Genomic DNA, 57671 nt, shown 5'->3' with positions numbered 1-57671 from the left:
TCGATGGTGGCAGCAATGCCCTGCGCCATCCCTGCAGCAGTATGAATTACAATGATATTCACACTGTAAGACACAGAATGAATCAGATTCTTAAAGAATCCCAACCCTGTTCCCGATGCGTGATGCAAAGCATCTTTAGAGGGAGCCAAATAGCAGATTTCGCCGTTTTCATCGGTAGTCTTAATAATTTTTAATTCTTTGATATCGCGGGAAACAGTTGCCTGAGTCACCCGATATCCCATTTTGGACAAGCGTTCCGTCAGTTCTTCTTGCGTTCTGATTTTTTCCTGACGGATTAAATGCAGCAAATCGTCTTGTCTTCTTTTCTTCATCATTTTCTCTTCTTTCTTAGAGTTTATCTTTTAAAACAGAATAGAAATTTCTGTTTACAATCCGAATCAACTTGGTAGTATGTCCGGATAATTCCACACTGATTTCCATGTTAGGATTGATGGTTACCGCTTCATTCCCGTCATAAGACAAAAACGAAACATTTTCTGTCCCCTCTTTTTGTTTGATGGTAATCGTTCTGTTTTTACACAGAATCATCGGACGAATCGTTAGTGTGTGAGGACAAATGGGTGTCACGGCAAAAGCTTCTGCCAAGGGGTCAATCACCGCACCGCCTGCAGACAATGAATATGCCGTGGAGCCGGTAGGAGTAGATACAATCAAACCATCTGCCCGAATGGGGGTACAAATTGCACCATCAATATATAAGTCCATTTCCAGCATTTTTGCAAAATTCCCACGGGATAATGCAATTTCATTTAGTGCGTTGAACCGATATTTCTCTTCACCTTTCTCGGTCACGGTGGCGGTTAACATCATCCGCTCATCAATGGTATAATCCCCTGTGAAAATACGGCTGACTAACTCCATTTCGTCCTGTTCTAAATCGGCAAGCAAGCCAACTCTTCCAAAATTGATTCCCAAAATAGGAATTTGGTGTTGAGAAGCTGATTGCGCCACACGAAGCAGGGTTCCGTCACCACCTAATACAATCACAATTTCCACTGTCTGATAAAATTCGTCTGCAGTAAGGCAGGTTCCAACCGCCCCCATTCCGCTATCACAAGGGAAATAAACACGGGCATCTTGTCCCTTTAATAAGGAAACAAGCCGTGAAATCACAGAAATATCAATATTCGTTTTTCCGATGATAATTCCAATGTTCATAGTATCCCTCTGTTAATCCAATGTGGTGTGAGACGCTTCTGAAATTTCTTTTGCTTTGGCAAGATAATCCATAGAAGTTTCCTGCCGTTTGGTCATGTATAGTAAGTATTCAATATTGCCTTCGGGCCCTTTGATGGGAGAAAAATCCAAATCCAGCAAGGTTAATCCTTTGGCTATCATCTGTTCACAAACTTTTACGATAACATCGTGATGAACCTTTTTATCTTTCACCACGCCTTTTTTTCCTACAAATTCTCTACCTGCTTCAAACTGAGGTTTGATTAACACCATCAGTTCTGCGGTATCACTTAATAAATCCACCGCTGTGGACAATGCGGTGTTTAAGGAAATGAAAGCCACATCGGCTGATAAAAAATCAGGTCGTTCGGGGATTTCCCTGTCAGTTAGATACCGAGCATTGGTGCGTTCTAACACCACCACACGCTCATCGCTTCTTAACTTCCAGTCCAACTGACCGTATCCCACGTCTACTGCATACACACGTTTGGCACCATTTTGGAGCATACAGTCGGTAAAACCGCCTGTAGAGGCGCCAATATCCACGCAGATTTTATCTTTTAAGTCAATGCCGAAGACTTTGATACCTTTGTCCAACTTGTATCCACCACGGGACACAAAGGGAAGCTCTTCCTTCACGGTAAGCTTTTGGGTATCTTCAATCATTTCGCCTGCTTTATATGCTTTTTGCCCGTCCACATATACCTGCCCTGCCATAATCAGCGCTTTCGCTTTCTCACGGGAAGGAGCGAGTCCCTGTTCGGTTAAGGCAACATCCAGTCTGATTTTCAACGGAAAAATTCCTCCATAATTCGTTTTGCGACGCTTTCGCCATCCATCTGAAACATTTTAAATAACTCTTCCACTTTTCCGTGGGGAACATAGCAATCGGGAATCGAAACCGACAGAAGCGGTACCGTAGTGGCGCCTGTCAGCATCGAATAAATACCGCCGTTCTGACAAGCATTTTCCATCACAACACCCCGTTTGGTTTTTTTCAAAGAATTGCTGATGGTTTCCCAATCCAGCGGTTTTATGTAACGCAGATTGATAAGCTCTGCCGAAACGCCTTGTTCCGCTAACAGTTTCGTTGCTTTTAAACCTTCTTCCGCCATAGAACCATCACACAGAATGGAAACATGCTTTCCTTCTACCAACACCTGCGCTTTTCCTCTTTCATAAGGTTGTTCCAACTCACAAACTTCTTTGGACTCACCGCCCTTATGATAACGAATGGCACAAGGAGAATCATACTCTTCAATTGCTTCTTGTAACATAAACCGCAAATCAGCAAAGGTTGCGGGAGAGAAGACTGTCATGTTAGGCATTGCAGTCAGATAAGAAATATCAAAAACACCCTGATGGGTTTCTCCGTCTTCCCCAACAATTCCCGAACGGTCCACCGCAAACACACAATGCAGATTCATACCGCAAACATCGGTAATCAGTTGGTCATAAGCACGTTGCAGAAACGAAGAATACACCGCAAACACGGGCACCATACCGGAAATGGCAAGTCCTGCCGACAATCCTGCTCCGTGAGCTTCTGCAATGGCAACATCATAATAACGATCGGGGAATTTTTGCCAGAAAGGAGTCAGTCCTGTTCCGTCCGGCATTGCAGCAGTTAATGCCACAATTTTTTTGTTGGTTTCCCCAAGTTCCACCAAAGCTTCACCGAAGGCAGTGGAAAAGTTCTTAGCCGACGGAGTGGGAATCCCGGTTTTCACATCAAAACCTTTCACACCATGGAACAAATCGGGCCGTTCTTCTGCAGGAAGGTATCCCTTCCCTTTTTTGGTCATCACATGAATCACCATAGGTTTATCAATATCTTTTAAGCGTTCAAACACTTTGCAAAGGCCTTTTAAATTGTGTCCGTCAAAAGGACCCGCATAATAAAAGCCTAGTTCTTCAAAAATATTGTCTCCGATAATCATATTGCGGAACGCCGCTTTGAAAGTGGAGATAAATTTGTAAAGGCCCTTCCCAATCCATGGGATTTTGGAAAAGAATGAGGAAACGCCTCCTTTGGTTCGAAGATAAATGGGGCTTGTCCTCATTTTGGCAAGATGCTTTGCAATCCCGCCCACATTTTCGGAAATACTCATTTCATTATCGTTTAATATCACAATAATGTTATTTTTTTCTCTGCCGGCGTCATTCATCGCTTCGATTGCCATACCGCCGGTTAGGGCACCGTCTCCAATCATGGCAATTACGTGAGAATCATCCCCCTGCTGTTCCAAACCTCGTTTTAAACCAAGTGCCACCGAAATGGAGTTGGAGCTGTGACCGGAATGGAAGGTATCAAATTCACTTTCCGAAACTTTCGGGAAGCCGGAAATACCACCCAGCTTTCGTAGGCGAATGAATTTTTTTGCACGTCCTGTTAAAATTTTGTGTACGTATCCTTGATGTCCCACATCAAAAATCAGTTTATCTTTAGGAAACGAAAATGTGCGATGCAATGCCACCGTCAGCTCCACGGCACCTAAATTGGATGCTAAATGTCCGCCGGTTTCAGACACTGAATCAATCAAAAAACTGCGAATTTCGCCACAAAGAGTTTCCAGCTCGGCAATCGACATTTTTTTGATATACTCATATTCATTCAGTTTGTCAAATAAGGCTTGGTGTTTCACGTTGGTTTCCTCGTTTTTTCTGTTTCAAAATAGTTTAACGTTCCTTTCGGAACCAGGTTCTTACATTGGTAATCCGTTTGAAAAAATTCACCGTTTTTCCAACAAAGTATACGATCTTTTCTGCATTCTTGATGGCATATTTTTTCCCGGCAGCTTTTCCGCCAACCGTCATAGATGCAATCAGGGCAGAGAGCATACTGAGTGTTAATAATTCTCCCAGTTGTGCATTACCGGAAGCAATCACATCTTTTAACATTCCAATCAGATACACACCGATGGTAGCACCGGTAGCACCACTGATGATCCCTGCAATATCACCGATAACATCATTAAAAATGCTGGTTGCCTTCTCTGCATTTCTCAGTAAGAGCAAGGCTTCTTTGGCTCCTCGGATTTTTCTGGCTGCCATAGCATTTAAGGTTTTTTCATCTGCAGTGGCAATGGCAATTCCCGCCATATCAGAGAAAACACCGACTAAGATAATAAAAATCAGGACCAATAATGCAGGAACAAAATTTAAATTTTTGGATAACACATCTGCAAAAATTCCTAAGAAAAAGGAAATCACCAATGTGATTAAGGTAGCTTTAATTGCCCAATTCATTGGCTTTTTCTTTCGTTTGGGAATATCTTCTTTTTTGTTTGATTCCATAGTTTACTCCATCGCAAGGAAATATTTTTATATGATCGATTGTTGAAAATTCTTCTTTGAAAAAGAGTTCAAAATGCTAAAATGGATTTGGATGTCACATCCGCCCATAAAAGAATCGCCCGAATTGTAAAATGTAATTGGGTGCTTGGCTATTGCGGAGAGAATTTTCTTGATAGAATGGGAAAAAAGCGCAGTGAATACTTTGTGTATTCACGAGCATTTTTGCACATTATAGCTGAAAATTCGCCCGCAAGAAACAAGTAAACAAATATATTTTACAATTTAAAATTGTGTGGCAGAATCGGAGTAAATTCTGCGGCTTAGGTCGAGTTGGATTTCCCAAAGCACTACTCCTTGTCGCCAATGGAGCGATTTCTCTTGAAAGCACTTTCAGCACAGTTGCCATGTTGCTGCACTCGATCGCCACTGAGTCCGCACTGCAATCCTCCGACTCTGTTCTGTCTAGTGGTTTTCCCATACAACATTTGTGTTATTTAATCCTGTTTTGCAAGCAGAGTTTCAACCGGCAATAGCTCAATTGAGATGGCCATTCCCAAAAAGAGCCTGATCCGAATCTCCCCATCTGCTCACTTCAAGGCAAGCTACTCTGCACACAGCACTTTACTAAAAACATCGTACCGCAATTGCAGGTTTAATCCTGAGCCGTAGAAGGCAGCTTACAAAAATTAAATTGCAGAAATTGCCGACCACGAGAACAGGTCTCCACGGAAATAGGGTTTCCACCGCTATGCCATTAACGGTTGCCCCATAACCTTAACTCCCAGCATCCACCCCGGACTGGGCGTCCGAAGCAAACACAAGGAACTTCATCGATATGCTCTTTAACGGATTTTTAGGCCCGCCTTCAATAACACATAGTTGACTAGAATACAGCGCCACATACTTTATTCATTTATCAATAAAACGAAATTGATTGAAAAATTTCGGCTTATCCTCCCGCGATGTTAATTGATACGCTTTGCCATATAGGAGGTAAGGTCTTTTAAGAACTCACAAGCTCCTTCTTTTTTCAAAATGGCTTCTACCTGAGACAATAAAGACAAAGCTGTTTCTTCATATTCTGCCATCAGTTCGCGGCATCGATTCAAGCCATATTCGGATACAAAGGTGATTTTTTGATTTTTTTGGTCGCTGAAAACAGGTTTCCCCAAGGTCGCTTCATCGGATTCCACATCCAACATATCATCTTTAATCTGGAAAATAAGACCCACAAGATCAGCATATTGTTCCAAAAGCGCGATGATTTTTTCATCCGCTTCCCCTAAGATTGCTCCTGTTACAACAGCAGCTTTCAACAAAGCACCGGTTTTACCCCGGTACATTTCTGTAAGTTTTTCAAAATCGGTAACCGACTGCTCCATATCCGACATCTGCCCTGCGCACATTCCTTTTGCACCGGATGCTTTGGCAATATATGCCATAGCACGAAGCGCCGTTTCAGGTGAAAAATTGCAGGCATAACGAAGCATGGTTTCGAAACTTAAATTCAAGAGAGCATCTCCTGCCAAAATTGCCCCAAATTCGGAAAACTGTTTATGGCAGGTAGGCTTACCACGTCTTAAATCATCATTATCCATAGAAGGTAAATCGTCGTGTACCAACGAGTAGGAATGAATCATTTCCAGAGCTGCCCCGTAAGGCAATGCTTTGGTCACATCTTCATAGAACAACTCATATGCGGAAAGCAAAAGCACGGGACGAAGACGTTTTCCGCCATTTGTCACCGCATATTCCATAATCTCACGAAGATTTTCCTGATAGGAAGCATCTTTCAGTTCCCCAATCAGAAATTCATCCACCATCATGGCTTTTTGTTGAATCTTTGTTTTCATCTCTTATTCCGCCGTTTCTTTGGTTTCAAAATCAACTGCAGTAACCTGCCCGTTTTGTTCGGTAATCATTTTGATTTTGGATTCTGCGCGGTCTAAAATTATTTGAAGGTCTTTAGAAAGCTTGGTTCCTTCGGTGAAAAGCTCCATCGCTTCTTCTAAGCTGACAGAACCTTTTTCCAAACCTACCACAATTTCTTCCAACCGTTTCATACCTTCTTCAAAGGTGAGTTTCTTTTCTTCCATCTGTTTAACCCTCTTCTGATATTTCCGATTCCGTTATTTCGGTAACGTCACAACCCAATTTCCCGTCTGCCATGGTGACATACACACGGGAACCTACTTCAAAAGCAGAAACGGAAGACACGGGATTGCCCTTATCATCTTCCGCAACGGAATATCCTCGTTTTAAAATCTTTAACGGGCTTAAGGCATCCAGCTTGGCAACATGTTTCACAAACTGTTCTTTCGCCCCGTGAATTTTTTTGGTATAGCTGTTTTCCAACTGAGTGGAAAACGCATCAATCTGCATTCTCTTGATGTTATACACAGCAAGGGGATTTTTTAAGACTTCTTTTTCCAAAAGCACTTGCAGATTTTTTTGGCAGCGTTCTAACTGACCGAAAAGTGCAGTATAGAGGCGTCCGTCTACCATTTTCAAAAATTTCTGAAGATCGGCACCGGATGGCACTGCAATCTCTGCCGCCGCAGAAGGAGTGGGTACCCGTTTATCGGCAACAAAATCAGCAATGGTGAAATCGGTTTCGTGTCCCACTGCCGAAATCACAGGTGTTTTCATCGCAAAAATCTGGCGGGCAACTGCCTCTTCGTTAAATGCCCATAAGTCTTCAATAGAACCGCCACCCCGACCGGTGATTACGGTGTCTACCTTACCGTCAAAAAAACGAAGACCGCGAACAATGGAGTCTTTTGCTCCTTCCCCTTGCACCAGGGCAGGGTATAAATACACTTTGGTATACGGAAAACGTCGTTTTAAGATATTTAAAATATCTCGGATGGCAGCTCCCGTGGGAGAGGTAACAATCCCGATTGTCTCAGGATATTTTGGAATGGGCTTTTTATATTGCTGAGAAAACAATCCTTCCTGCTCCAGCTGTGTTTTTAACTGTTCATAAGCAACATACAAGGCACCCACACCGTCGGGCATCATTTCGTCAATATAAATCTGATACTGACCGTCCCGTTCATACACGGAAACTTTCCCCGACACAATTACCTGCATTCCGTTTTCAGGACGGAATTTTAATTTTTGGGCAGCAAAGCGAAACATCACGGCACGGATTACCCCACCGTCATCCTTTAAAGACAAATACAAATGCCCGGAAGAATGATGCTTGAAATTGGAGATTTCTCCCTTTACGGTAATGTTTGCCAGAATACCGTCCCGTTCAATTAAGCCCTTAATGTATAAATTCAGTTCTGTAATGGTAAGAACATCCATAATAAAGTCCTTATTCCTTCCCTCTGGACACGGCTCCTAACACACCGTTCACAAAGGTTTTTGTTTTTTCGTCTTCAAAGGTTTCTGCAATTGCCATAGCTTCTGACACAGCAACTCCGTCAGGCACCGTTTCATCAAACAGCATTTCTGCCACGCCAAGACGCAATACCGCCAAAGACACTTTGGAAATTCTGTCAAAAGCGTAACCTTTTACATTGGCAGCAATCACTTCATCCACTTTTTCTAAATTAGAAAATACCAGATTCACCTTTTCGGTCAGTTCTTTGGCATCTTTCCCTTTGATTTCATTATCAGAAAGATAAAATGCAATCCCTTCTTCAGGCAAGACACCTTCATGTCCCGAAAAAATCAGTTTGAAGGCATGCTCTCTTAATTCTCTTCTTTTCATGATTTCATTCCTTTATTGGTCCGCTTCGGTGAAATCCACACCTGCTACGATAACATTAACGGTTTTCACTGCAAAGCCCAGCATATTTTCCATTGCATCTTTTACCTTCAGCTGTACTTCACGGGAAACTTCTGCAACAGAATAACCATATTTTACAACAATATTCAAGTTTACGGATAAACCATCAGGCTTCTGATCTACGCTGATACCGCGGCTCAGCATTTTTTTGGAATAAACAGTGCTATCGGGATCTTCAATCAAAGAAGCAACTCCTTCAATGTCAGTCACTGCCATTCCGGAAATAACAGACAACACTTCTGCGCTCACTTTAATGGAGCCCTGTTTATCATTGGTTAAGATGTTTTCTTCCATGGTAATAAAATCCTTTCTGTCTTTTATATTTTAGTTTTTGATTTTTTGGGTAAAAGCTTCTCAGCTTATTTCTATATTATAACATATAACTCTGTATAATTCAAATATTTTTTGAATATTTTTTAAGTTTTTTGCGATTTTTTCGGGATTTTTTTCAAAAAAGACCTCATTGTTGCACCATTTTCTGAAAAAACATAAAAATTCTGTGATTTTTCGCATAAAAATTCAGGAATCCCAAACATTCTTCTCAAAAGATTTACAGAAAATTTTCATAAAAAAGTTATAATAATCAAAAATCGGTCAAACATAAAAGAAGAACTCAAAGTTCCTTTATCATTTTTAAAACCAAGAGGCAGGTCATTATAATGGCAAAAGAAAATCCGATTCTTACAATGGAGAATATCACCAAAGAATTTGTTGGTGTAAAAGCATTAAAAAATGCAAACTTAGATTTGTATCCGGGAGAAGTCCACGCTCTGGTGGGAGAAAACGGTGCCGGAAAATCCACTCTGATGAAAATTCTCACAGGCATTCATCAAAAAGACAGCGGAACCATCACTTTTCTGGGGAAAGAAATTCATTTTAAAAACCCGAAGGAAGCACAAGAAAACGGTGTTATCATTGTGCATCAGGAACTGAATATGATGAATCATTTAAGCGTGGCAGAAAATATTTTCATTGGTCGCGAACAAAAAAAGCTGGGATTCTGGCTGGATGATAGAGCATTGGAGCAAAAATCCAAAAATTTGTTTTCCAAACTGGGAATTTCTATGAATCCCAAAGAACTGATTGAAAATCTTACCGTAGGAAAACAACAAATGGTGGAAATTGCAAAAGCTATCTCCTACCACGCCAAAATTATTGTATTTGACGAACCGACCGCTGCTCTGACCCAAAATGAAATCAAAGAGCTTTTTCGCCTGATTTCGGAACTTCGGCACAAAGGTGTGGGGATGATTTATATTTCTCATCGTATGGACGAAATCGAAGCAATCACCGACCGTGTCACAGTGATGAGAGACGGCGAATACATTGGCACAATTCGCACAAAAGATACCACAAAAGACGAAATTATCAGTATGATGGTCGGCAGAACCATTTACGAGGACCCAAAAGAGCAAAGCACCGTGCCAGAGGATGCTCCCGTGGTGTTAAAAGCAGAAGGAATCAATCTTTCGTCTGCCGTGAAAAACGTGAGTTTCTCGTTAAAAAAAGGGGAAATTCTAGGCTTTGCAGGATTGATGGGAGCAGGCAGAACTGAGCTTGCAAGAGCAATTTTCGGTGCCGATAAAATGGAGAGTGGCACCATCTTTTTAAACGGAAAACGAGTGGAAATCAAATCTCCCATAGACGCAGTAAAACACGGTATCGGTTACCTTTCAGAAGACCGAAAACGATATGGTCTGGCGCTCAATTTAGATGTGGCGGACAACTCTGTATTAGCAGACTTATCAAAATTTTCAAATCTGGGTTTTGTAAACGACAGTTCCATTGCAAAAACCTCTAAAGAATATGCTGAAAAGCTAAAAACAAAAACACCTTCCATTCGCCAGACGGTGCGAAATTTATCCGGTGGAAACCAACAAAAAGTGGTTATCGCCAAGTGGTTAATCAGAAATTGCGATATCTTAATTTTTGATGAGCCTACCCGCGGGATTGATGTGGGTGCAAAAAGCGAGATTTACGCTCTGATGAACGAACTGGCACAGCAGGGAAAATCAATTATTATGATTTCTTCGGAATTAACCGAAGTGCTTCGTATGAGCGATCGGATCATCGTGATGTGCGAAGGAAAAATCACAGGAGAACTGGACATCAAAGATGCCAACCAGGAAGAAATTATGCGATTGGCAACCAAGCGAGAAGATGTGAGCTAATCTTTTTTCAAACAATTCAGAAAGGAGTTCTTTATGAACCAAATCATAGAAAATATCAAAACAAAAGGGATGCAAAAATTCATTGCTTTAGGTGCGCTCATTATTTTATACGCTTTCTTCTCGGTATTCGGAAACAACTTTTTTACCACCGATACCCTAGTCAGCATTTTTGATGCCTCCTATTACATTGGCTTTTTAGCAATTGGCGTAACATTTGTGATTATTACCGGCGGAATCGATCTGTCTATCGGGACGGTAATGATGTGCTCTGCCATTGTGGGAGGAACCCTGCACAACAATATGGGGCTTCCCTTATGGAGTTGTCTGCTCATTACAATAGCGGTGGGCGGTTTATTCGGTCTGGCAAACGGAATCATGGTATCCCGCCTGAAATTACCACCCTTTATCGCTACATTGGGAACTATGATGGTATCCTCGGGAATCGGTTCCATTGTATCCAATGTGCAGTCCACCACTTTCCCGATGCGTTCCTCTCCTGAAGGCTGGTACAAAGACATTTTCCGCACAGCGGACAACTTCCCCACAGGTTTTTTAGTTTTGGTTGCCTTTACGGTTTTAGCAGTCATTGTACTCAACAAAACCGTCATCGGACGCTACACCTTTGCCATCGGAAGCAACAAGGAAGCAGCACGATTATCCGGCGTTAATGTAAAGAAATGGGAAACTGTGGTTTATGTGATTTCAGGGCTCTTCGCAGGTCTTGCAGGGATTGCATACGCCGCCACTTACACCACTATCTTACCGGGTGCAGGTCAGGGATTTGAACTGCAGGCAATCGCAGGCGTTGTGGTGGGTGGAACATCTCTGTCAGGCGGTGTGGGTTCCATTATTGGTACCTTTATCGGGGTATTTATTATGAGTGTATTAAAAATAGGTCTGCCCTATGTGGATTTACAGCCCCACTATCAGACATTAATCACAGGGATTGTAGTAATCGGTGCAGTACTTTTAGATATTTATCGCAGTAATCGTGAAAAACGAGTTTCTATAAAATCATAAGAAAGGTTGTAACAACTATGAAAATGAAAAAATTGTCTGCCGTTTTAGCAATGGCGTTTCTCTTTCCTGTTTTAATCACAGGATGTGGTGGAGGAAACTCCTCTGAAAACACTGTAGAAGTCATTGCAAAAGGCTTTCAACACGACTTCTGGAAAGCTGTGAAACAAGGCGCCGACAAAGCAGGAAAAGAATTTGGTGTCAAGGTCAATTTTGTTGGACCCGAAGGGGAAGGTGCCATTGCGGCACAGGTGGAAATGATTAACAACGCCATCAATAAAAAGCCTGCCGCTATCTGTATTGCCGCGCTGGACACCACCGCATCATTAGATGCCATCAACAAAGCAAAAAGCAACAACATCCCCGTCATTGGTTTCGACTCCGGGGTGCCGGGCGCACCGGAAGGAACTATTTTCGCCAACGCCTCCACGGATAACTATAAAGCAGGAGAGCTGGCAGCTGAGAAAATGTTTGACGCTATCAAAGATAAACTGAGTACAGAACATCCTCGTATCGGTGTGGTTTCTCAGGAGGCCAATTCCCAGTCCATCAGCATGAGAACTCAGGGATTTTTGGATAAAATGGTAAATCTGATTGAATCCTCAGAAGGTTTCGAAAAAGGTTCCGTTGCAATTATCGGTCACACCAAATTTGAAAACGGAATTACCGACGGCAGAGTCATCATCGACGTGGCAATTCCCGCTGAAATCAACGATACGCAAGGACAAACCTCTGCCCAGACCCTGCTCAACAAAAACGATTTAATTGCCATTTACGGCTCCAACGAATTTGCCGCAAAAGCAATTATCAATGCGGATGCTGCCATTTCGGGAGGCAGAATCGGTCCCGACAAGGTGATTGCCGTTGGCTTTGATTCAGGTGCCCTGCAAATTGATGCCATCCGCAATAAAAAGTTTTTAGGCTCTGTAACTCAGGATCCTGTTTCCATCGGTTACCGTGCGGTAGAGCTTGCTGTTCGCGCAACCAAAGGTGAAACCAATGTAGAAGACATTGATACCGGCTCAAAATGGTATGATGCCAGCAATGTTGATTCTGAGGAAATCAAGCCCTTATTGTATCAATAAGATAAAAAGGAATTGGCACAAATCGTGCCAATTCCTTTTTATTTTACAACTGTTTTGCTTTGTCTTTACATTCTTCACAGTATGTAAAGTATGCCTTGAATTCTTCCGGTTTGGTGTCTCTTTGGCGTTGAATGGCAAGTTCCTCGTCCAGAGAATATTTCTCACGGATGAGCACAACCACTTTTTCGTCATAGGTCATTGTAATTCCCAGCATCGCCGGAATTTCCTGATTAGCCTTCACAATGTACTGTCCATTCTCTAAAATAAACATCCTATTTCACCTCCGTCACACGAATCACCGAACCATTTCGGATAAATCCACGGTTTGCAACTGCTGCAACCTGCACGTTCATTTTTTTCAGAAAAGTGTCTCCCTGCTGCATTTCACCGTGACCAAATTCATTGCCTGATATTACATTCGGGGTACCATCCACAAAGTTGATATACCGCAATGTTACAGTTCTTTGTGTCTTATAGCGGGTATCCGATATCCTTGTGATGGTCATTTCATTATAAAATTTGTTTGTCTTGTATGTCTTTCCATCATTAAGTTTAACATAAATCCCCATATTTTTGGAATCAGAATCTGTTTGATACGATGTTGTATTCACGGAATGATAATGGGAAACATTTTTATCTGTTTGGAAATTGGATATAAAATAGGCAGAGGAAATTCGTTGGATAAACTGTCCGTCACAAACAAATCTCAAGCTACCGTGATTACCGTTTAATTTCCATTCTGACGGATTGTAAGCTACTTCCCACACCCCTGCATCACGCATCTTGACGGTTGCTCCGATTTGGGTAAATTCAACAGGATAATTTTCCACCAGAGTTTCCGACCCCGTGTTCAGATTTGCAAGGGTAAACACCGTGGAATACACCATTGCACCCTCTGCATAAAACTCCCTCAGCATAAACTGACCGTCGGGCAAAGCATTTCCGCTTGCATCTTTTAAGGTTACATAATAGAAATCGGTGGTGTTGAACGCAGCATCCAATGCTCCCTCATAGGTGGGCTGATTTGTCCATTCGGGCGTATTCACCACATCTTCGTACAAAACGGTTTCTTCCAGTTTTTTTGATACTGAAGTTTCTACCTCACAAACTGCATTGTTAAGCATATCAGCGGTTGCAAGGTTTGCCTTTTCTTCAACAAAACCTTGTTTTGATAAAAATCCCTTTTCTGTTTCTTCTTTCGTATAGGCATCGGTAATGCCGTAACCTGATAAGGTGGTGGATTGTTTTGCTTTGGAATCTATTTTTTCATTCAGTTCTCCTCTCAGAGAAGAAAGCTGTTGTTCGGTTGCAATTCCCTGAAATTTTTCCTTCACATCGGTAGCCAGTTTTTCAAAAGTAATCGCACCGTTCTGCAGATTTTTTTCAGAAATACCGCCCTGGTCGGAACCGTCTAAAAAGGTAGCATCAGGATCAAACATATTAAAAAGATTGTCTAAATCATCTGCAATGGCACGAGGCCCATAAAAGCCTGTTGCAACCTTGGATTCATCTGCAATAAAACGCCTTACGGGAAGGTGTTTTTCTTTGGAAAAAGAGTCTGTTCTCATCATTTCTCCTTTCCTCCCTTTTCCCAACAAACTGTTACAAATCTATTCTAGCAAAAAGTTATGTAAAGTCAAGAAAACAGCCGTTTCTTGCATAAAAAACGACTGTTTTCCGATTGTTTTATTAAGTTCCTTGTTTGAATTGAAAGAGCAAAACTCCGCCAATCATCAGTGCAAGTCCCACATATTTGTTCCACAAAAAAGGAACCTGTTCACTTCCAAACCATCCGAATGCATCAATCAATGCCGCCACCAGAAGCTGAGAAATTAAAATCACTGAAATGGCATAGGTCGGACTTAAATCCTTAATGGAAAGCATTACCGTTACCGTAATCACAATTCCCAAAACACCGCCCAACCAATACAGTTTTGGTGTGTTAGATAGTTCTCCCCAGTTCCCTTTTCCACAGAAAAACATCACCAAAAGACCTAACAAAAACGCTGTTCCCTGCACCAAAACATTGGATTCAAATAATCCGATTTTTTCAGAAAGTCGGGTATTCCAAACACCTTGAATGCTCATTGCAGCTCCTGCAATAATGCTCATAAAAAGTCCAAACATTTTAATCACCTCTGGTGGATTCTCCCCGTTTTTCAAAAAAACAATACTAAAAAGCACAAAAAAAGGAGTGTTTCCACTCCTTTTTTATGTTTTTAGGATAAACCAAAAATTTCTTTCGCCATTGCCATTTCTTCCTCGGTAGGAACGGGCACATCATAAAGTTGATAGGTTTCGCCCATTTCTTCCCACTTGTATTCTCCAAGTTTGTGGAACGGGAGCAATTCAATTTTTTCAATGCATTTGAATTGCTTTAAATAAGCTGCCAGCTTTTCCATCCGTTCTTTCACCAAAGTATAACCGGGAACCAACACATGCCGAATCCACACGGGTTTTCCGATTTCTTCGCAAAATTCCAACGTGGCAAGATTATTATCGATAGTATGCCCTGTCAGTTTGGGATATAGCTCTGCATCAAAGGTTTTGATATCCAAAAGAAGCATATCCGCTTCTGCAATGATAGAACGGGACTGCTCAATGCTGATAACACCCGAGGTATCAATGGCAGTATGTAAACCGTGTTTTTTGCACTTCCGAATTAGTGAAAGCAAAAACGATGGTTGTGCCAAGGGTTCGCCCCCCGAAAAGGTAACGCCGCCTCGTTTGATGAAGCTTTTGTATTCCAGAATGTCGGCAATCAGCTCGGTATCACTCTTTTTTTCGCCCTCTCCCATCTTCCAGGAATCAGGATTATGGCAGAACAGGCATCGTAGGGGACAGCCCTGGAAAAACACTACATAACGTAGCCCCGGACCGTCCACAGCGCCAAAAGTTTCTACCGAATGAATATATCCATCCATGTGATATTCCTTTCAGTTTCGATTAGAAACGGGTATGGAAAGTTCTGTTGATAACGTCTAACTGCTGTTCTCTGGTCAGCTTAATGAAGTTTACAGCGTAACCGGATACACGAATGGTCAGCTGAGGATATTTTTCAGGATGATCCATTGCATCTAAGAGAACTTCTTTATTGATAACGTTAACGTTGATGTGATGACCGGTATCACCAAAGTAACCATCCATCAAGGATACCAAGTTTTCCACTTTTTCTTCATCAGATTTACCTAACGCAGCAGGAATGATGGAGAAGGTGTAGGAAATACCGTCTTCAGAATAATCGTAAGGCAGTTTTGCAACAGATTTCATAGATGCAATACACCCCTTGGAATCTCTGCCGTGCATGGGATTCGCACCGGGAGCAAAAGGTTCGCCGCCTTTTCTGCCGTCGGGAGTGGAACCGGTTTTCTTACCATATACAACGTTGGAAGTAATGGTTAAGATAGACATGGTAGGTTTGGAACCACGATAAGTGGTGTGACCTGCCAGTTTCTTCATGAAGTTTTCAACCAGCATAACAGCGATTTCGTCCGCTCTGGGATCGTTGTTACCGTATTTAGGATAATCGCCTTCGATTTCAAAGTCGTGAGCAATACCGTTTTCGTCACGAATTGCTTTTACTTTTGCATAACGGATTGCAGATAAGCTGTCTGCCACTACGGAAAGACCTGCCATACCGCAAGCGGAGGTTCTTACGATGTTTTCATCATGAAGAGCCATTTCCAGTTTTTCGTAGCAGTATTTATCGTGCATATAGTGAATGATATTTAAGGTGTTGATATACAGCTCTGCCAACCAGTCGGAAATTTTGTCGAATTTTTCCATAACTTCGTCGTAGTTTAAGTATTCACCGCTTAATGCACCAACCTTAGGACCAACCTGTTCGGAATATCTTTCATCTTTACCGTCATTGATAGCATAAAGCAGTGCTTTTGCCAGGTTTGCTCTTGCGCCGAAGAACTGCATCTGTTTACCGATTTTCATAGCGGATACACAGCAAGCAATACCGTAGTCATCACCGAATTTTTCTCTCATCAGCTCGTCATTTTCATACTGGATGGAAGAAGTCTGGATAGACACTTTTGCACAGTATTTTTTGAACGCTTCAGGCAGGTTTTCGCTCCAGAGAACGGTCATGTTCGGTTCGGGAGCAGGACCTAAGTTAGTTAAAGTGTGCAAGAATCTGTAAGACATTTTAGAAACTAAGCTTTTGCCGTTTTCTGCCATACCGCCGATTGCTTCGGTAATCCAGGTGGGGTCACCGGAGAAGAGTTCATCATAAGCAGGAGTACGTAAGAAACGAACGATTCTCAATTTCATGATGAAGTGGTCAACAAATTCCTGAATTTCTTCTTCAGTGAAGGTGCCTTCTGCCAAGTCTTTTTCTGCATAGCAATCTAAGAAGGTGGAAACTCTACCTAAGGACATTGCAGCACCGTTCTGTTCTTTTACTGCACCTAAGTAACCGAAATATAACCACTGGATTGCTTCTTTTACGTTGGTTGCAGGTTTGGAAATATCAAAGCCGTAGCTTTGAGCCATTACTTTGAGTTCTTTTAAGGAACGGATCTGTTCAGAGATTTCTTCTCTTAAACGGATATGGGGGCTGTCCATAATTACGGGGTTGATTTTCTTTTTCGCAATTTCTTTCTGCTCAATTAAGAAATCCACGCCGTACAGCGCTACTCGACGGTAGTCACCGATAATTCTTCCACGGCCGTATGCATCGGGCAGGCCGGTAATAATACCGGTGTGACGTGCTTTTTTCATTTCGTCGGTATATGCATCGAATACACCGTCGTTATGAGTTTTACGGTAATTAAAGATATTTGCAACTTCAGGATCCAGCTTTTTGCCGTATGCTTCTAAAGAGTTATGTACCAGACGAATACCGCCAAAGGGCATAATTGCTCTTTTTAAGGGTTCGTCAGTCTGCACACCAACAATCTGCTCTAAAGCCTCGTCAATATAGCCGGGTTTATGAGAAGATACGGTGGAAATGGTTTTTTCGTCGATATCATAAACACCGCCACGTTCTCTTTCCACTTTCAGACGTTCGCAAAGCTCGTCCCATAATTTAGTGGTACGTTCGGTGGGACCTGCTAAAAAGCTTTCGTCACCGGTGTACTCAGTGTAGTTGTTTAAAATGAAGTTTCTGACATTGATTTCTGATTCCCAGATACCACTTTTGAATGCCATTGTAATCATCCTCTTTTCTGTTTCATCGCTTTTTTCTGTAGCAACGTTAAATTGATTTCAAATACTTTTGTATTTGTTTCTTTTATCTTTCACATTATACAACACTTTTTTTGGTTTGTCAACAATAGAAATACACAACTTTACTGAATTTTTTTATTATTTTTTTGCCGTTTTGAACAGTTTTTTTAAATTTTGATTTTTCCGCAATTTTTTTTGAAAAAAGGTGGCACCGTTTTGGTCTGCATAAAGAGCCAGTACCTCCTTTTCGGAAGAGACCTTTTTTGTTTGAAGATATTTCTCCAACCACTTCTTATTTTTTCCCACCCGTCTTAAATTATCTTCTAAAATTTTCCCATCAATAATCACAGCAAAATCTTGCGGAGACGACTGGGCCGTTACGCCAAGATCTCCCCTGGTAACTCCCGAAGCTTTGTTGGTTGGAATAATACTTAATTGTCCGTTATTTTCGATAATTGCAAGGTACACATCAGCAATATTGATATTTTTGAGCCTTAACTCTTCATTCAGTTCCGAAATGCTCAAACGGTTTTTTAAAAGCGACTTTTCCAGAATTTTTCCGTTTTCAATAATTACTGTTGGTCTTCCCTGTGTCAATGTCATAAAAAACGGACATTTAATACTAAGATAAGAGTAAAGAATTTCCATTGCTACCAAAACAAAAATAGCGATAATGTTCATCCAAACAGAAACATCAGGATTACTGAGCGGTGCAGATGCCACTTCTGAAATCAAAAATGCCACAATCACCTCCGAAGTGGAAAGTTCTCCCACCTGACGTTTCCCCATACAACGCATTGCAATATTTACCACCACATAAATAAGAGCTGTTTTTCCGATTAACATCCACATTTTTGGTTCCTCATTCTTCCAACTTTATTTTGTCACAGTTTATTATTGACAAAAACTATCCCTTTCAGTTATAATGAGATGAAATCTATGGTTCGTTTTTCGATAACTTTTTTAAAAAAGTTGCGTCTATAGAAGTGAAAACAATTAAAAACACCCACGAAAGGATTTAATATGATAAAATTACTACGATATTTCTTATGTATGACAATGATACTTACTACGCTGACCGTTTCCGTTTTTGCCTTCCCCGATGTAACACAGGACTATGATTGGGCAAAATCCGCCATTACCAATCTTTCCCAAAAAGGATACATAAACGGTTACACAGACGGCACATTTGGTCCCGAAAAAAACATCACCCGGGCAGAATTTACGAAGTTAATCACTTTGATGTTCGGCAATAAAGCAACTGTTTCCTATGAAGATGTGTCAGAAAAAGACTGGTTTTATCCCTACGTTACCAAAAGCGGCGGCTATTTCGTCAATTCGGAACTCTTTATGCCTCAAAAAAACATCACTCGTCAGGAAGTGGCATATGCCATTTATGTAGCCCTGAAGCCAACCAATTCCCTCGCGGATAAATCCGTTTCCTTCCGGGATTTGGAAGCAGTGGACGAAACCTATGTTTCTGCGGTAAAAGCGCTGGCTCATGAAGAAATTCTAAACGGCTATCCTGACGGAACATTTGGTCCTCATAAAGAAATTACCCGTGCAGAAATTGCAATGGTATTAGAGCGTGCATTAAACTACAAAAAACCTGAAAGCAACGAAGGCGATAACAATAACCAAACCGAGCAAGAAACGCTAAAAGCAAACAATTACTTCTTTGTGATATCCCGTGTATCCACCGTGGTAAATGAGCACAACGAACTCATTACCAAAGTGGAAGGCTTTCAAGATGGAAAACTGACCACACTTCTTATTGACGAAGATGTTACCATTACCAAAAGTGCCATTGCAGACGACAACAGAATCGACCCGGGTGATGTGATATCCTATTCCCGAAATCTGTGGGATGAAGTCAATCGTATCAGCATCGGTTTAAACGCCAACAATCTCCCCCGCGAAAACCGTATAGAACTGTTGTCAATCGGCAATACTACCAAAAGACACATTGCCGTCGGCACCGTGAAAGAAACTTACAAACAAAAAGGGATTGAGCTGATTTCCCTGGCAGGAGACACCGAAAAAGTATACGAAGTGAACAATCCTGTTTACGTGTATGAATTAAAATCCAACGGAAAAATCGAGCTTTCCGATTTCTTGGAAATCAATGACAGCCGATACGAAACCGGCGATACCGTGATTGCTTTCAGCTACGACGATGTGTTATATGAAATTTTAGTAATAAAGGAGTAATTGACACATTATGGGACAACTGTTTGGTACCGACGGTGTAAGAGGAATCGCAAATCAGGAGCTTACCTGTCCTTTGGCGTATTCCATTGGTCGGGCAACAACTTACCAACTTTCTAAAAAGAACAAAAAACCGACCATTGCCATAGGAAAAGACCCCAGAACATCGGGAGATATGCTGGAATCTGCTCTAACAAGCGGAATTCTCTCTGCAGGCGGAAATGTGATAAAACTGGGAATCCTGCCAACTCCTGCAGTCAGTCTTCTTACCCAAAAATACCGATGCGACGGCGGCATTATGATTTCCGCGTCCCATAACCCCTCCGAATATAACGGGATTAAATTATTTGATGAAAACGGGATGAAGTTCCCGGATGAAACCGAAGAGGCTATCGAATTACTAGTCCAAACCGAAAATAAAATTCCCTACTCTTTATCCGATAGCATCGGAACAATTCTTCCCGCACCTGATGCCAAAGCAGATTATATTGATTGGCTGATTGAAAAAACTGCGGATAGTTTCTCGGGGATTAAAATTGCTTTAGACTGTGCCAACGGCGCTACTGCAGGAATTGCGGAAGAAGTTTTTCGCCGCTTAGGTGCCAAAGTGGTTTCAACAGGCAATACACCTGACGGCATCAACATTAACAAAAACTGCGGTTCCACGCATATCGGAAACATCTGCCGCTTCACAACAGAAACGGGTTCAGATTTTGGTATTGCCTTTGACGGTGACGGAGATCGAGCGCTGTTTTGTGATGAATTCGGCAACGAAGTGGACGGCGACCAGGCCCTTGCCATCTTCTCATACCATATGAAACAGGAAAACACGTTAGCCAAAACCACCCTTGTGGCAACAGTAATGAGTAATTTAGGCCTTACCCTGTTTGCAAAAGAACAAAACATTTCGTTGGTATCTACCAAAGTGGGTGACCGCTATGTATGGGAAGAACTAAAAAAAGGCGGCTATTCTCTTGGCGGAGAACAATCCGGTCACATTATTTTCCCAAAAGATGCTGTTACGGGAGACGGCATTTTAACAGCACTGAAAATGGCCGAAATTATTGCAAAAAAGAAAGTTCCGTTTTCCCAACTTTCTTCCTTGATGCAAAAACTTCCTCAGGTGCTTTACAATGTGAAAATCAGAAAAGATGCCAAAGATAAAATCACAAAAGATACTGAACTTCTGGCAATTTTGGAAAATACGAAGAAAATTCTGGGAGAACGTGGCAGAGTTCTGCTCCGCCCTTCCGGAACCGAACCGTTATACCGGGTCATGCTGGAAGGTGAAGACTCCGACAAGATTGCCCAGCTGGGGCAAAAAATCGTGGCACATATACAAGCGAAATACTCTGCATAACAAAAAAATCGGGCACAGATTTTCTGTGTCCGATTGATTTTTTTAGAAAAGTATGTTATGATAAAGAAAACAAAACAAAAAAGGAGTGCTTTCTTATGGAAAAAATCATTTATATAGACGGTATGAGTTGTGCGCACTGCTCCCGTCGTGTGGAAAATGCTTTAAATGAGCTGGACGGCGTAACCGCAACTGTGAATTTAGAAGAAAAATGTGCAACCTTAACCCTTACCAAAGAGGTATCAGAAGATGCTATCCGAGAAGCAGTTGAAGATGCAGGCTTCACCTTGGTAAAATAAGTATGGAACTGATTATCACAACCTTATTCGGAATGGAATCTTTAGTTTCCAGAGAAGTGAAAAAATTAGGCTATGAAGTCACCGAAGTAACAGACGGCAGAGTGACTTTTTTAGGGGATGAATCCGCTATTGCCCGCTGTAATCTGTGGATTCGCTGCGGAGAAAGAATTTTAATTAAAATGGGGGAAAAAAAGGTCACCACCTTCGATGAGCTTTTTGACTTCACAAAAAGTCTTCCCTGGAAAAACTGGATTGGTAAAAACGATTCCTTCCCCGTGAAAGGATATTCTCTAAAATCTAAGCTGTTTAGTGTGCCGGGTTGCCAGTCGGTCATCAAAAAAGCCATTGTACGTTCTTTGGAAGGTGCTTATCATCAGAGCTATTTTCCGGAATCAGGAGTTCTCTATCAGGTGGAATTTTCTCTGATGAAAGACGTGCTTACCTTAATGATAGACACCTCAGGACAACCCTTACATAAGCGTGGTTATCGAAAAAATTCCAATCAGGCACCTTTAAAAGAAACCATCGCAGCAGCTATTGTCACCCTAAGCCGTTTCCGTTATGACGGTGTGTTTGCAGACCCGTTTTCGGGTTCCGGCACCATTCCCATTGAGGCAGGGCTGATTGCAAAAAACATTGCCCCCGGATTAAACCGTGATTTTTCCGCAATGTATTTCCCTCAAATTTCCCCAAAAATCTGGAGAGACGCCAAAGCCGAAGCAAAAAGCTTAATACGAAACGATTCCAAATTAAAAATCATAGCATCAGATATCGACCCCAATGCAGTGGCACTGACCACTCATAATGCCAAGCTGTCCGGCACCTTTGATTTGATGGAAATTTCTCAAAAAGATGTGGCAGATTTCACCCCGCCCTACACCGAAGGCACCATCGTCTGCAACCCGCCTTACGGGGAACGTTTGCTGGATGAAGAAGCCTGCCGGCTGCTCTATAAACAGATGGGACAGGTCTTCCGTAAAAAATTGCCCGGCTGGTCTGCATTTATCTTAACACCCGAAGAAAAATTTGAGGACTATTACGGCAAATTCTCCGATAAAAAGCGAAAACTTTATAACGGTATGATTAAATGTAATCTATTCCAGTATTTCCCCAATAAATAAACAAAAAATACACAGAATCCAATGATTCTGTGTATTTTTTTATTCATAGCGCATTTCTTCCAATTCAAAAAACCAAAACCGTGCAACTGCCACAATGGGAACACCGAAAATCATTCCCATCACACCCCACAATTCTCCGAATACCAAAACTGAAAAAATCACCCAAAAAGGACTAATTCCCACCGAATGACCGATAATTTTCGGCTGAATCACATTGGAATCAACCTGCCCCAACAGAATTTGCAATGCTAAAATCCAAACTGCTTTTGAAAACCCCAAAGACAAAAAACACAACAAAAAAATCACCAAAGCTGCAAAAATAGGGCCAAAAAAAGGAATCAGATTGCATACTCCCGAAAACACGCCAAACAAAAAAGAATAGGGCACGTCAAAGGCAAAAAACAATAACACCGAAAAAGTTCCCACCAGTAAAGCATCTAACCCAAGTCCGGTAAAATAAGAATAAAACAAATTCCCTAATTTCCCAAGATGGGAAAAAACAGTGTGTCTGTCTGTTCTTCTTACCACCAACGATACCAACCGTTTGCCCACACAAAAAAGAGGTTTCTTTTCCAAAAGCATATAAACCGACACCACAATTCCCGTCAGCACGGAAACCACAGAGGTCGCCATGTGAGATAAATATTCCATATAGCGACCAACCGATTCTGCTGAAAACAGTTGCTCTAAAAAAGGAGCCAGCCGTTGGGGAATATTCATAGAAGATAACAATGAATTTTGTTGTAAAAATGCCATACCTTCTGTGTAATAGGAAGGAAGGCTGAGAACCAGAGTCTCCAGATTGCGAACAACTCCGGGCAATATTACCTGCAACGATAACCATAATGCAGCAACCAGCACACCGTATACTACCGTAACCCCAAGGCCGGTAGCATGTTGCCGAATAATACGTTTTGGATGCCGTAAAAATCGTTTTTCAAAAAATAAACAGGGCTTATATAAAAATAATGCGACCAATCCACCGATCAGAAACGGGCGAAGCACTGTATAAATTCGTTGAAAAAATGAAGAAATTGCCGTCCCGTCATTTAAAATTTTATGCACTAAAATCAGCAATACTCCAACCAACAACAGTTGAAACCACAGGCTTTTAAACCTTTTTTTCATCAAGGAACACTCCCCTTTTTTTCAAAAAAGTCTTCCCTTGATTATATGGTATTTATATCCAGGTTATACAATAAAAAAATGAGTTTTCTTTACAGAAAAACTCACTTTTTTGATTGTGAATACAACAAGGTTCCGGGCACCCGACCGCAATCTTTGATTGCGTCATCGGGTCGGGTTCTTATTCATTCTGAAAAAAGGGTTGAAACGCTTTGGGGATGGCATAAGTAGATTCCAATTCTTCCCTGCCTACCCATTGGCACTCCCCGTCTTCTTCGGGAAGCTCCAAACAATAACCGATCATATCCCATTCTATATGGGTGAAAATATGGCGGTGTGTCCCATTTGTTTTGATTTTTTGAGCAAGAGGATATTGCTTTTTGATTTCAGATTCTAAAAGATGCCCCTCAAAGTTTATGGGTTCCCACATTCCGTGCAATAATCCTTTTTCAACACGTTTGCGAATTGCATATTTCCCATTTGCTCGGATGATAAAGACCGTTTTCTTCTCAATTTTTCGGGAAACTTTTTTGGATTTAACAGGAATTTTATCCGTATCTCCCTCGGCTTTTGTAACACAAATTTCCGAAAGAGGACATTCCAAACACTTCGGCTCTCCGTTTGGCACACAAACCATAGCGCCTAATTCCATCAGGCTTTGAGTGACCTCGGAGCAATATTCTGTGGGATACACCTGCCTTAAAAGCTCTGTCATACGAACTTTGGTTTTGGGATCTAAAATATCGGATTCATCGTGAAATACACGACTTAATACCCGAAGTACATTGCCATCCACGGCAGGAACGGGTTGACCAAACGCAATGGATAAAATTGCCCCTGCAGTGTAATCTCCAATCCCGGGCAATTTTCGCACAGACTCCCAATCAGATGGAAACAAACCGCCATGTTTTTCCATAATCACACCGGCGGCTTTTCTTAAGTTTCTTGCGCGGCTATAATACCCCAAGCCTTCCCAAAGTTTTAAGACAAGTTCTTCTTCTGCCTCTGCCAATGCCGATACAGTCGGCAAGACCTCCAAAAAGCGACGGTAATATTCTTTTACCGCTTCCACACGGGTTTGCTGAAGCATAATTTCAGAAATCCAGATACAGTACGGATCACGTGTTTTGCGCCACGGAAGGTCCCGATGATCTTTTTGGTACCAAAACAGCAATTTCTTCAAAGTATCCTCTGCTAATAAAAGCTCCTCTTTTAAAAAAACAAACTGATTTTTCTGACTGTTTTTCTTCATGTACCGCCACCTCCTTCTTAATTATTCAGAAAGAAAAAATACTGTCGGATTGCTCCCACAGTATTTTTTCATATGCATCATATAATTACGGTCGTTATTATCTTACTCTTCTGGCAGTATAATAATTGTTATTATAATACCCGCTGTTAAGAGTTTCGATGCAGATCGTTCTACCGGTTCTCGGCGAATGAATGAACTGACCATCGCCAACATAAATGCCAACGTGGTGAACATTGCTTGCAGAGCCGAAAAATACTAAATCTCCGGGCTGCAGTTCCGATCTCGGCACATAAGTGCCTTCTTGTACCTGAGTATAGGTGGTTCTGGATAAATTCACACCCACATGTTTATAAACATATTGTACAAATCCGGAGCAGTCAAAACCGCTCGGAGTGGTTCCACCATAAACGTAGGGGATACCAATAAACTGTTTCGCATACTCAATCACGGAAGAGCTTCCCTGACTCACCGGTCTTTGCCCACTACGGGAGCCCAAGTTACTTGCAACACGTTCAACGTTAAGATATTCTCTTGCAACGTAACCATAGCGACCGTTAAAATATACTTTTACCCAAGTCTCGTTTGTTAATTCGATCAGTTCAACTTCGTCTCCACGAACTGCCTGATCAATGATAGTACTGGTAGTACTGGGTGCGCTTCTCACATTTAACACACTAGCGTTAACATAACGAGAATCTGCAAATGCAGAAATCGTGAAAGTAAGTAAAAGAATTACTGTCCCCACGAATGTTAAAAAACTTTTACGCAATCCAGCATTCCCTCCTTTCTTTGTGTTGTACGAAGCCGGGGCCGAAACAAGAAAAACAGATTTTTTTAACAGCTAAAAAATCTCGCATACAAACCATTTTTTCAGGCGAAAAAATCGGCTTGCACGAAACGGGTCCGTCCTTCGTACGAAAACATACGACCACAGCCATTGTAACACAATTGTAACAATTTGTCAAGCAAAAATGGCAAAAAAACCGATTTTTGAAAACCAAAAGAAGTTGTTTCCCATTGAAAACACTGGCTTTTTACTTTTAAAAAAGTTTTTGAGAAATTTAAAAATCTCTGTTAAAAAATACGAAAAAAGAGGAATCTCGACCAGATTCCTCTTTGAAAATTATTTCCATAAATTTGAGGGATAAACACCGTCATCCACCATCTTACGAATAGATTCCATCACAGATGCTTTATCCTCTTTATAGGTAACGCCATACCACTTTTCATTACAAGGCAGTACCTTAACATCTGCTTTGTTTTCACGGATTAACTCATCTACAACAGAAGGCAGAAAATATTCTGCTTTTAAGATGTTATCTTTGCTGTCTTCCAAGAATTTGGGAAGACGTTTTTCCAGTTCGTCAAAAATGCTGGGGGTAAAGCCCCAGGTATTCATAGACACAAAGCTTCCTTCGGGAATAACCGTCCATTCGCCGTCTTCTTCAAATTTGGTTTCGTTGCCAAATTTTTGAATTTTAGTACGTTCGGTAATATTTTTTAATAAACCGTCTTCAGAAACTTCACAGATACCTCTTGCAACAGAACCGTTATCGGTTAAGGTGTTTTCCAAAACAAAGCCCATCATAGCATACTGGTAACGTTCATTATCAGAAACGTTTTCCAAAAATTTCTGCAAACCGGTAAAGGTGGTTCGTCCATAGAAGTCATCTGCATTAATTACCGCAAAAGGAGTGTCTACATAGGGTTTTGCAGCCAACACTGCATGACCGGTACCCCAGGGTTTTTCTCTACCGTAGGTATTGCCGCCGGGAATATCATTTACATCCTGGAATGCATAAGCCACTTCAATGGTGCCTTCCAGTTTATTCCCGATCGCTTCTTTGAAAATCTCTTCATTTTCTTTTTTGATAATAAATACAACCTTGGAAAAACCAGCTTTCACCGCATCAAAAACGGAGTAATCAATAATAATTTCTCCGCTGGGACCGATAGGGTCAATCTGTTTTAATCCACCGTAACGGCTACCTAAACCTGCCGCCATTACTACAAGAGTTGTCTTATTCATAATAGAGTAACCTCCAGTTTTTTTATTTGCTTTACCTACAGTATATCCTATCATCGCTTCTTTGTATTTGCAAAAAAAGACAAAGAATTTGTTTTTTTGGTTATTTATTCCATTTTTTGATTCCTTTTTCGTTTTCTGTGCAAAATTTAATATTGATAACGTTTTTGATTTCCCGTAAGGAATCCGATACTAAAAAGAATTGCCAGAAGTTCTGCACCGATGACCGCACTCCAAAGGCCGTCCAGGCCAAAAAACAACGGAAAAATCCACACGGTAATAATCGGAAATACCAATGTTCTTAAAAAGGATAGAATTGCCGACACTACCCCATTATTCAATGCGGTAAAGAAAGCAGATGCAAAGATATTAAATCCTGAAAGTAAAAATGATACCGAATAAATCATAAACCCACGGTAAGTCATCTGATACAATGTCTCATCGAATCCCACAAACAAAGCAGACAACGGTGCGCTCAAAAGCTCTGCGGATAAAAACATCGCCACTGAACACACAGCCAATATTGTCATGCTTTTTTTGAGTAAATTGTGAAGCTCATCGGTATTTTTCGCCCCATAGTGATAGCTGATAACAGGTGCAACGCCCATAGAGTAGCCCAAAAATGCGGACACAAATACAAAGTTAATATACATCATAACTCCATAAGCAGAAAGTCCGTTCTCTCCTGCAATTTTGAAAAACTGCATATTATATAAAATGTTTACCAAAGACAAGGAAATATTGGAAAGCATTTCAGATGCCCCGTTGGTACAAGATTTCAAAATTTCTTTAGGATACCAGCCCGGTTTTCCTAAATGCAGCACCCCTTTTTTGTTAAACGTGAAATAACAAAGCGGAATCACACATCCAACCACCTGAGAAAAGGCAGTAGCTACCGCGGCACCAAATAGTCCCCAACCCAGAACTCCAATCAGAATATAATCAAAAACGATGTTAGTCACCCCTGCGCCAACTGTCACATAAAGTCCCATTTTCGGTTTTTCTGCCACAACCAGAAGGGATTGAAATTCATTTTGTAAAATAAAAGTCACCACTGCAATAAACAGCACACTGCCGTATAGCACCGTATCTTCTGCCAACTGCCCCTCAGCTCCCAGCATTGCAACAATGGGACGAATGTAGATAAGCCCCAGAATACTTAAAACAATCCCCAACAATGCCGAAGTATACACAATGGCAGAAAATACTCGGTTGGCGTATGTTTTGTTCTGTTCTCCCAATATTTTGGCAACCAAAGCACTTCCGCCCGTCCCGAACATAAAACCGATGGCGCCTAAAATCATTACCACAGGCCAGATCAGATTGATAGCAGCAAAGGCAGTCTTTCCTGCATAATTGGACACAAAAATACCGTCCACCACTCCATAAAGGGATGTAAATATCATCATAATAATGGAAGGAAACGTAAATTTTAATAATCTTTGATAGGTAAAATGATCCGATAACTGAATTTTCTTCATTCGTTTTGATTCCTCAATTTTTATTTTATGCTATACATTATAATATAGAAACCTGTAATTTGCAACCTAATTGCTAATTTTTTAACAATTTTTTCGCTAAATTGAAATTTTTTAAAATTTTATGGAACTTTTTATGTAAGTCCTCGTCTTATAGAGCGTGAATCGTGAGAAGCGATACATAAAATGATTAAAAAAATATGAAATATATGGAGGAAACCCCATGAAAAAAACTTTTAAAACTTTAACCGCAGGTCTGTTAGTGACCGCAACCTTATCCACCGGTGCAGTATTCGCTGAATATGTGCATGACGGTACAGACAACATTCAGGGCGACATTATGACCATCTCTGCTCCCGTAGAAGTGGAAGCAATTGAAAACGGTGCATTTATCCCGATGACCAAACCCATTTACAAAATGATTATAAACGGCGAAGTTCTGAATGCAGACACTTATGTAGATGGTGACAATGTAATGCTCCCCTTACGTGCTCTGTGTGAAAAATTAGGTTACGAAGTTGGTTACGATAATGAAACCGCTATGATTACTTTAACCAAAGGTGCACACTATATCACCATGTATCCTACCAAAGATGAATACACCTTCTCTAAAATGGCTCCCATGAGCTTAGGAATTGCACCTCAGCTGATTGACGACAGAACCTACGTTCCCGTAAGCTTTGTGGAAAATATTCTTCAGGGTGTTGGTTGTGAAGTGGATGTAAACGGTGAAATTAAAATCACCAACCCCAAAAAAGAAGAAGACACTTATAGAGTTGTAACTGCCTTAGAAGATATGAACGAAAGCACCGTGCTGGTAATGGATGAAATTTTAGGCGAAGTTGAAGTAAACTTTGCTGAGGAAACCATTTTCCAGGGTATTGCTTTAGCAGACATCAAAAACGGTACCGAATTTATGGTAGAATATTTAGATAACGCTGTAACCATGAGCTTACCTGCTCAGGCAACTGCGAAAAACGTGATGAGTGTGGAAATGTATGAAAATACATTATTGTTAGCTCCCGAAGAAATCGCAAGCGTTGCATTTTCCGGAACCGTAAAAGAAGTTGGTGAAGATTTTGTGCTGGTTGAAACCGAAAACGGTGAAATCCAGCTGAATGTTTCCGAAGAAACCAACATTCATCACGTAATGAACAGAAGAATTTACAAAATCAACGATTTAGAAGCAGGTATGAAAATCTCCGGTACCCATATGGAAGCTACTACCTTCAGCCTTCCTCCCCAGAGCGCTGCGATTGAAATTGTAATCGAAGGCTAAATCAATTTTCAAAAAAACTTTCTCCGATTGAGAGAAAGTTTTTTTTGTTTACGTGTATTTATCATTTCTTTTTATGATTGCAATCCGTTGGATACACACCTGCCTCTTTTCGAGCCCGGAAAAAATCCGTTGACATGGCAATCGTAATATGGTATAATCAACAACACTCAAACTCCCATCACTACATGGAAACAAAAAAGAAATTGGAAAGATATGATTTATGAAAAAATTGAAAATTATTGTAATCGCCTTTCTTCTCCTGTTATTATCAAGTGCTTCAATAAACGCTCAGAACCGTCCGATTATCATCGAATTTCCGGAGTACTATAAACAAATATCGGATTATGAATGGCGTACCGTTGACCACTCCATTCGTGATATTCCCGCAACTATTTCTGCAAAAGTTGCTTTTTGGAATTTTTCCGATTTAAAGTATTCTGTTTTTTCAGAAAAACATTTAAAGGCCTTGGAACAGTCTGTTCGCAGCAAAGATTCGTTCGCATTTTTTCATGAAACACCAAAAATAATTGTTACAGATTCCAATGCCTATCAGGGAATTTACATCGCATATATTTCCACGGAAAATAACAAGCAATATGCGAACATACTGTATCAATTTTATTTTAAAGATCAATACTGCACCATTTCCTTTGTATCCGACAATATCTTACTTGTCACATCAGAGGAAACAAAAAACATTGTGGATACCGTTTCGTTTCAAGAAGAATTTTTTCCAACCGGCAATGCAGCAGGAGCGGATACAAATTCTTCTCCGGTGGAAACCGATAAGCCAAAAAAATCAGCAAAACAGTCCGGTGCTTTCTTTACCTTAGTGCTATTTTTTTTGTTAATCTTCGCAGGTATTGCAGCTCTTAGTATAGTCAAATATAAAATTGATACATTTTTCATAAAAAGAAAACTGCAGCAGTTAAACAAACCGGCAGAAAAAAAGGAAACCCTTTCATACACAATGCCAAGAGTCAGTCCGCCCAAGGTTATACTGTACAATTACATATCAGGGAGCGGCCCATATCACGAGGAAGAACGCCTATGGCTTGAAACCAGTGAAGATCAGTCTTGCACTATATATCATCAGATAACCGCCCCAATGGCAGGAGGATGTCACAACATATTTACTTTTCATAAAGATATTTCGAAAGAATCATTCACAGAAAAGTTTCACAAGGAGTTGCCTTACACTCGCCATAAATTCAACCTGACGGATATTGAAGACATCTTCGACAAATTACAATCACAGGGATTTATCTCCCAAGCAAAATATCAAAAAACAAAAAGTAAAGTATCTCCCATCAAATTGGACGGACAAACCGTTCACTTTGATTCCAAACTCTTTTTAAAGTGGAAAAGCAGCCATTCTGACACATCGCAATTTGAATTTACGGGAGCGATTTCATTGTCAGAAAAAGAACCTGTCATTTCTGTTTTGGAAGATGGTGTCAAAACTGTGGAATATTGTCTGCAAACTGAAAAAGATGAAAACTTTAACGGAAAATACTTCATCATCAGTATCAGGATCTACATGCAAGGAATTCCATCCGCTCCCATAGCACAAATTGACGGTTTTATTTCCGATGATCCGACCAAAAGAAGCATGACATCCGGTGATATCGGGTACCGTATGGAAGCACATTTTCTTGCATTCGGTGGGGAGGCATCCAAAAAACGCTACGAGATGCTCAGAGGGAAGGATTTGCCGATGAAAGCCTTAAAATACCGGGGCTATACAACGCCTTCCAATATCAGACTGATTGGTATTTGTCCCGATTGCGGTAAATCCTTCTGTTTTCACGGATACGCATTCTATATGTCGCAAAGTGATATCGCATATTCCGATGATGGGTTGGATTGTTGCGAAATCACAGCTTATGAGTTTGACAAAGAAACCTGGACATACGAAGAGGAAGGAAAAACTTTCCGTTATTATAACTCGTTTAGCTGTCCGCATTGCGGCACTGCATACATTGATTACAAAAAGTATCCCCAAAACAAGAATTTTGGTGTATGCGGATGTGTGCATCTGGGAAGAAAATCCTATCACGCAGATTGATAAAAAAACCACAATACCAGGTCAGCACCACACCCCCGTATAACGAAAATGATATAAAAACCAAAAAAGCGGTGATTTCACCGCTTTTTTTACTACGTTATCTTCGAAAGCCTTTTTGATTTTTCGCTTCTTTTTTACCTGATTTGGCTGCTTTTTTGGAGCCTTTCGGGTTCTTTTGGGTTGCCTGGGCTTTTTCCACAAATACTTCTCTTCCTCGATAGGTTAAATCCTTGAAAGATTCCAGCACATCATCTGCTTTTTCGGCAGGAATTTCAAAGAAAGAATATTTGTCAAAAATATCTACTGCCCCCACCTCATTCCCTTGTACGGGCGTATTGGAAGAAATCAGCTCCACAATATGACGGGGACGAATTTTATCTAAAGAACCAAGACCGATAAACAGTCTTGCCATACCCTGCTGAGCGCCTGTTTTTTTGGTGACTTCCCGTGTTTCTTTCGGCTTTTTCTCAACTTTCTTTTCTTCGGTGAGCATACAGATTAACGCCGCAGACAGTTCTGTTGCTGTCAGTTTCCCCTCACCAACAATATCCTTGGTGATCTGAAGATATCTCTCAAAATTAGAGCTACCCACCACAGAAACAGCTTTCCCAATCGTTTTCTTAACTCTTGCCTCCACAACATCTGCTTCTGATGGTGTTTTATAGGGTTCAATGTGGGATTTGGTGTATTTCATAATTTCCTTTAATTTAAACATTTCCTTCCCTGCCACAAAGGTGTAGGAAACGCCTTTTTTGTCCGCTCTGCCCGTTCTGCCGATACGGTGAACATAATATTCTTCAAACTGAGGCACATCAAAATTGAATACCGCCTCCACATTTTCCACATCAATGCCACGGGCAGCAATATCTGTTGCCACTAAAATTTCAGTTTTCCCCGATTTGAAGCGGTTCATTACCCTGTCACGCTCGGGCTGTTTCATATCACCATGCAACATTTCGGCAGGATACCCACGAGCAATCAGCTCTTCGGTGATTTCAGATGTTTTCTTTTTGGTGTTGCAGAACACCAAAGAAAGTCCGTAACCGTGCAAATCCAAAAGTCTGCTTAAAGCATCCAGTTTTTTTGGACCTTTCACTTCCAGATAATATTCCGCCACATTGGAAACGGTGAGCACGTCACCCGTAATCTTGACAAACACACGGTCTTTTTTCTGATAATTTTGGGCAATTTCTTTGATTTCAGCAGGCATCGTTGCAGAAAACAGAACGGTCTGACGTTCATTGGGTGCAGTTTCTAAAATAGTCTCAATATCGTCACGAAAGCCCATATTGAGCATTTCGTCCGCCTCATCCAACACTAAATGAGAAAGATTCACCAAACGAACACTACGTCTTCGTAAGTGGTCCATCAGTCTGCCGGGCGTTGCAACCACAATTTGAGGACGTTTTTTTAAATCTGCAAGCTGACGTTCTATAGGCTGTCCACCATACAAGGTGGAAATGCGTATTCCCTTCTGATAGCGGGACAGTTTCCCCAGCTCCTCCGCCGTCTGCATCACCAATTCACGGGTTGGACAAAGCACCAACGCCTGCACCACTTCTTCATCAGGAATTAACTGTTCCAAAATCGGCACACCAAAAGCACAGGTCTTTCCTGTTCCTGTGGGTGCTTGTGCTACTAAGTCTCTTCCCTCTAAAATCGGAAATAAACTTTCCTGCTGAATGGGTGTGGTCTTTATAAATCCCATTTGTGCGATCCCTTCCTTTAAGGCATCTGAAATGGGGAGTTCTGAAAATAATAAGGCTTCCATAATGTACCTCTTTGACTTCTGTTTTGATAAGTATATTATACAAAATGTTTTGTTGGCTGTCAAGCAAACTTCCTCCTCATTCACTATTATTTACTACTTCCCAAAATCAACAGGTCTTTTTAGGAAAAAATGAATAAGAAAGAGGTAATAAGAACCCGACCCGATAACGCAATCAAAGATTGCGGTCGGGTGCCCCGGAACCTTGTTGTATTCACAATAAGTAAAATCGACAAGATTCTTACGAACCTTGTCGATTTTTGGTGGGCCTTCGGGGACTCGAACCCAGGACCGACCGGTTATGAGCCGGGAGCTCTAACCAACTGAGCTAAAGGCCCTTATGATCAATAAATTCCCATAAGGATACCCAAAGAGTATATCAAAAAAGCAAGACTTTGTCAATAGTTTTTCACAAATTCGAAACCTGATCACCAAAATTTCGCTGACAAAGTATAACTTGGTAAATTACGTTAAAACTATAGAGAGAAAGCTGAATCTGAAAGGAGTTTTTTCATGAAAGGTTATGCTATGATAAAAATCGGGGAAACGGGTTGGATTGAAAAAGAAAAACCGACTTGCGGCCCCTTAGATGCCATTGTTCGACCGATTTGTATTGCACCATGTACCTCAGATATTCATACCGTGTGGTCAGGAGCTCTCGGAGACCGTCACAATATGATTTTAGGACACGAAGCAGTTGGGATTGTGGACGAAGTGGGTGAACTGGTTCACGATTTTAAGCCCGGTGACAAGGTAATTGTGCCTGCGATTACCCCTGACTGGGGCACACTCTATTCTCAGGCAGGAGTTCCCATGCATTCCACCGGAATGCTGTCCGGCTGGAAGTTTTCCAACTTTAAAGACGGCGTGTTTGCCGAATATTTTCACGTAAACGAAGCAGATGCCAACTTAGCGTTACTCCCCGAGGGCGTGGACCCGGTTGCCGCTTGTATGCTCCCCGATATGGTGGTAACAGGTTTCCACGGTGCAGAACTTTGCGATATCGAATTTGGTGACACGGTTTGTGTCATCGGGATCGGTCCCGTGGGGCTTATGAGCGTAGCGGGTGCCAACAAAAAAGGGGCTGCCCGTCTGTTTGCGGTAGGCTCTCGCCCCAACTGTGTGGAAGCTGCAAAATACTACGGTGCCACCGATATTATCAATTACCGTGAAGGAGACATTGTAGAACAAATCCTTCAAAAAACAGGTGGCAGAGGGGTTGACCGTGTGATTATTGCAGGTGGCGACAACAACACCTTTGACCAGGCCATCCGAATTGTACGTGCGGGCGGTTCCATCGGAAACGTGAACTATTTGGGGGAAGGTGACACCATTTCCATCCCCCGTGTGGAATGGGGTGTTGGAATGGGACACAAGAAAATCAACGGTGGATTAACTCCCGGCGGACGCCTTAAAATGGAGAAAATGGCATCTCTTTTGGCAACGGGCAAACTGGATACCTCTCGTTTAGTCACCCATGTGTTTGAAGGTTTCGACAAAATTGAAGAAGCACTGCTTCTTATGAAAAAGAAACCCGCAGACTTAATCAAACCTGTGGTAAAAGTATGCTAATCTAAAAAAACGAAAAGGACACGGAAAAACCGTGTCCTTTCTATTTGATGATAATGCCACAAGGCGATGAGAAAAGGATGCAGAATTCGGAAATCGAACCCGAAGCTGTACTTTGTGTACAGCAAGCGGTGAGATTCACGGATTGTTCGCCTTTTATCGAGCCGTTTTATTTTGCGAAGTCTACTACGCGGGTCTCTCTGATCAAATTAACTTTAATCTGACCGGGATATTCCATTTCGCTTTCAATCTTCTTCGCAATTTCTCTACCTACCAATACCATTGCTTCGTCATTGATATCGTCGGGTTTTACCATAACACGAACTTCACGACCTGCGGAAATTGCAAATGCACGTTCCACGCCGTTGAAGGAAGTTGCAAGTTCTTCCAGTTTCTGCAGACGTTTGATATAGTTTTCAATATTTTCACGTCTTGCGCCGGGTCTTGCTGCGGAAATGGCATCAGCTGCCGCTACGATACATGCAATGGTGCTTTCAGGCTCTACATCTCCGTGATGCGCCATAATTGCATTTAAGATGATAGCATCTTCTTTGTATTTCTTCGCAACATCTGCACCAATCTGAATGTGAGAACCTTCCACTTCGTGGTCGATGGATTTACCAATATCGTGAAGCAGACCTGCACGTTTTGCTAAAGTAACGTCAATGCCCAGTTCACCGGCAATTAAACCTGCAATCTGAGCAACTTCAATGGAGTGCTGCAGCACGTTCTGACCGTAACTGGTTCTGTATTTCAAGCGTCCCAACAGACGAACCAACTCGTGATGGATGTTATGAACACCAACATCGAAGGTAGCACCTTCCCCTGCTTTTTTGATGGTCTGATCCACTTCCTTCTGGGATTTATGGAACATTTCTTCAATTCTTGCAGGATGGATACGACCGTCCTGAATCAGTTTTTCTAAGGTTAAGCGGGCAACTTCACGGCGAACCGGGTCAAATCCGCTTAAAATAACTGCTTCCGGTGTATCATCGATGATAAAGTCAATACCGGTCATCTGTTCTAAGGAACGGATGTTTCTGCCTTCACGACCAATGATTCTGCCCTTCATATCTTCGCTGGGCAGAGCCACAACGGATACGGTAACATCAGAAACATGGTCAGATGCACATCTCTGGATAGCACCGGTAATAATTTCTCTTGCTTTTTCGTCACAAGTTTCTTTGGTCTGCTCTTCAATTTCTTTAATTTTGAGAGCTGCTTCCACACGAACCTCGTCTTCAATATTTTTAATGAGGTATTCTTTGGCTTCTTCTTTGGTTAAACCGGAAATTTTTTCTAAGATTTCCAGCTGACGTTTCTGGATTTCGTTGGTAGCTTCGGTTTTTTCTTCCAACTGCTTTTCTCTTAATTTCAGGTTTTCTTCTTTTTTCTCGATGGTTTCCAGCTTTTTATCCAGATGTTCTTCCTTCTGCATATTACGCTTTTCCATCTTCTGAACTTCATTCCGACGTTCCTTGATTTCTTTGTCGGCTTCTGCTCTGGTTTTTAAAATTTCTTCCTTAGCTTCAATGAGTGCTTCTTTTTTCTTTGCTTCCGAGGCTTTGATTGCATCATTTAAAATCTTTTTCGCCTGTTCTTCTGCGCTGCCGATTTCTGCTTCTGCAATCTTTTTGCGGTATATAATACCTAAACGAAATGCAACAATAAATGCAACAAGTGCTGAACCTAAGGAAATTGCCGTTACAACTAATGGGTTCATTTGCAATCTCCGTTTCTATATAGAACACCCAAGGAAAAAGACGTTAAAAAATCAATGCCAAAATAGTTATCACGCAAAAAAACAAGTCCGCAAAGAATAAATGATACCCCTTTATCCCCGCAAAATAACAGAAAGATACACTGCCTCCCTTTCTGTTTTCGTCAAAAATAAAGGTTCATCCTAAAAAACTTGATTTCACGGAAAATGCCGATATAAAAATATGTCAACAATCTGTATTGGTTTTCGTTTTCATAACCTTTTTCATAAGGTTTCTATATCTATTTAAAATTTTGGTTATATGTAACCGCTTATATTTTATACTGTTTTTTGTAGGATGTCAAGGGTTTTTTTGATATTTTTTTGCACTTTTAGTTCCGAAAAAAAGAGAAATATGTATTTTTTGGGAAATCTCTTTACAAAAAACTTTGCAAATGTTATAATATCGGTGTAATTTTTTAGGGGAAGGAGTCTTTTTCGGAAAATGGAACAACGGGCAAAACGGTTTTATCAGTACCTTAAAAAAACCAAGCAAATGAAAGAAAACACCATACTTTCCTACCAACGGGACGTGAATGCATTTTTAAACTTCTGCCGTCAAAACGGTCATCATGACATCACAACTATCAGCGAAGATTTTGCACCGTACCTGGCGTATTTGGAAGAAATAGGACGTTCCCCGTCTACCCGATCCCGAAACATTGCCTCACTGAGAAGTTTCTTTCGGTATCTGGTAACCAAAAAACTGATTCCTTCTGACCCCACCAAAAACAAAAAATATGAAAAAGCAGCATCAAACGCTCCAAAAAGCGAAGTGCTGCTCACCACCGAAGAAATAGACCGTTTGATTATCTGCTCAAAAACGGAAGATATCAAGGGATTACGTGACTGTGCAATGTTGGAAACCCTATACGCCACAGGACTGAAAACCAGTGAGTTTTTAAAGCTTCGGGTAGATGACGTGCACTTAAAAGAAGGGTATCTCACCGTGGAAGAAGACGGACACACTCGTTATGTTCCACTGTATCGGGGTGCTGTAAGTGCTATTCGTATCTATTTGAGGCAATCCCGAAAATATCTCACGCTGGCCCACACCAACGACTATTTATTTCTCAATTTAAAGGGAGAACCTTTCTCCAGACAGGGACTTTGGAAGTTTTTGAAAGAATACGGCAAAAAAGCAAACATCTCAAAGGAAATCACGCCCCATCTCATTCGAAAGAGCATGGCTCTGCACTTGATGGAAAACGGCGCAGATTTAGAAATGGTGCAAGAGCTGTTAGGACATAAAAATATTGCTTTGACCAAAAGCTATGTGAAAAACTTCAGACCCCGTATTGTTTCGGATTACCGTAAATATCACCCCAAATCCCAGGATTAACCTCTTCTAATTTGAAAAAGCTGACATATACTGAACTATAAAAACTCGGCTGACCGACTTTCTCCGAGAATGAAAGGAATTCGATGCTATGAAATATTCTAAAAGAGTGCTGTGCTTACTGTTGTGTTTCTTGTTTACATTTCCTGTAAGCATATGGGCAAAAGCACCGTTGACAGAACCGGAAGCCTCGGCTTACATTATGATTGAAAAAGATACCGGAACCGTTCTGGCACAAAAAAACGAAACAGAACGCAGAGCGATGGCCAGCATCACTAAGCTGATGACCGTATATCTTATTTTGGAAGACATTGACAGCCAAAAACTCAGCCTTACCGATACGATAACGGCAAGCGCCAACGCCTCCGCTATGGGCGGTTCTCAGATTTATCTGAAAGAAAACGAAGAAATGGACGTGGATACCCTTTTAAAATCCATTTTCGTGGCATCTGCCAACGATGCCTGTGTAGCAATGGCGGAACACCTGGAAGGCTCCGTGGATGCCTTTGTGAAAAGAATGAACGACAAAGCAAAAGAACTGGGCCTCAATGATACTGCATACAAAAATCCCCATGGCTTGGATGAAGACGGCCATTATTCCACCGCAAAGGACATTGCCACCCTTTCCCGTTTGGTATTAAGCCACCCCTTAACCAAAACTTACTCCGGAATCTGGCAGGACACCATCAGAGACGGTACCTTTGAGTTAACCAACACCAATAAATTGGTTCACTACTACGACGGAATCACCGGCTTAAAAACAGGCTCCACCACCAATGCAGGTTCTTGTCTGAGTGCCTCCGCAAAACGAAACGGAATGGAACTCATTGCCGTGGTTTTAAATTCTCCCACCAGTGAAATGCGGTTTACCGATGCCAAACAACTGTTGGATTACGGATTTGCTAACTATCAGATTACCCAATTAACCAATCCTGAAGAAGCATATTCCAAAACAACAATTGCATACGCAAAACAAGAATCCGTAAATCTTTATCCCAAAGAAAGCCTTCCTTTTCTGCAAGAAAAAACAAGCGAAAAGGAACCTGTGAGACGTGCAGAATTTTATCCTCTGACCGCTCCCGTTTCCAAAGGGACGGTTGCCGGAAAACTTACTTTTGAGGTGGACGGAACTGTTGTGAAAGAAACCGATCTTATCATCAAAGAAGATGTGCAAAAGCAATCCTTTTGGGATGTTTTCCAGCAATTTTTAAGGATGTTGTAATATGAAGAAAAAGCTATCCGGATATATTTTCAGAAAAACCACCGCCACAGTCCTGTTAATTTTAGTGCAGCTGGGCTTTTTGGTACTGTCCTTATGGAGAATGGCAAATTACTTCCCGTACATTTACGGATTTCTGCTTTTATTGAGCCTTGCCATGTTGATTGCGGTGGTCAATTCAGAAAAGAATCCCGCTTATAAGCTTGCCTGGGTGATACCTATTCTCATTCTGCCCGTATTTGGCGGATTTTTCTATCTGATGTTCGGCACTTCCAAGGTAAGCTCCCGCTTGAAAAAAAACAGAGAAATCCAACAAAAATTCAAGCAGGAATATTTGTCCCAGAATCAAGCTGTTTGGGAGGAGGCAAACTCCGCGGATTCTGCCTCCCGCCCCTTGATGCACTATGTCAACCATGCAGGATATCCCCTGTACGCCAACGAAGGATGCGAATATTTCCCGTTGGGAGAAGATCAATTCAAAAAGATGAAAGAAGAACTTCTTCTGGCAAAAAAATACATCTTTTTAGAATATTTTATTATTGCAGACGGCAAAATGTGGGACGAAATATTAGAGATTTTAAAACAAAAAGTAACAGAGGGAGTAGAAGTCCGTGTGATTTACGATGATTGCGGCTCCTGGGGACTTTTACCGCCAAAATATGAAAAGCGTTTACGGGAAGCAGGAATTTCGTGCAGAGTATTCAATCCGTTACGCCCCAGTTTAACCATCACAATGAACAATCGTGATCACCGAAAAATTTTGATTATTGACGGAAAAGTTGGCTTTACGGGCGGCATCAACATTGGTGACGAATACATTAACCATATCTCGGTGCATGGTCATTGGAAAGACACGGCTGTGATGGTTCGCGGACAAGCTGTGAATACCTTAATCAGCCTGTTTTTTGAAATGTGGAACCTGATTGACCCGGGCGATGAAGATGTTTTAGGATATTACAACAAAGATACTGTGACCGCGGTATCCCAAGGGTATCTGCAACCTTACGGTTCTGATCCGTTCAGCCATGACCCTGTGGGAGAGTATATTTATATGGATTTAATCAACAAGGCGCAAAAAGAAATTCTGATTACCTCCCCTTATCTGATTATCGACAATGAACTCACCACCGCATTGTGTCTGGCGGCGAAAAGCGGAATCTCTGTGACGATTCTAACCCCTCATATTGCAGATAAATGGTATGTTCATCTGATGACGGTTTCTTCCTATCAGCAGCTGATTGAGGCTGGAGTCAACATCTATGAATATACTCCCGGTTTTATCCATGCAAAAATGTTTGTTGTGGACGGCAAAATTGCCACCGTGGGCACCATCAATCTGGACTATCGCAGCTTATACCTGCATTTTGAGTGTGGCATAATTTTATACGGCACAGACACGGTGAAAATAATCCAAAAAGATTTTTTAAACACGTTGAACGTTTCTCAAAAAATTCTGCCGGAGGATCTGAAGAAAATCCGCTGGTATCACCGCTTATTCCAGAGAATGGTGCAAGCATTATCTCCCCTGATGTAAGAAGTGAGGTGTTTCTTGTATGAAAATCTGTTTGATGCCCCATCCAAACACAGCTGCACGTTTTTCTTATCTCACAAGCAATTTTCGGAATCTGGCAGACATAGAAATTTGGTTTCCCGAAGAAGATTTCAACACGAAAAATGCAGATATCTTCATTTTAGAAGAGGAGCTTTCTTTCATCACTGAGCGGTTATTATCTCAACAGAATCCGCCCTTGATTGTGATTCCCAAAGAAGGAAGAACAACCAAGCGCATCCGTTATCTTCCCGATTTTTCCATGCAATTTCCAAAACTGATGAAGGAAATCAACGAACGCACACCCACGATCCAACTACAACAGAAACATAAACTTTATTTCTATAATCAGCAGGATATCCTCTATCTTCAGAAAGAAAAAAGCATCACAATTTGTTTTCGTCAGGGCACAAAAATCGTAAGCAAACAATCCTTTGAGAAGATTTCCAAGCAACTGTCTTTACAGCTGTTTTTCCCGGTGGATTGCAACACATTTGTCAACACAGCATATGTTGCTAAAATCACCGACGAAGCTGTTTTTATGGAAAACGGCAAACAGTTTCATTTTCACCCCGAATCTGCACAACAAGTAAAAAATGCTTTTTTCAAGGCAAAATATTTCAGCAACAACTCCAATGACTGAACCTGTTTTTGAATCCCACCCTCAACGCTTTGGCTTCACGAAAACAACCTGTCCCGGTCGGACAGGTTGTTTCTTTTCGGGAAAAATTCAAAAAAATTTCCGATTTTCCTTGCATTTCCCTTGAAAATATGATATACTTTTTCTTGATATGCAAATTACAAAAGAAAGCGGTTTGTAAGAATGAATATACTGGCCCGAATCAAAGAACAATCCTCTGCCTTGACCAAAAGTCAACGTCGGATTGCGGATTATCTTACCCAACATTATGCTCAGGCAGCCAATATGACTGCATCCAAGCTGGCAGAAACTGTTGCAGTTTCGGAATCCACAGTAGTGCGGTTTGCCACAGAATTGGGTTACGAAGGTTATCCGGAATTAACTGCTGCCTTGCTGGAATATTTGCGTAGTGAATCCTCTATGCTGCACCGAATGGAATCCGTTTCTTCGGCATTGGAAAATCAAGATGTGCTTTCCAAGGTGATTCAATCGGACGCCGATAACTTAAAAACCACCTTGCAGCAAATGAACCGCACTGAATTTGACAAAGCAACCGATGCATTTTTAAACGCAAAAAATATTTACATTATCGGTTTCAGAAGCTCTGCCTGTCTGGCAAGTTTCTTGGGATTTTATTGCAATTTGCTGTTCTCCAACGTAAGACTCATCCAAACCAATTCGGTATCCGAAATGTTTGAACGGATTTTACGGGTGGAAGAAGGCGATGTAGTATTCGGCATCAGCTTTCCCCGCTATTCCAGAAGAACCGTAAAGGCAATGGAATTTGCCAAATCCCGCGGTGCCACAGTCATCGCTTTAACAGACAGCGAAAAGTCTCCCATTGCACCCTTCTCCGATTGCTTAATGACGGCAAAAAGCGAAATGGTGTCCTGCGTGGATTCGTTGGTAGCGCCTTTTTCGGTGCTGAACGCATTTATCGTAAGTCTGGCTTTAAAAAAGCAAAACGAGGTAGCAACCGCCTTTGAAGAACTGGAAGCCATTTGGGATGAATACGAAGTGTATGATAAACTGGAGCTACCCGGCGACAATGCTCCGCATCTATAAATTTAATGACAAAGGAATCGGGTTTTTATGAATCAGAAAGTAGCAGTCATCGGTGGTGGCCCCGCAGGCGTTCTGGCAGCAGCCTTCAGCGCTAAAAACGGTAACGACACCGTGCTTCTGGAAAAAAATGAAAAACTCTTAAAAAAACTCTATATCACAGGAAAAGGCAGATGCAATATCACCAATCGTTGTGATATTTCAGATTTTTTTATGAATATCCCCAAAAATCCCGATTTTTTATATAGCGCCCTATACTCCTTCACCAACGAAGATGTCATTTCTCTTTTGGAATCGGTTGGTGTCAGTGTAAAAACCGAACGTGGAAACCGAGTGTTCCCCACCACTGATAAGGCAGCTACTGTTTGTGACGGACTTCGTCTGTTTCTAAAACAATCAGGTGCAAAAGTAAAGCTTTCCACTACCGTTACTGCTGTAAAAAAGCAGGGCGATTTATTTGATATTACCACCAAAGAAGGTATCCTTTCGGGTTTCCACAAAGTTATCCTGGCAACGGGAGGTAAATCGTATCCCGTAACCGGTTCTACCGGAGACGGTTACCGTTTTTCTGAAAACTTAGGACACAACATCACTCCCCTTTATGGAAACTTAGTTCCTTTAGAAACGGTCGAAGCCTACGGCAAAGAGCTTTCAGGACTGTCTCTTCGAAATGTTTCCTTAAAAATGAGAAACCAAAAAGGGAAAGTGATTTTTGAAGATTTCGGAGAAATGATGTTTACTCATTTCGGCGTAACCGGACCTCTTGTGATTTCTGCAAGTTCCCATCTACCCTCGGAACCTTGCACATTACACATTGATTTAAAACCTGCTTTGAACGAAAAGCAACTGGATGAACGTCTCTTAAAAGACTTCGGGAAGTTTGCCAACAAAGCATTCCATAATTCCTTGGGAGAACTGCTCCCGAAAAGCCTCATTCCCGTGATGGTATCTCTTTCGGAAATTGACCCACAAAAGCAATGCAATTCCATCACCCGTGAGGAACGCAAAAAACTTTTAGAATTACTAAAGAATTTCACCTTGCATATTAAAGGCAAACGTCCCATTGCAGAAGCAATTATCACCTCAGGCGGTGTGGACGTTCGGGAAATTAACCCTTCCACCATGGAATCCAAATTAGTGAAGGGACTTTATTTCTGCGGTGAATTGATTGATACCGATGCCTACACAGGCGGCTTTAATCTGCAGATTGCATATTCCACCGGCTATCTTGCCGGAACCAATGTATAGAAAGGAGTTTCTTCTATGAAACCCTATGTTGTGGCAATTGACGGTCCTGCAGGTGCAGGAAAATCCACCCTGGCAAAACGCCTTGCCAAAGAACTGAATATTGCCTATATTGACACGGGTGCTATGTACCGAACCTGTGCCCTCTATGCTATTGAATCGGGAATTGACCCAAAAGCGGATTCTCCCAAACTCCGTTCTCTGTTGGAAACTGCAGAAATCGACTTTCGCAGTGTGAATGGTGAACAGAAAATTTTCTTAAACAATCAGGATGTATCCAAAAAAATCCGAGAACCGATCATTTCCACAGGGGCATCTGATATTTCCGCAATCCCCTTTGTGCGGGATAAATTGGTGCAGATGCAAAGAAATCTTGCAAAAGGAAAATCCGTTCTGATGGACGGACGAGACATTGGAACCAATGTGTTTCCCGATGCTCAAGTGAAAATTTTTCTGACAGCAGACGTGGCTGAACGGGCAAATCGTCGTTTCTTGGAACTGCAAGCAAAAGGTGACACGTCTACTCACGAACAAGTATTGGCAGAAATGATCGCAAGAGACGAACAAGATAAAAATCGTGCTTATGCACCTCTTCGTCAGGCAGAAGATGCCCATCTTTTAGATACAACGAAAATGGATTTGGAAGAATCCTTCCATGCTTTGTTGCAATACACCAAGCAACAACTCCAAAATCTTATTTGAGGTGACTTATGTTATATCAACTCGGACGTGCACTGGTGCGTTTTGCATACTTTTTCATCTTTCGGGTGAAGGTAACGGGAAGGGAAAATATTCCTGCACAAGGCGGCATTATCTTTTGCAGTAATCATCGCAGCAATCACGATGCTCCCCTGGTGTATATTGCACAAAAAAGAAAGCTGACCTTTATGGCAAAAGATTCGCTGTTTGCCATAAAGCCCTTTGGCTGGCTTTTAAAAAAACTGGGAGCATTCCCCATTAAACGCGGTGCAGGAGATATCGGTGCCGTAAAAAAAGCAATTGAAATTGTGCAAGCAAAGAATGCGCTGGTAATGTTTCCCGAAGGAACTAGAAACCGCACCCAGGAACCTGTATTGGAATTTAAAAACGGTGCCGCGCTGATTGCAAAAAAAGGAAACGCTCTGATGGTTCCTGTGGCAATTACGGGAAGCTACCGTTGGTTTGCCAAAAAAACAGTTTCTTTCGGAACTCCCCTTGACCTTAAGGATTATGGTGAAAAACCGGATATGAAACAGGCAATCAGCGATCTTCAGAACGCAGTTGCCACAATGCTCACACAGGAAGGAACAGCAAAGAAAAACTAATTGCTGTTTTAAAAAACAATGGAAATTAAACTTGCAAAATCCGCAGGGTTCTGCTTCGGAGTGAAGCGTGCCTGCGATACTGTATATGAAGCTTTAAAAGAGCAGAAAAACCTGTATCTTTTAGGCGAACTGATTCACAATAGTCGGGTTATGAACGATATTTCAGAAAAAGGCGGTAAAACCGTGGAAGACGTGTCAGAAGTACCGTCTGATGCCACGGTGGTCATCCGTGCTCACGGAGTCCCCCCATCTATTACCAAAAATTTGGAAAAAGCCGGGATTTCATATATTGATCTCACCTGTCCTTTTGTAAAAAAGATTCACAAAATTGTGGAAGAGGAATCCAAAAAAGGCCAAAAGATTATTATCTACGGCAAAAAAGAACACCCGGAAGTGGTAGGGATTTCCGGCTATTGCAATGATGCTGTCATCACAATGGATTATGAGGAAATAAAAGATAGTATAAAATCGGATGATCACATCAGTGTGGTAGCGCAAACCACCATGGAAAAAGAGAAATTTTACAATTTCATTAAATTTTTAAAAAAGGGTTGTAATTTTGTATCAATATTTGATACAATATGTAGTGCAACCAGGCAAAGACAAGCTGAAGCAGAAGATTTGGCAAAAGAATCTGACCTGATGCTTGTGATCGGCGGCAAGAAAAGCTCCAATACAATGGAGCTTTGGAAGAAGTCAAAAGCCGTTTGCCCACACACTTATCTTATCGAATCGGCGGAAGATTTAAAAATGCTGATTCGTGATAATCTCAGTTTAAAAAATATATTATATACAAATTTCAATGTAGTAGGTGTTACAGCAGGCGCATCTACCCCAAGCTGTAGCATCGAGGAGGTAATTTCAGTCATGGCAGAAGAAAAAATCGTAACTAGTGAATTCGAGGAACAACTGGAGAACTATTTGGTAAGCCCCGTGCATATCAATAAAAGAGTTACTTGCACAGTTGAACAGATCACTGAAACCGAAGTTCGCGTTAGCATCCCCGGTTACAAAGGCTTAGGCTTTATTCCGGCAGATGAATTAACCGACGATTCCAGCGTAAAACCCGCTGATCTGGTTAAAATTGGTGATGAAATCAACGCTATCGTTATTAAACCCAACGATGTGGAAGGAACTTGTCTGTTGTCCAAAAAGAAAGTGGATTCCGAAGTAAACATGACAGTTGTTAAAGAAGCATTTGAATCCGGAGCAATCTTAGAAGGGAAAGTTGTATCTGTCATTAAGGGCGGTTTGTTAGTTTCTGTCAACAGTGTTAGAGTATTCGTTCCTGCTTCTCAGGCAGCTTTAAGATTCGTGCAGGATTTAACCGTTATGCAGAATCAGACTGTTTCTTTAAAAATCATTGATTTTGATGACAGAAGAAACAGAGCAACCGGTTCCATCAAAGTGGTATTAGCCGCAGAACAGAAAGAAAAAGAAGCGAAATTCTGGGCAGAAGCTGAAGAAGGCAAAACCTATCAGGGTACCGTAAAATCTTTAACCACCTTTGGTGCGTTTGTTGATATCGGCGGTGTTGACGGTTTAGTTCATATCACCGAACTGTCCTGGTCCAGAATCAAACATCCTTCCGAAGTTGTAAAAGTTGGTCAGGAAATCGAAGTATACATCAAAGCTTTAGATACCGAAAAGAAAAAGATTTCTTTAGGCTTCAAAAAAGAAATTGACAATCCTTGGAATAAATTTATGAACACAGTGAACTTAAACGATGTAATCACCGTTAAAATCGTTCGCATTGTTCCCTTTGGCGCATTTGCAGAAATTCTGCCCGGCGTTGACGGTTTAATCCACATTTCTCAGATTGCAAACAAACATATTGCAAAACCTGAAGATGAACTGTCCTTAGGTATGCAGGTAGACGTTAAAGTAATTGAAATTGATGCAGATAAGAAAAAAGTTAGCTTAAGCATCAGAGAATTACTGGCTCCTTCCGAACATAAGGATGCAGAAAAAGCAGAAGCAACTGCTGAAGAAGCTACCGAAGAAGCTACCGAAGAAGTAGCAGAAGATGCTGAATAATTTGTAAAAGCAAATTAAGTAATGAAATATTTCCGCAGAGCTCTCTGCGGAAATATTCTCATTATAGGAAAAGAAGGTTCTAAAAAAATGTCATACTTAGAAAAGTTAAAATTCAACGAAGACGGGCTCATTCCCGCAGTGGTGCAAGATTATGATACCGGTACTGTTTTGATGGTTGCCTATATGACCAAAGAAACCCTGGAAAAATCTATCGCGACCGGGAAAACTGTGTTTTTCTCCCGTAGCCGCCAGAAAGAGTGGTTAAAAGGTGAAGAAAGCGGAAATTTCCAGAACATCGTGGAAATTTCTGCAGACTGTGATTATGATACCCTGCTCATTAAAGTTACCTTAGAAGGTGACAAAGTTAGCTGTCACACAGGCGAATATTCCTGTTTCTTCAATCGGATTGAAGACAGTGAATATGTGCACAAATCCAACGAAAAACTGATTTTGCAGCGAATTTATGATACTGTTGTTGACAGAAGCAAAAATCCTGTGGAAGGCGCATATACCAACTACCTTTTAGAAAAAGGGATTGATAAAATCTTAAAAAAGGTTGGCGAAGAATCCGCCGAAGTGATTATCGCATCCAAAAACAATGCTCCTGATGAGGTCATCTATGAAACTGCTGATTTAATGTATCATCTTTCTGTGATGTTATTCGACAGAGGCGTTACCTGGCAGGAAATTTTTGAGGAATTAAAGAAGCGAGAAAAATAATTTTTTTTAGAAAATCAACAATAAAATTCCAAAAAAAGTATTGACCTTTTTGATAAAATATGATATTATTTTACTACGATGGGGCAATTTTATTTGATAAATAGCTCCGAATGTAAAATTCTGCATATAATAAACTATGCCATATTGTAAACTATACCAATGAGTACTTTGTTTTTCACAATTATGGAGTAAGGATGGTTTTTGACATGTTTGAAAAAGAAGTTGTGGTTCAGAATCAGGTTGGTCTGCATGCAAGACCTGCTACCTTTTTTATCCAGAAAGCAAATGAATTTAAAAGCAATATCTGGGTAGAAAAAGAAGAACGCAAAGTAAGTGCAAAAAGCTTGCTGGGGGTTCTCTCTTTGGGCATCACTCAGGGAACCAGCATCAAAATTGCAGCAGATGGCTCTGATGCCGAAGTCGCTGTAGAAGCTTTAGTAGCACTTGTTAGTTCTAACTTCAGCGAATAATCCAATCAACATAAAAAGAGGTTACCGAATCGGTAACCTCTTTTTTATTGTTCTGTTTGTTTGGTATAATAGTTATAGTATGCACCTTGTTTTGCCAGCAGTTCCTCATGGGTTCCTTCTTCCACCACATTGGTATCTCCGATAACTAAAATTCTGTCAGAGCCCACAATGGTAGATAAGCGGTGTGCAATCATCAAGGTCGTTCTACCTTCCATCAGGTGTTTTATTCCTTCAATGATTAGCTGTTCTGTTTCGGTATCAATATTGGCAGTTGCTTCGTCCAACACTAAAATTTTCGGATTTAAAAGCATTGTTCTTGCCAAAGAGATGAGCTGACGCTGTCCGATAGACAAGCTGCTCCCCTTTTCGGAAACTTGGGTATGATAACCGTCCTTCATCCGAATGATAAAATCGTGAGCACAAACCGCTTTGGCTGCTGCAATCACTTCTTCATCGGTGGCATCCAGTCGTCCGTAACGAATATTCTCCATAATGGTGCCGGAGAAGATATAGCTTTCCTGCAACATATAACCAACCTGTCTTCTTAGCGAATGCATTGTAATATCACGAATATCATGCCCGTCAATCCTGATATTTCCAGACTGAATCTCGTAATAACGGGATAAAAGATTTACTATGGTAGTCTTCCCTGCTCCGGTCTGCCCCACAAAGGCAATTCGCTCTCCGGGATTGATATGAAAATTCAAATCCTTCAAAACATATCCTTTATCTTCATCATACAAAAAGTCCACATCGGAATATTCAATTTCTCCCTTGATATCGGGTAACTCGTATGCATCGGGAGAGTCTTTAATTTCCTCCGGTTCCTCCAGCGTTTCTAAAATTCTCTCCAGATAACTCATATTGGTAATCAGCTGATTATACAGATTGGATAAGTTGTTGATGGGATTCCATAACCGACGCAAATAGTTGATAATGGAAATAGTCACCCCAACAGTAATTGCTTCGCCGGAAATGACCATCACTGCAGCAAAATAAGTTACACAAGCCGTCAATTCCGACAATAAAGATGTACTCAAGGGAATCATAAACTCAATCCCCACCGTCTTCATCCAATGACGGTACACCTGAACAGATAAGTCTGTAAAAATACGCTCGTTTTTTCGCCGTCTGCCAAAGGCCTGAGTCACACGGACTCCATTGATACTTTCCATTAAGTAAGCAGTTAAGTTACTGTTTTTATCGTTAAAGGTTCTGCGGATTTTTCGTTGCACCTTTTTAATCAGATGCATTACAATTAGAAGCACCGGTATCCCGCAAAGGGCAACCAACGTCAGTTTCACATTGATAGCAAACATAAAACTTACTACCGCCACCAGTGAGAACACATCCAGCACTGCATTGGCAATAATGTTGGAAAATAGTTCTGCCAACGAGTTTATGTAGTTGGTCACACGGATTAAAATTTTGCCGTGTGGTCTGGTATCAAAAAAGACGAAAGGCAATTTTTGAATATGTGCAAACAAGTCTGTTCGGATATCAAAGATAATAGACTGCCCTACTTTGATTAAATGCTTCATTCTGAATCTTGATACCAAAATATTCACAAGAACCATCGTAGCAAGAAAACCGCCACAGGTATATAGCAACTGATAGTTTTCGTTAACGATAGCATCATCAAACACAATTTTCATAATATAGGGCACAATCGTGGAAGAAAGCACCCCAATGGCAATGACAAAAATGGTTAAGAGCAGTTCCCACCAATACTTTTTCACATATTTGAAAACAATGCCCCACTCTTTTTTGCCGAATTTGATTTTTAATTCTTCGTCTTGATGAAATCGATTGATTTTAGCCATGGATACCACCTCCGTACTGGTGTACATACACCCCATAGTAGTATCCTTCCTGTTGGGAAAGAAGTTCAAAGTGGGTACCTTTTTGAATCAGTTCCCCCTCTTTTAACACTAAAATCATGTCACAATCTTTCACGGAGGAAATTTTTTGGGAAATAATAAACACCGTTTTATCGGTACAGTTTTTAGAAAGTGCTTCCCGAATTTTTTCTTCCGTTTCGGAATCCAAAGCTGAGGTAGTATCATCCAATACCAAAATAGCAGGATTTTTTAAAATCGCACGGGCTAACGAAAGACGTTGCTTTTGGCCGCCCGACAAGGTGACCCCACGTTCTCCGATTACAGTTTCATATCCTTCGGGCAATTTTTCGATAAATTCATCTGCCATAGCAATCTGTGCCGCACGCTTAATTTCTTCCATAGATGCTTTGGGGTTACCATAAGAAATGTTGGCACCAACGGTATCAGAAAAAAGGAACACTTCCTGTTGGGAGGCAGAAACTGAATTTCTCACAGTTTCTAAATCTAACTCCTGCAAAGGAATATCATCAATGAGAATCACGCCCTCATCCGGATCATAAAAACGGGAAATGAGTTGAATGAGAGAAGTCTTTCCGGAACCCGTCTGCCCCATAATACCAATTCTCATTCCCGGCTCTGCCATAAAACTGATATTCTTTAGTGCAGATGTTCCTTCATATGACAGGCTGACATTGTCAAATTCCACTTTTCCCAAAACAGATGTATTTTGCACTTCTTTCTCATTGGAAATTTTAGGTTCCTCTTCTAAAAGTGCCATCATTTTTTCATAAGATGCAAAACTATTGATCGTGGCATTGGTCAAAGCACCAACCATAGTCAATGGTCCCGTTACCATCCAGATCATACTGTTAAACATAATAAGATCACCTAAGGTAATCACATCCTGAATAACCAAAACTCCGCCTATAAATACCATATAGAGCTGCACAATACCGTAAATATTCTGTAAAAAAGGCAAATATTTTCGGGAAGTCATAGCAATATCCATCTGAGCCTCTCGAAATTCTTTGTTAACCCCATCCATTCGCTTGTTTTCGTAATCTTCTCTCACAAATGCTTTCACAGCTCTTTGTGCCCAAATATTCTCGCTGACTACGGTATTCAAATCAGCCTGCACCGTTCTCAAATGTCGATACCGTTTTTTCTGTTGTTTTGCCATCTGTGTCGTCAGAATACTGACCACCGGAATCACAAATAACAAGATGGCTGACAATCTTAAATTGATATAAAAGACTAATATCAAAATTGCGCCCAGAAAAATTGCAATATTTTCCAAAGCGGTAAATACCGTATGAGCAAAGAACTGTCGGACAGTATCAATATCCGATGTCATCTGTGTCATAGTTTCGCCTGTGGAATGTCTGTCAAAATATTCAAAATCCAGCTCCATCAGTTTCCGAAATCCGCGACGTCGAAGTCCCAATACCATTTTTTGAGTAATGCTTTCTATTTTCATCTGAGCAAAGTATCGCAGGAATAATCGCCCTGCCGCAACCCCCGCAATACCCAATACTACAGGAATAATCAAATTTGTGTTTCCGCCCAAAAGCACATCGTCCACGATGGTTTTTGTGAAAAACGGATTTAAGAGTCCTAAAATCGCCGCAATAATGATCAAAAAGAGCATACAAAAATAAGTGCCGTAATGCCCTTTTAAAAGTCCTAACATATTCTTTTTCACAAAACCCACCTCGCTTTTCCTGAAAAAGAGGCTGTTTGAAAGGAAAAATTCCTTTCAAACACCCTCATCATTATCTTACTGATCTCCAAACTTTTCGCATACTTCACGATAAGAATCATGAGTTCCGATATCATAGCATTCTCCCTGGAATTTGTAAGCATATACCGGTTTTTTATCGTGCAACCAGGAAGGGAAGAAACCGGGCGCATCCGGATTGTTTCCTTCCTCTAAGTACTGCTTAATCATCGGGAGGGTATCTTTTCTGTAAATATAGGAGGCAAATGCCGCACAATTGGATTTGGGATTTTCGGGTTTTTCTTCCAGTGCCAGAACCTGTCCTTTTTCATCCATAATTACATTTGCCATTCGCTGCAGTTCTTTAATTTCATTGATTTCTTTCACCAAAATACTGTCAAAACCATTCTGACGGTAAAAATCCAGATAGTCATTTAAGGGAAAAGTAAAGAAGTTGTCCCCTGCCATAATCAAAACATCTTCATCAATTTTACCGTTTTCAATGGTAAACCAGATATCGCCGATTGCTCCCAATTTGTTGGAATCATCGGTGGTGTTATCGTCTAAAACAGTCACTTTCAAACGAGTTTTGCGAGTTTTTGCCCAATCGGAAAAATTCGTAAAAAATTTGTGATTAGAAATGATAAACATTTCATCAATTTCGGGGATGGTTTCAATTTCATCGGTAATAAAATCCAAAATAGATTTTTTCCCGATGGGTAACAATCCTTTTGGGGTATCCTTGGTTAAAGGATAAAGTCTGGTCGCGTAACCTGCTGATAACACAATTGCTTTCATGTTTTGTCCTCCTAACAATTTTTAAAGTCCTTTTCGCATTTATTCTTTAATTTTTAAGGGCATAAATTCTAAAAAATCTGCTGAAATCAGTTGATAGTTCACTCCGTTATATTCACCTACAAAAGCATTTTCAATGCCCTTTGCATGAAGATGACCGTAGTAACAGTGTTTAATTTCATACTTTTCCAAAATTTCCCGAATAGGATTGTTCGTTTCGGGATTCTGTTTATAAATCGGCGGATAATGTAAAAATGCCACAACAGGAAGCTCGGGATGCTCCTTTTTTGCTGCCTCAATGGACAACGCTAAGCGGATTGCTTCCCGATGGGTCAATTTTTCATCTTCTTCCCCGTGGGCAGTAATATCCCAGCCACGGCTTCCGCATATCAAGGTATTTTCCACCAAAAAGAAATTGTTATGAAGAATTTGCACAGAAGAAAATCCTTGCTCAAACAAAAATTTTTCCATTTTAGACATGGTGGTAAAAAAGTAATCGTGATTCCCTTTGGCAATAATTTTTTTGCCCGGAAGTGATTCTAAAAACTGAAAATCTGCCACCGATTGCTCCAGATAAGTTGCCCAGGAAAAATCACCGGGTAAAATCACCGTATCCTCATCGGTAACATAATTATTCCAATTTTCATATAACTTATCGGTGTAGTCTTCCCAGGCTTTTCCAAACACGTTCATCGGTTTGTTGATACCAAAGGGAAGATGCAAATCCGAAATTGCAAAAATTGCCATAGATTCACTCCATTTTTATGATAAAAACTTGGTAACAGTTTCCTTCATAGATGTTTTTTCACAAGCAGATAGGAACCGTTGCTCTTCGGTCTTAAGTTCCCAAAGCTGTTTGGGAATTTCTAAGCCCGAAATTTCTTTTAATAATGCCAAACGCTCAAATTCATCTTCGCAGGGTTTATTCTGCTCTAATGCATTCAGCACGTTTTCATTGAATTTATAGGGACTTGCAGTGGATGCAATCACACAAATTTTTTGGTCTTCAGTTTCTTCACGGTATTTCTTTAACACGTAGGATGCCACCGCAGTATGGGTATCCATCAAATAGTCTTCTTCTTGGAATGTTTTCTTGATTTCTGCTAAAGTGTCTTCTTCGGAAGCATATCCTGCAAAGAAATCGTTTTTGATAGTTTCTTTCATACGATCGGTTACTTCATAGCTTCCTTTTTCGGAAAGTTGTTTCATAATGGTGCTGATATATGCATCATCTTTTCCGCTGATATCATATAAATATCGCTCTAAATTGGAAGAAATTAGAATATCCATAGAAGGAGACATGGTCAGATGAAATTCTCTGTTACGGTTATAAACACCGGTATTGATAAAATCGGTCAACACGTTATTGCAGTTGGATGCACAAATCAGTTTTCCAACGGGAAGTCCCATCTTTTTCGCATAATATGCTGCTAAAATGTTACCAAAGTTTCCTGTGGGCACGCATACGTTAAAGGTATCTCCCAAAGTAATTTTACCTGCTTTCACCAAATCACAGTAAGCAGAAATGTAATATACCACCTGAGGCACCAGTCTGCCCCAGTTCATAGAGTTTGCAGAGGATAAAATAATCCCTTTTTCATTTAATTCTTCCCGATATGATTCATCGGTAAAAATGGTTTTTACGCCGGTCTGCGCATCGTCAAAGTTGCCCACTACGCCGGAAACAAACACGTTGTTCCCTTTTTGGGTTACCATCTGCAGTTTCTGAATCTCAGAAACACCATCCTTAGGATAGAACACCACCACTTTGGTGCCATCCACATCGGCAAAGCCGTCTAATGCAGCTTTCCCGGTATCACCACTGGTTGCAACTAAAATACAAACGGTACGGTCATCTCCTGTCTTTTTCACAGATGCGGTTAACAGATGAGGCAACATCTGTAATGCCATATCCTTAAATGCACAGGTGGGCCCGTGCCATAATTCTAAGTAAGCAGTCTTATCGTCTGTATAATGAATCGTAGTGGGTTCTCCTGCTCCAAATTTACCGTTTCCGTATGCTTTTTCGCAATAAACTTCCAGCTCTTCCACGGTAAAATCTTCTAAAAACAAACCTAAAACGGTTGCTGCACGCTGAATGTAGCTCTGATTCATCAATTTCTCATAAATTTCTTTAGTCAGTGCTGGAAACACTTCCGGCACAAATAAGCCGCCATCGGCAGATAAACCTTGCTTCATCGCCATCGCCGATGCTACTTTATATTCCTTATTTCTTGTACTGTTGTATTGCATACTGTCCTCCATCGTACAAATAAAATTCGGGGGAAATGACACACGCCGTCATTTTTATTGTATAACATTTTGACATAGATTTCAAGTTTTTTTAGAAAAAAAAACTGTTTTTATACTATCAAATCAAGACAATTCTTTGGATATTTATGCCTATATAATAGAATGAGTCTTTATACGAGATAAGTATAGAGATACAGAATTGACATTTTCTTCATTTTCTATGAATAACTACAGATGAACAAAAAGGAACAAGGCATATTTCAACCTTGCTCCTATAGGGCAATATGTAGTTCAATAAATTGGGATTTGCCATTTCCTTCCGTGAATACAACCTTGAATGATCATAGAAATGTCTTCAATACTTTTTTGACAATCATCCTTCAACCACTCCGCAATGATTGCGGTAATGCCGTTGAGATAGAACATCATAACATAGTTCTGTTCATCTCTTGGGTAGTGAAATCTGTCCAATATGGGTTTAAATACATTGTCAAACAACCTATGAAAAATTTCTGTTGTATCAAATGTTTTTGGTTGTGACAGCATTGCTGAAAACACCCGCTGATTCTCTTTGATAAATAAAAGGTATGGATGCAGGTACTTCTCGTTAATAAAATCTAGTTCCTGCAAATCACAGTTCTCATATTTTGTTGCTATTTTTTCTATGTCATCTGAAACTACATCAGAAGAAAAATAGGAACAAAAGTTGTCCAACACATATCTTATAGTTTCTTTCAATAAATCAACTGTGTTTTCATAGTGAAGATAAAAGGTTGAACGGTTAACCTCCGCCTTTTCACAAATCTCACGAATTGTTATATACTCAAACGGTTTCTTTTCGAGCAAGAAAAGGAGTGCCTTATCAAATCTCACCGCAGTATTAAAGTATTTGCTTTCTGATTTATTCAAAAAGGCACCTTCTTTCATATTTACTCTTCACTGATTTGGCGAGCAAGTTCTACAATTTCATAAGCATATTTGGCTTTGTCCTTTTCAAGCATCTTCTTGTAGATGGGATAATTGATGCTGCAACCGATTAGACCAATAATACCAATTATAATACCAAGAACCATGCCAACCCAACCTCTGCCGATTACCTGCATTGCCAAACACATACCAGTACCAAATACAAGTGAGGAAACGATGCCAAACGAGTATGTGAAAATATTAGCAGGAAGTTTTGCTTTGTTATCCAACTTTTTAAGGGCAACGATTTTGGAACTTTCTTTTGGTGCATAGTCCTTTGCTATAGATTCAGCAATAATTTTATCTGTGTTCATATAAAAACCTCCTTTTTTTGTTTTTACGGTACTATTTTACCACCAAAACAGGAGGAATTGAACAACATGATGTTGCAAATATGTTGATTTAAAAATTAAATGCTATTTTTTCGAACCATTGGTCAAAGTCTTATTTGTGCAATTCCTTCTAACGTATAGACAACATAATCAGCTAAAAGTTTCAATTTCTAACTGTATTATAACATACTTTCAATCATTTTTCAAGCAGCACAAACTTATACGAAGAAAAAAGGTTACGCAAATAACGCTTCCTTGTGCAGAAAAATGGATGCCCAATGGGGATTAGTAGGGGCGGTGGATTTGTCCCCGCCCGTGTTATGAAACGAAAAAACGGGAGGCGATGGAACACCTCCCCTACAACCCATTGTACGCCGTTTTACCTTATTGTAGGGACAGATGAGCATCTCTGCCCGTTTTAGGTACGGCAAAACGAAGCGTTCATCAAAATCATACAGCGGGACGGTGTGGGCACCGTCCCCTACAACGTACAGCATAACGGTACGCCGAGTGATGAAGTCCATCCGTTTTGCCAAATATATCGTTTCCTTGTGCAGAAAAACGGATGCAGAATGGAGAAAGTTTTCAAAAAGTCGGATAGAAAAAATATTTGCGCAGGAAAAAAGTCGTCAGATGTGCAAACGGCACCCGCAGGGAAGTTCCCGAAGCCGTACATTGGGTACGGCGAGTGGTGCTGTTTATCTTGGTTCTGAGGTATTTTACATTAGAAAATATTTGCGAAGAAAAATGAGAACAGAATTCGGAAATTGAATCAAGGCAACGCCTTGACGGAGCCCTCGGCTGTACCGAGTGTACGCCGAGGGTGAAATTCACGGATTCTGACTCATTTTTCAAGCAAAACAAAAAAGCCACCTTTAGGGTGGCTTTCTTGTTAAAACCGGCAACTATCTATCTTCCCGGGCAGTCTCCCGCCAAGTATTTTCGATGCATGAGAGCTTAACTTCCGTGTTCGGGATGGGAACGGGTGGGGCCTCTCCGCTAGTCACCGGTATGGTTGAAAGTATCTTGTACCTTCAAAACCGAATAATACGAACTTTGCTTATGACAGATTCTGTAACTTTGTTTCCTTGTATCACTTATGCATATCTTCTATGCTCTGGTCAAGTCC

52 protein-coding genes, 1 tRNA gene and 1 rRNA gene (1 of these 54 running past the window's edge) are annotated in these 57671 nt (G+C 40.9%); 21 read left to right on the top strand and 33 right to left on the bottom strand.

Annotation, left to right across the window (positions count from 1 at the left end):
* The 10 genes from argR to E7413_06190 all read right to left on the bottom strand — a co-directional run.
* A protein-coding gene (gene argR, locus E7413_06235) for an arginine repressor (GenBank protein MBE7019455.1) crosses the window boundary here: on the bottom strand, positions 1 to 332 show its 5' portion. It extends 118 nt beyond the left edge of the window; 332 of the gene's 450 nt are visible here — the first part of the coding sequence; the start codon lies at positions 330 to 332; its stop codon lies off the left edge, out of view.
* Between the two features lie 16 nt (positions 333 to 348).
* Positions 349 to 1179 (bottom strand): NAD(+)/NADH kinase, encoded by an 831-nt coding sequence (locus tag E7413_06230; protein ID MBE7019454.1) that lies wholly within the window; start codon positions 1177 to 1179, stop codon positions 349 to 351.
* 12 nt (positions 1180 to 1191) lie between these two features.
* The gene (locus E7413_06225; GenBank protein ID MBE7019453.1) at positions 1192 to 1989 is read right to left on the bottom strand and encodes a TlyA family RNA methyltransferase; all 798 of its coding nucleotides are present in this window, start codon (positions 1987 to 1989) and stop codon (positions 1192 to 1194) included.
* A complete protein-coding gene (dxs, locus tag E7413_06220; protein MBE7019452.1) occupies positions 1986 to 3842 on the bottom strand; it encodes a 1-deoxy-D-xylulose-5-phosphate synthase in 1857 nt (618 codons plus the stop codon). The genes E7413_06225 and dxs overlap by 4 nt, the downstream gene beginning before the upstream one ends.
* Positions 3843 to 3876: 34 nt before the next feature.
* On the bottom strand, positions 3877 to 4494 hold the full coding sequence (locus E7413_06215) for a DUF21 domain-containing protein (GenBank protein MBE7019451.1): 618 nt from the start codon (positions 4492 to 4494) through the stop codon (positions 3877 to 3879).
* Positions 4495 to 5459: 965 nt separating this feature from the next.
* A complete protein-coding gene (locus E7413_06210; protein ID MBE7019450.1) occupies positions 5460 to 6347 on the bottom strand; it encodes a polyprenyl synthetase family protein in 888 nt (295 codons plus the stop codon).
* 3 nt (positions 6348 to 6350) lie between these two features.
* On the bottom strand, positions 6351 to 6590 hold the full coding sequence (gene xseB, locus E7413_06205) for an exodeoxyribonuclease VII small subunit (GenBank protein ID MBE7019449.1): 240 nt from the start codon (positions 6588 to 6590) through the stop codon (positions 6351 to 6353).
* A gap of 4 nt (positions 6591 to 6594) precedes the next feature.
* On the bottom strand, positions 6595 to 7806 hold the full coding sequence (locus E7413_06200; GenBank protein MBE7019448.1) for an exodeoxyribonuclease VII large subunit: 1212 nt from the start codon (positions 7804 to 7806) through the stop codon (positions 6595 to 6597).
* Between the two features lie 10 nt (positions 7807 to 7816).
* Positions 7817 to 8215 carry a transcription antitermination factor NusB gene (nusB, locus tag E7413_06195; GenBank protein MBE7019447.1) on the bottom strand — a complete coding sequence of 133 codons (399 nt, stop codon included), beginning with the start codon at positions 8213 to 8215 and terminating at the stop codon, positions 7817 to 7819.
* Between the two features lie 12 nt (positions 8216 to 8227).
* Complete coding sequence (locus E7413_06190) at positions 8228 to 8587, bottom strand: Asp23/Gls24 family envelope stress response protein (GenBank protein ID MBE7019446.1); 360 nt, start codon at positions 8585 to 8587, stop codon at positions 8228 to 8230.
* A gap of 392 nt (positions 8588 to 8979) precedes the next feature.
* On the opposite strand from E7413_06190, the gene E7413_06185 reads away from it, so the two are divergent.
* The 3 genes from E7413_06185 to E7413_06175 are packed head-to-tail and all read left to right on the top strand — an operon-like array spanning position 8980 to position 12566.
* On the top strand, positions 8980 to 10464 hold the full coding sequence (locus E7413_06185; protein ID MBE7019445.1) for a sugar ABC transporter ATP-binding protein: 1485 nt from the start codon (positions 8980 to 8982) through the stop codon (positions 10462 to 10464).
* Positions 10465 to 10497: 33 nt separating this feature from the next.
* Entirely contained in the window at positions 10498 to 11484 is a 987-nt protein-coding gene (locus tag E7413_06180) for an ABC transporter permease (protein MBE7019444.1), read from the top strand.
* A 23-nt stretch (positions 11485 to 11507) separates the two neighbouring features.
* Complete coding sequence (locus tag E7413_06175) at positions 11508 to 12566, top strand: LacI family transcriptional regulator (GenBank protein MBE7019443.1); 1059 nt, start codon at positions 11508 to 11510, stop codon at positions 12564 to 12566.
* A gap of 43 nt (positions 12567 to 12609) precedes the next feature.
* On the opposite strand, the gene E7413_06170 is transcribed toward E7413_06175, so the two are convergent.
* The 6 genes from E7413_06170 to E7413_06145 all read right to left on the bottom strand — a co-directional run bounded on the left by E7413_06170 (position 12610) and on the right by E7413_06145 (position 18596).
* The gene (locus E7413_06170; protein ID MBE7019442.1) at positions 12610 to 12837 is read right to left on the bottom strand and encodes a hypothetical protein; all 228 of its coding nucleotides are present in this window, start codon (positions 12835 to 12837) and stop codon (positions 12610 to 12612) included.
* 1 nt (position 12838) lies between these two features.
* Positions 12839 to 14137 carry a hypothetical protein gene (locus tag E7413_06165; protein ID MBE7019441.1) on the bottom strand — a complete coding sequence of 433 codons (1299 nt, stop codon included), beginning with the start codon at positions 14135 to 14137 and terminating at the stop codon, positions 12839 to 12841.
* A 118-nt stretch (positions 14138 to 14255) separates the two neighbouring features.
* On the bottom strand, positions 14256 to 14693 hold the full coding sequence (locus E7413_06160) for a DMT family transporter (GenBank protein MBE7019440.1): 438 nt from the start codon (positions 14691 to 14693) through the stop codon (positions 14256 to 14258).
* Positions 14694 to 14785: 92 nt separating this feature from the next.
* Positions 14786 to 15490: a pyruvate formate lyase-activating protein gene (gene pflA, locus E7413_06155; protein MBE7019439.1), complete on the bottom strand. Its 705-nt coding sequence runs from the start codon at positions 15488 to 15490 to the stop codon at positions 14786 to 14788.
* Between the two features lie 22 nt (positions 15491 to 15512).
* On the bottom strand, positions 15513 to 17726 hold the full coding sequence (gene pflB / locus E7413_06150) for a formate C-acetyltransferase (protein ID MBE7019438.1): 2214 nt from the start codon (positions 17724 to 17726) through the stop codon (positions 15513 to 15515).
* Between the two features lie 156 nt (positions 17727 to 17882).
* Complete coding sequence (locus tag E7413_06145) at positions 17883 to 18596, bottom strand: DUF421 domain-containing protein (protein MBE7019437.1); 714 nt, start codon at positions 18594 to 18596, stop codon at positions 17883 to 17885.
* Between the two features lie 171 nt (positions 18597 to 18767).
* On the opposite strand from E7413_06145, the gene E7413_06140 reads away from it, so the two are divergent.
* From E7413_06140 to E7413_06125, 4 genes are all read left to right on the top strand, one after another.
* The gene (locus tag E7413_06140; protein MBE7019436.1) at positions 18768 to 19955 is read left to right on the top strand and encodes an S-layer homology domain-containing protein; all 1188 of its coding nucleotides are present in this window, start codon (positions 18768 to 18770) and stop codon (positions 19953 to 19955) included.
* A 10-nt stretch (positions 19956 to 19965) separates the two neighbouring features.
* The gene (locus E7413_06135; protein MBE7019435.1) at positions 19966 to 21312 is read left to right on the top strand and encodes a phosphoglucosamine mutase; all 1347 of its coding nucleotides are present in this window, start codon (positions 19966 to 19968) and stop codon (positions 21310 to 21312) included.
* Between the two features lie 95 nt (positions 21313 to 21407).
* A complete protein-coding gene (locus tag E7413_06130; GenBank protein ID MBE7019434.1) occupies positions 21408 to 21608 on the top strand; it encodes a heavy-metal-associated domain-containing protein in 201 nt (66 codons plus the stop codon).
* 2 nt (positions 21609 to 21610) lie between these two features.
* The gene (locus E7413_06125) at positions 21611 to 22729 is read left to right on the top strand and encodes a class I SAM-dependent RNA methyltransferase (protein MBE7019433.1); all 1119 of its coding nucleotides are present in this window, start codon (positions 21611 to 21613) and stop codon (positions 22727 to 22729) included.
* A 39-nt stretch (positions 22730 to 22768) separates the two neighbouring features.
* Here E7413_06125 and E7413_06120 read toward each other — a convergent pair whose 3' ends face one another.
* From E7413_06120 to E7413_06100, 5 genes are all read right to left on the bottom strand, one after another.
* Positions 22769 to 23857 carry an AI-2E family transporter gene (locus E7413_06120; GenBank protein ID MBE7019432.1) on the bottom strand — a complete coding sequence of 363 codons (1089 nt, stop codon included), beginning with the start codon at positions 23855 to 23857 and terminating at the stop codon, positions 22769 to 22771.
* A 178-nt stretch (positions 23858 to 24035) separates the two neighbouring features.
* Entirely contained in the window at positions 24036 to 25106 is a 1071-nt protein-coding gene (mutY, locus tag E7413_06115) for an A/G-specific adenine glycosylase (GenBank protein MBE7019431.1), read from the bottom strand.
* 97 nt (positions 25107 to 25203) lie between these two features.
* Positions 25204 to 25875: an NlpC/P60 family protein gene (locus E7413_06110; GenBank protein MBE7019430.1), complete on the bottom strand. Its 672-nt coding sequence runs from the start codon at positions 25873 to 25875 to the stop codon at positions 25204 to 25206.
* A 354-nt stretch (positions 25876 to 26229) separates the two neighbouring features.
* Positions 26230 to 27138 carry a nucleotidyltransferase gene (locus E7413_06105; protein MBE7019429.1) on the bottom strand — a complete coding sequence of 303 codons (909 nt, stop codon included), beginning with the start codon at positions 27136 to 27138 and terminating at the stop codon, positions 26230 to 26232.
* 143 nt (positions 27139 to 27281) lie between these two features.
* Positions 27282 to 28613: an MATE family efflux transporter gene (locus E7413_06100; protein ID MBE7019428.1), complete on the bottom strand. Its 1332-nt coding sequence runs from the start codon at positions 28611 to 28613 to the stop codon at positions 27282 to 27284.
* A gap of 220 nt (positions 28614 to 28833) precedes the next feature.
* Here E7413_06100 and E7413_06095 point away from each other — a divergent pair, with 220 nt between their 5' ends.
* Both E7413_06095 and E7413_06090 read left to right on the top strand, forming a co-directional pair.
* On the top strand, positions 28834 to 29889 hold the full coding sequence (locus E7413_06095) for a copper amine oxidase N-terminal domain-containing protein (GenBank protein MBE7019427.1): 1056 nt from the start codon (positions 28834 to 28836) through the stop codon (positions 29887 to 29889).
* 220 nt (positions 29890 to 30109) lie between these two features.
* Complete coding sequence (locus E7413_06090) at positions 30110 to 31957, top strand: hypothetical protein (protein MBE7019426.1); 1848 nt, start codon at positions 30110 to 30112, stop codon at positions 31955 to 31957.
* A gap of 97 nt (positions 31958 to 32054) precedes the next feature.
* On the opposite strand, the gene E7413_06085 is transcribed toward E7413_06090, so the two are convergent.
* Together E7413_06085 and E7413_06080 are read right to left on the bottom strand one after the other, a co-directional pair.
* The gene (locus E7413_06085) at positions 32055 to 33728 is read right to left on the bottom strand and encodes a DEAD/DEAH box helicase (protein MBE7019425.1); all 1674 of its coding nucleotides are present in this window, start codon (positions 33726 to 33728) and stop codon (positions 32055 to 32057) included.
* Positions 33729 to 33986: 258 nt separating this feature from the next.
* Positions 33987 to 34063 (bottom strand) — tRNA-Met (locus E7413_06080).
* 175 nt (positions 34064 to 34238) lie between these two features.
* On the opposite strand from E7413_06080, the gene E7413_06075 reads away from it, so the two are divergent.
* A complete protein-coding gene (locus tag E7413_06075) occupies positions 34239 to 35297 on the top strand; it encodes an NAD(P)-dependent alcohol dehydrogenase (GenBank protein MBE7019424.1) in 1059 nt (352 codons plus the stop codon).
* A gap of 166 nt (positions 35298 to 35463) precedes the next feature.
* Here E7413_06075 and rny read toward each other — a convergent pair whose 3' ends face one another.
* Positions 35464 to 37017, bottom strand: coding sequence for a ribonuclease Y (gene rny / locus E7413_06070; GenBank protein MBE7019423.1), 1554 nt, complete (start codon positions 37015 to 37017; stop codon positions 35464 to 35466).
* Between the two features lie 481 nt (positions 37018 to 37498).
* Here rny and E7413_06065 point away from each other — a divergent pair, with 481 nt between their 5' ends.
* From E7413_06065 to E7413_06015, 11 genes are all read left to right on the top strand, one after another.
* Positions 37499 to 38395, top strand: coding sequence for a site-specific tyrosine recombinase XerD (locus E7413_06065; protein MBE7019422.1), 897 nt, complete (start codon positions 37499 to 37501; stop codon positions 38393 to 38395).
* A gap of 88 nt (positions 38396 to 38483) precedes the next feature.
* Positions 38484 to 39614: a D-alanyl-D-alanine carboxypeptidase gene (locus tag E7413_06060; protein MBE7019421.1), complete on the top strand. Its 1131-nt coding sequence runs from the start codon at positions 38484 to 38486 to the stop codon at positions 39612 to 39614.
* A 1-nt stretch (position 39615) separates the two neighbouring features.
* A complete protein-coding gene (cls, locus tag E7413_06055) occupies positions 39616 to 41145 on the top strand; it encodes a cardiolipin synthase (GenBank protein MBE7019420.1) in 1530 nt (509 codons plus the stop codon).
* A gap of 19 nt (positions 41146 to 41164) precedes the next feature.
* Positions 41165 to 41803 (top strand): LytTR family transcriptional regulator, encoded by a 639-nt coding sequence (locus E7413_06050; protein ID MBE7019419.1) that lies wholly within the window; start codon positions 41165 to 41167, stop codon positions 41801 to 41803.
* A gap of 180 nt (positions 41804 to 41983) precedes the next feature.
* Entirely contained in the window at positions 41984 to 42865 is an 882-nt protein-coding gene (locus E7413_06045; GenBank protein ID MBE7019418.1) for a MurR/RpiR family transcriptional regulator, read from the top strand.
* Between the two features lie 27 nt (positions 42866 to 42892).
* Positions 42893 to 44110, top strand: a complete 1218-nt coding sequence (locus tag E7413_06040; GenBank protein ID MBE7019417.1) for an NAD(P)/FAD-dependent oxidoreductase — start codon at positions 42893 to 42895, stop codon at positions 44108 to 44110.
* A 15-nt stretch (positions 44111 to 44125) separates the two neighbouring features.
* Complete coding sequence (locus E7413_06035; GenBank protein MBE7019416.1) at positions 44126 to 44809, top strand: (d)CMP kinase; 684 nt, start codon at positions 44126 to 44128, stop codon at positions 44807 to 44809.
* Between the two features lie 8 nt (positions 44810 to 44817).
* On the top strand, positions 44818 to 45411 hold the full coding sequence (locus E7413_06030) for a 1-acyl-sn-glycerol-3-phosphate acyltransferase (GenBank protein MBE7019415.1): 594 nt from the start codon (positions 44818 to 44820) through the stop codon (positions 45409 to 45411).
* An 18-nt stretch (positions 45412 to 45429) separates the two neighbouring features.
* A complete protein-coding gene (locus E7413_06025; protein ID MBE7019414.1) occupies positions 45430 to 47448 on the top strand; it encodes a bifunctional 4-hydroxy-3-methylbut-2-enyl diphosphate reductase/30S ribosomal protein S1 in 2019 nt (672 codons plus the stop codon).
* 87 nt (positions 47449 to 47535) lie between these two features.
* Positions 47536 to 48168, top strand: coding sequence for a bifunctional phosphoribosyl-AMP cyclohydrolase/phosphoribosyl-ATP diphosphatase HisIE (locus E7413_06020; protein ID MBE7019413.1), 633 nt, complete (start codon positions 47536 to 47538; stop codon positions 48166 to 48168).
* Positions 48169 to 48374: 206 nt separating this feature from the next.
* Positions 48375 to 48638, top strand: a complete 264-nt coding sequence (locus E7413_06015) for an HPr family phosphocarrier protein (GenBank protein ID MBE7019412.1) — start codon at positions 48375 to 48377, stop codon at positions 48636 to 48638.
* 44 nt (positions 48639 to 48682) lie between these two features.
* Here E7413_06015 and E7413_06010 read toward each other — a convergent pair whose 3' ends face one another.
* The 9 genes from E7413_06010 to rrf form a co-directional block, all read right to left on the bottom strand.
* Positions 48683 to 50461 carry an ABC transporter ATP-binding protein gene (locus E7413_06010; GenBank protein MBE7019411.1) on the bottom strand — a complete coding sequence of 593 codons (1779 nt, stop codon included), beginning with the start codon at positions 50459 to 50461 and terminating at the stop codon, positions 48683 to 48685.
* Complete coding sequence (locus E7413_06005) at positions 50454 to 52181, bottom strand: ABC transporter ATP-binding protein (GenBank protein MBE7019410.1); 1728 nt, start codon at positions 52179 to 52181, stop codon at positions 50454 to 50456. Before E7413_06005 ends, E7413_06010 begins: the two co-directional genes overlap by 8 nt.
* 75 nt (positions 52182 to 52256) lie before the next feature.
* The gene (locus tag E7413_06000; protein MBE7019409.1) at positions 52257 to 52994 is read right to left on the bottom strand and encodes a nucleotidyltransferase family protein; all 738 of its coding nucleotides are present in this window, start codon (positions 52992 to 52994) and stop codon (positions 52257 to 52259) included.
* A 39-nt stretch (positions 52995 to 53033) separates the two neighbouring features.
* Positions 53034 to 53738: a serine/threonine protein phosphatase gene (locus tag E7413_05995; protein MBE7019408.1), complete on the bottom strand. Its 705-nt coding sequence runs from the start codon at positions 53736 to 53738 to the stop codon at positions 53034 to 53036.
* Positions 53739 to 53753: 15 nt separating this feature from the next.
* Positions 53754 to 55244 (bottom strand): threonine synthase, encoded by a 1491-nt coding sequence (locus E7413_05990; protein MBE7019407.1) that lies wholly within the window; start codon positions 55242 to 55244, stop codon positions 53754 to 53756.
* Between the two features lie 291 nt (positions 55245 to 55535).
* A complete protein-coding gene (locus tag E7413_05985) occupies positions 55536 to 56171 on the bottom strand; it encodes a TetR/AcrR family transcriptional regulator (GenBank protein ID MBE7019406.1) in 636 nt (211 codons plus the stop codon).
* Positions 56172 to 56173: 2 nt separating this feature from the next.
* Complete coding sequence (locus tag E7413_05980) at positions 56174 to 56524, bottom strand: dihydropteridine reductase (GenBank protein MBE7019405.1); 351 nt, start codon at positions 56522 to 56524, stop codon at positions 56174 to 56176.
* Positions 56525 to 56778: 254 nt separating this feature from the next.
* Entirely contained in the window at positions 56779 to 57078 is a 300-nt protein-coding gene (locus E7413_05975; protein MBE7019404.1) for a hypothetical protein, read from the bottom strand.
* Positions 57079 to 57438: 360 nt separating this feature from the next.
* Positions 57439 to 57553, bottom strand: a 5S ribosomal RNA gene (gene rrf, locus E7413_05970).
* Positions 57554 to 57671: the final 118 nt, after the last annotated feature.

The sequence above is a fragment of the Oscillospiraceae bacterium genome (genome assembly GCA_015068645.1).
Lineage (GTDB): Bacteria > Bacillota > Clostridia > UMGS1840 > UMGS1840 > SIG452.
Note: the sequence above shows the minus strand (reverse complement) of the source record. Positions and strands in the feature narration are given on the sequence as shown.

Excerpts from the sequence above, each read along its gene's own strand:
- E7413_06230 (MBE7019454.1), bottom strand. The coding sequence starts at position 1,179 with ATGAACATTGGAATTATCATCGGAAAAACGAATATTGATATTTCTGTG.
- E7413_06215 (MBE7019451.1), bottom strand. The coding sequence starts at position 4,494 with ATGGAATCAAACAAAAAAGAAGATATTCCCAAACGAAAGAAAAAGCCA.
- E7413_06210 (MBE7019450.1), bottom strand. The coding sequence starts at position 6,347 with ATGAAAACAAAGATTCAACAAAAAGCCATGATGGTGGATGAATTTCTG.
- xseB (MBE7019449.1), bottom strand. The coding sequence starts at position 6,590 with ATGGAAGAAAAGAAACTCACCTTTGAAGAAGGTATGAAACGGTTGGAA.
- E7413_06200 (MBE7019448.1), bottom strand. The coding sequence starts at position 7,806 with ATGGATGTTCTTACCATTACAGAACTGAATTTATACATTAAGGGCTTA.
- nusB (MBE7019447.1), bottom strand. The coding sequence starts at position 8,215 with ATGAAAAGAAGAGAATTAAGAGAGCATGCCTTCAAACTGATTTTTTCG.
- E7413_06190 (MBE7019446.1), bottom strand. The coding sequence starts at position 8,587 with ATGGAAGAAAACATCTTAACCAATGATAAACAGGGCTCCATTAAAGTG.
- E7413_06185 (MBE7019445.1), top strand. The coding sequence starts at position 8,980 with ATGGAGAATATCACCAAAGAATTTGTTGGTGTAAAAGCATTAAAAAAT.
- E7413_06180 (MBE7019444.1), top strand. The coding sequence starts at position 10,498 with ATGAACCAAATCATAGAAAATATCAAAACAAAAGGGATGCAAAAATTC.
- E7413_06175 (MBE7019443.1), top strand. The coding sequence starts at position 11,508 with ATGAAAAAATTGTCTGCCGTTTTAGCAATGGCGTTTCTCTTTCCTGTT.
- E7413_06170 (MBE7019442.1), bottom strand. The coding sequence starts at position 12,837 with ATGTTTATTTTAGAGAATGGACAGTACATTGTGAAGGCTAATCAGGAA.
- E7413_06165 (MBE7019441.1), bottom strand. The coding sequence starts at position 14,137 with ATGATGAGAACAGACTCTTTTTCCAAAGAAAAACACCTTCCCGTAAGG.
- E7413_06160 (MBE7019440.1), bottom strand. The coding sequence starts at position 14,693 with ATGTTTGGACTTTTTATGAGCATTATTGCAGGAGCTGCAATGAGCATT.
- pflA (MBE7019439.1), bottom strand. The coding sequence starts at position 15,490 with ATGGATGGATATATTCATTCGGTAGAAACTTTTGGCGCTGTGGACGGT.
- pflB (MBE7019438.1), bottom strand. The coding sequence starts at position 17,726 with ATGGCATTCAAAAGTGGTATCTGGGAATCAGAAATCAATGTCAGAAAC.
- E7413_06145 (MBE7019437.1), bottom strand. The coding sequence starts at position 18,596 with ATGTGGATGTTAATCGGAAAAACAGCTCTTATTTATGTGGTGGTAAAT.
- E7413_06140 (MBE7019436.1), top strand. The coding sequence starts at position 18,768 with ATGATAAAATTACTACGATATTTCTTATGTATGACAATGATACTTACT.
- E7413_06135 (MBE7019435.1), top strand. The coding sequence starts at position 19,966 with ATGGGACAACTGTTTGGTACCGACGGTGTAAGAGGAATCGCAAATCAG.
- E7413_06130 (MBE7019434.1), top strand. The coding sequence starts at position 21,408 with ATGGAAAAAATCATTTATATAGACGGTATGAGTTGTGCGCACTGCTCC.
- E7413_06125 (MBE7019433.1), top strand. The coding sequence starts at position 21,611 with ATGGAACTGATTATCACAACCTTATTCGGAATGGAATCTTTAGTTTCC.
- E7413_06120 (MBE7019432.1), bottom strand. The coding sequence starts at position 23,857 with ATGAAAAAAAGGTTTAAAAGCCTGTGGTTTCAACTGTTGTTGGTTGGA.
- mutY (MBE7019431.1), bottom strand. The coding sequence starts at position 25,106 with ATGAAGAAAAACAGTCAGAAAAATCAGTTTGTTTTTTTAAAAGAGGAG.
- E7413_06100 (MBE7019428.1), bottom strand. The coding sequence starts at position 28,613 with ATGAAGAAAATTCAGTTATCGGATCATTTTACCTATCAAAGATTATTA.
- E7413_06095 (MBE7019427.1), top strand. The coding sequence starts at position 28,834 with ATGAAAAAAACTTTTAAAACTTTAACCGCAGGTCTGTTAGTGACCGCA.
- E7413_06090 (MBE7019426.1), top strand. The coding sequence starts at position 30,110 with ATGAAAAAATTGAAAATTATTGTAATCGCCTTTCTTCTCCTGTTATTA.
- E7413_06085 (MBE7019425.1), bottom strand. The coding sequence starts at position 33,728 with ATGGAAGCCTTATTATTTTCAGAACTCCCCATTTCAGATGCCTTAAAG.
- E7413_06075 (MBE7019424.1), top strand. The coding sequence starts at position 34,239 with ATGAAAGGTTATGCTATGATAAAAATCGGGGAAACGGGTTGGATTGAA.
- rny (MBE7019423.1), bottom strand. The coding sequence starts at position 37,017 with ATGAACCCATTAGTTGTAACGGCAATTTCCTTAGGTTCAGCACTTGTT.
- E7413_06065 (MBE7019422.1), top strand. The coding sequence starts at position 37,499 with ATGGAACAACGGGCAAAACGGTTTTATCAGTACCTTAAAAAAACCAAG.
- E7413_06060 (MBE7019421.1), top strand. The coding sequence starts at position 38,484 with ATGAAATATTCTAAAAGAGTGCTGTGCTTACTGTTGTGTTTCTTGTTT.
- cls (MBE7019420.1), top strand. The coding sequence starts at position 39,616 with ATGAAGAAAAAGCTATCCGGATATATTTTCAGAAAAACCACCGCCACA.
- E7413_06050 (MBE7019419.1), top strand. The coding sequence starts at position 41,165 with ATGAAAATCTGTTTGATGCCCCATCCAAACACAGCTGCACGTTTTTCT.
- E7413_06045 (MBE7019418.1), top strand. The coding sequence starts at position 41,984 with ATGAATATACTGGCCCGAATCAAAGAACAATCCTCTGCCTTGACCAAA.
- E7413_06040 (MBE7019417.1), top strand. The coding sequence starts at position 42,893 with ATGAATCAGAAAGTAGCAGTCATCGGTGGTGGCCCCGCAGGCGTTCTG.
- E7413_06035 (MBE7019416.1), top strand. The coding sequence starts at position 44,126 with ATGAAACCCTATGTTGTGGCAATTGACGGTCCTGCAGGTGCAGGAAAA.
- E7413_06030 (MBE7019415.1), top strand. The coding sequence starts at position 44,818 with ATGTTATATCAACTCGGACGTGCACTGGTGCGTTTTGCATACTTTTTC.
- E7413_06025 (MBE7019414.1), top strand. The coding sequence starts at position 45,430 with ATGGAAATTAAACTTGCAAAATCCGCAGGGTTCTGCTTCGGAGTGAAG.
- E7413_06020 (MBE7019413.1), top strand. The coding sequence starts at position 47,536 with ATGTCATACTTAGAAAAGTTAAAATTCAACGAAGACGGGCTCATTCCC.
- E7413_06015 (MBE7019412.1), top strand. The coding sequence starts at position 48,375 with ATGTTTGAAAAAGAAGTTGTGGTTCAGAATCAGGTTGGTCTGCATGCA.
- E7413_06010 (MBE7019411.1), bottom strand. The coding sequence starts at position 50,461 with ATGGCTAAAATCAATCGATTTCATCAAGACGAAGAATTAAAAATCAAA.
- E7413_06000 (MBE7019409.1), bottom strand. The coding sequence starts at position 52,994 with ATGAAAGCAATTGTGTTATCAGCAGGTTACGCGACCAGACTTTATCCT.
- E7413_05995 (MBE7019408.1), bottom strand. The coding sequence starts at position 53,738 with ATGGCAATTTTTGCAATTTCGGATTTGCATCTTCCCTTTGGTATCAAC.
- E7413_05990 (MBE7019407.1), bottom strand. The coding sequence starts at position 55,244 with ATGCAATACAACAGTACAAGAAATAAGGAATATAAAGTAGCATCGGCG.
- E7413_05985 (MBE7019406.1), bottom strand. The coding sequence starts at position 56,171 with ATGAAAGAAGGTGCCTTTTTGAATAAATCAGAAAGCAAATACTTTAAT.
- E7413_05980 (MBE7019405.1), bottom strand. The coding sequence starts at position 56,524 with ATGAACACAGATAAAATTATTGCTGAATCTATAGCAAAGGACTATGCA.